This is a genomic window from Pelagimonas varians (genome assembly GCF_003208435.1).
Classification (GTDB): Bacteria; Pseudomonadota; Alphaproteobacteria; order Rhodobacterales; family Rhodobacteraceae; genus Pelagimonas; species Pelagimonas varians.
This window is the reverse complement of record NZ_QKMF01000005.1, coordinates 115,343-171,747: the sequence shown is the minus strand read 5'-3', so window position 1 is coordinate 171,747 and position 56,405 is coordinate 115,343. Positions and strand designations below refer to the sequence as shown.

The 56,405-nt window shown below is 54.5% G+C and carries 53 protein-coding genes and 1 tRNA gene (1 of these 54 cut by a window edge); 22 read left to right on the top strand and 32 right to left on the bottom strand.

Annotation, left to right across the window (positions count from 1 at the left end; translation table 11 throughout):
• Positions 1-301 carry the 5' portion of a nuclear transport factor 2 family protein gene (locus C8N36_RS08610; protein WP_097804300.1) on the bottom strand. Its footprint begins 167 nt before the window's first position, so the window shows 301 of its 468 coding nt (coding positions 1-301); it begins with the start codon at positions 299-301; its stop codon lies beyond the left edge, outside the window.
• A 59-nt stretch (positions 302-360) separates the two neighbouring features.
• On the bottom strand, positions 361-1,356 hold the full coding sequence (locus C8N36_RS08605; protein ID WP_097804299.1) for an alpha/beta fold hydrolase: 996 nt from the start codon (positions 1,354-1,356) through the stop codon (positions 361-363).
• 129 nt (positions 1,357-1,485) lie between these two features.
• Between C8N36_RS08605 and C8N36_RS08600 the strand changes: the two genes are divergently transcribed.
• Positions 1,486-2,400, top strand: a complete 915-nt coding sequence (locus C8N36_RS08600; RefSeq protein WP_097804298.1) for a LysR family transcriptional regulator — start codon at positions 1,486-1,488, stop codon at positions 2,398-2,400.
• A 310-nt stretch (positions 2,401-2,710) separates the two neighbouring features.
• Positions 2,711-3,613 carry a CPBP family intramembrane glutamic endopeptidase gene (locus C8N36_RS08595; protein WP_170125838.1) on the top strand — a complete coding sequence of 301 codons (903 nt, stop codon included), beginning with the start codon at positions 2,711-2,713 and terminating at the stop codon, positions 3,611-3,613.
• Positions 3,614-4,251: 638 nt separating this feature from the next.
• On the opposite strand, the gene C8N36_RS08590 is transcribed toward C8N36_RS08595, so the two are convergent.
• The 5 genes from C8N36_RS08590 to C8N36_RS08570 all read right to left on the bottom strand — a co-directional run bounded on the left by C8N36_RS08590 (position 4,252) and on the right by C8N36_RS08570 (position 8,258).
• A tRNA-Ser gene (locus C8N36_RS08590) sits at positions 4,252-4,341 on the bottom strand.
• A gap of 70 nt (positions 4,342-4,411) precedes the next feature.
• Complete coding sequence (locus tag C8N36_RS08585) at positions 4,412-6,061, bottom strand: KpsE/RkpR family capsule polysaccharide export protein (protein ID WP_097804296.1); 1,650 nt, start codon at positions 6,059-6,061, stop codon at positions 4,412-4,414.
• Complete coding sequence (locus tag C8N36_RS08580) at positions 6,039-6,698, bottom strand: ABC transporter ATP-binding protein (RefSeq protein ID WP_097804295.1); 660 nt, start codon at positions 6,696-6,698, stop codon at positions 6,039-6,041. Before C8N36_RS08580 ends, C8N36_RS08585 begins: the two co-directional genes overlap by 23 nt.
• 197 nt (positions 6,699-6,895) lie before the next feature.
• Positions 6,896-7,921, bottom strand: coding sequence for a permease (locus tag C8N36_RS08575; RefSeq protein ID WP_097804294.1), 1,026 nt, complete (start codon positions 7,919-7,921; stop codon positions 6,896-6,898).
• Positions 7,914-8,258, bottom strand: coding sequence for an ArsR/SmtB family transcription factor (locus C8N36_RS08570; protein ID WP_097804293.1), 345 nt, complete (start codon positions 8,256-8,258; stop codon positions 7,914-7,916). The genes C8N36_RS08575 and C8N36_RS08570 overlap by 8 nt, the downstream gene beginning before the upstream one ends.
• 104 nt (positions 8,259-8,362) lie before the next feature.
• Between C8N36_RS08570 and C8N36_RS08565 the strand changes: the two genes are divergently transcribed.
• On the top strand, positions 8,363-8,947 hold the full coding sequence (locus C8N36_RS08565; protein WP_097804292.1) for a uracil-DNA glycosylase family protein: 585 nt from the start codon (positions 8,363-8,365) through the stop codon (positions 8,945-8,947).
• Positions 8,940-9,728, top strand: a complete 789-nt coding sequence (locus C8N36_RS08560) for an SseB family protein (RefSeq protein ID WP_097804291.1) — start codon at positions 8,940-8,942, stop codon at positions 9,726-9,728. Before C8N36_RS08565 ends, C8N36_RS08560 begins: the two co-directional genes overlap by 8 nt.
• 3 nt (positions 9,729-9,731) lie before the next feature.
• On the opposite strand, the gene C8N36_RS08555 is transcribed toward C8N36_RS08560, so the two are convergent.
• From C8N36_RS08555 to C8N36_RS08530, 6 genes are all read right to left on the bottom strand, one after another.
• Entirely contained in the window at positions 9,732-10,736 is a 1,005-nt protein-coding gene (locus C8N36_RS08555; protein ID WP_097804290.1) for a P1 family peptidase, read from the bottom strand.
• A gap of 77 nt (positions 10,737-10,813) precedes the next feature.
• Positions 10,814-11,554, bottom strand: a complete 741-nt coding sequence (locus C8N36_RS08550; protein WP_097804289.1) for an SDR family oxidoreductase — start codon at positions 11,552-11,554, stop codon at positions 10,814-10,816.
• A gap of 9 nt (positions 11,555-11,563) precedes the next feature.
• Positions 11,564-13,006: an aldehyde dehydrogenase family protein gene (locus C8N36_RS08545; protein WP_097804288.1), complete on the bottom strand. Its 1,443-nt coding sequence runs from the start codon at positions 13,004-13,006 to the stop codon at positions 11,564-11,566.
• Positions 13,007-13,035: 29 nt separating this feature from the next.
• Entirely contained in the window at positions 13,036-14,640 is a 1,605-nt protein-coding gene (locus tag C8N36_RS08540; protein ID WP_097804287.1) for an ABC transporter ATP-binding protein, read from the bottom strand.
• Positions 14,637-15,452 (bottom strand): ABC transporter permease, encoded by an 816-nt coding sequence (locus tag C8N36_RS08535; protein WP_097804286.1) that lies wholly within the window; start codon positions 15,450-15,452, stop codon positions 14,637-14,639. Before C8N36_RS08535 ends, C8N36_RS08540 begins: the two co-directional genes overlap by 4 nt.
• Positions 15,449-16,393 (bottom strand): ABC transporter permease, encoded by a 945-nt coding sequence (locus C8N36_RS08530; RefSeq protein WP_097804285.1) that lies wholly within the window; start codon positions 16,391-16,393, stop codon positions 15,449-15,451. Before C8N36_RS08530 ends, C8N36_RS08535 begins: the two co-directional genes overlap by 4 nt.
• Positions 16,394-16,687: 294 nt before the next feature.
• On the opposite strand from C8N36_RS08530, the gene C8N36_RS08525 reads away from it, so the two are divergent.
• Positions 16,688-18,172 (top strand): inorganic phosphate transporter, encoded by a 1,485-nt coding sequence (locus C8N36_RS08525; protein WP_097804454.1) that lies wholly within the window; start codon positions 16,688-16,690, stop codon positions 18,170-18,172.
• Between the two features lie 141 nt (positions 18,173-18,313).
• Here C8N36_RS08525 and C8N36_RS08520 read toward each other — a convergent pair whose 3' ends face one another.
• The 5 genes from C8N36_RS08520 to hmgA form a co-directional block, all read right to left on the bottom strand.
• Complete coding sequence (locus C8N36_RS08520) at positions 18,314-18,508, bottom strand: DUF2783 domain-containing protein (protein ID WP_097804284.1); 195 nt, start codon at positions 18,506-18,508, stop codon at positions 18,314-18,316.
• A 3-nt stretch (positions 18,509-18,511) separates the two neighbouring features.
• Positions 18,512-20,134: an FAD-dependent oxidoreductase gene (locus C8N36_RS08515; protein WP_097804453.1), complete on the bottom strand. Its 1,623-nt coding sequence runs from the start codon at positions 20,132-20,134 to the stop codon at positions 18,512-18,514.
• 330 nt (positions 20,135-20,464) lie between these two features.
• Positions 20,465-21,415 (bottom strand): MBL fold metallo-hydrolase, encoded by a 951-nt coding sequence (locus C8N36_RS08510; protein ID WP_097804283.1) that lies wholly within the window; start codon positions 21,413-21,415, stop codon positions 20,465-20,467.
• Positions 21,416-21,490: 75 nt separating this feature from the next.
• Positions 21,491-22,750, bottom strand: coding sequence for a fumarylacetoacetase (gene fahA / locus C8N36_RS08505; RefSeq protein ID WP_097804282.1), 1,260 nt, complete (start codon positions 22,748-22,750; stop codon positions 21,491-21,493).
• Positions 22,751-22,835: 85 nt separating this feature from the next.
• Positions 22,836-24,194 carry a homogentisate 1,2-dioxygenase gene (hmgA, locus tag C8N36_RS08500; RefSeq protein ID WP_097804452.1) on the bottom strand — a complete coding sequence of 453 codons (1,359 nt, stop codon included), beginning with the start codon at positions 24,192-24,194 and terminating at the stop codon, positions 22,836-22,838.
• Positions 24,195-24,326: 132 nt separating this feature from the next.
• Here hmgA and C8N36_RS08495 point away from each other — a divergent pair, with 132 nt between their 5' ends.
• Both C8N36_RS08495 and maiA read left to right on the top strand, forming a co-directional pair.
• The gene (locus C8N36_RS08495; RefSeq protein WP_097804281.1) at positions 24,327-24,770 is read left to right on the top strand and encodes a MarR family winged helix-turn-helix transcriptional regulator; all 444 of its coding nucleotides are present in this window, start codon (positions 24,327-24,329) and stop codon (positions 24,768-24,770) included.
• Entirely contained in the window at positions 24,767-25,384 is a 618-nt protein-coding gene (gene maiA, locus C8N36_RS08490) for a maleylacetoacetate isomerase (protein WP_097804280.1), read from the top strand. Before C8N36_RS08495 ends, maiA begins: the two co-directional genes overlap by 4 nt.
• On the opposite strand, the gene C8N36_RS08485 is transcribed toward maiA, so the two are convergent.
• The 4 genes from C8N36_RS08485 to C8N36_RS08470 form a co-directional block, all read right to left on the bottom strand.
• The gene (locus tag C8N36_RS08485) at positions 25,381-26,253 is read right to left on the bottom strand and encodes a sulfotransferase domain-containing protein (protein ID WP_097804279.1); all 873 of its coding nucleotides are present in this window, start codon (positions 26,251-26,253) and stop codon (positions 25,381-25,383) included. The genes maiA and C8N36_RS08485 overlap by 4 nt on opposite strands.
• Positions 26,254-26,313: 60 nt before the next feature.
• Positions 26,314-26,787 carry a MarR family winged helix-turn-helix transcriptional regulator gene (locus C8N36_RS08480; protein ID WP_097804278.1) on the bottom strand — a complete coding sequence of 158 codons (474 nt, stop codon included), beginning with the start codon at positions 26,785-26,787 and terminating at the stop codon, positions 26,314-26,316.
• 133 nt (positions 26,788-26,920) lie between these two features.
• On the bottom strand, positions 26,921-27,946 hold the full coding sequence (gene tdh / locus C8N36_RS08475; protein WP_211318234.1) for an L-threonine 3-dehydrogenase: 1,026 nt from the start codon (positions 27,944-27,946) through the stop codon (positions 26,921-26,923).
• Position 27,947: 1 nt separating this feature from the next.
• Positions 27,948-29,162, bottom strand: coding sequence for a glycine C-acetyltransferase (locus C8N36_RS08470; protein ID WP_097804276.1), 1,215 nt, complete (start codon positions 29,160-29,162; stop codon positions 27,948-27,950).
• Positions 29,163-29,378: 216 nt separating this feature from the next.
• Between C8N36_RS08470 and C8N36_RS08465 the strand changes: the two genes are divergently transcribed.
• Positions 29,379-31,715, top strand: coding sequence for a Tex family protein (locus C8N36_RS08465; RefSeq protein WP_097804451.1), 2,337 nt, complete (start codon positions 29,379-29,381; stop codon positions 31,713-31,715).
• A 7-nt stretch (positions 31,716-31,722) separates the two neighbouring features.
• Here C8N36_RS08465 and C8N36_RS08460 read toward each other — a convergent pair whose 3' ends face one another.
• Together C8N36_RS08460 and C8N36_RS08455 are read right to left on the bottom strand one after the other, a co-directional pair.
• Positions 31,723-32,472, bottom strand: a complete 750-nt coding sequence (locus C8N36_RS08460; RefSeq protein ID WP_097804275.1) for an aspartate/glutamate racemase family protein — start codon at positions 32,470-32,472, stop codon at positions 31,723-31,725.
• Positions 32,473-32,484: 12 nt separating this feature from the next.
• Positions 32,485-33,144 carry a GntR family transcriptional regulator gene (locus C8N36_RS08455; protein WP_097804274.1) on the bottom strand — a complete coding sequence of 220 codons (660 nt, stop codon included), beginning with the start codon at positions 33,142-33,144 and terminating at the stop codon, positions 32,485-32,487.
• Between the two features lie 131 nt (positions 33,145-33,275).
• Here C8N36_RS08455 and C8N36_RS08450 point away from each other — a divergent pair, with 131 nt between their 5' ends.
• From C8N36_RS08450 to C8N36_RS08435, 3 genes are all read left to right on the top strand, one after another.
• Positions 33,276-34,973, top strand: a complete 1,698-nt coding sequence (locus C8N36_RS08450; RefSeq protein WP_211318232.1) for a thiamine pyrophosphate-binding protein — start codon at positions 33,276-33,278, stop codon at positions 34,971-34,973.
• Positions 34,974-35,393: 420 nt separating this feature from the next.
• Entirely contained in the window at positions 35,394-36,056 is a 663-nt protein-coding gene (locus tag C8N36_RS08440) for a sugar transferase (protein WP_245910767.1), read from the top strand.
• A 279-nt stretch (positions 36,057-36,335) separates the two neighbouring features.
• Positions 36,336-37,766, top strand: coding sequence for a polysaccharide biosynthesis/export family protein (locus tag C8N36_RS08435; RefSeq protein WP_245910766.1), 1,431 nt, complete (start codon positions 36,336-36,338; stop codon positions 37,764-37,766).
• A 3-nt stretch (positions 37,767-37,769) separates the two neighbouring features.
• Here the strand turns inward: C8N36_RS08435 and C8N36_RS08430 are convergent, their stop codons facing one another.
• Positions 37,770-38,525 carry a metallophosphoesterase family protein gene (locus C8N36_RS08430; RefSeq protein WP_097804271.1) on the bottom strand — a complete coding sequence of 252 codons (756 nt, stop codon included), beginning with the start codon at positions 38,523-38,525 and terminating at the stop codon, positions 37,770-37,772.
• Between the two features lie 98 nt (positions 38,526-38,623).
• Positions 38,624-39,223, bottom strand: coding sequence for a bifunctional nicotinamidase/pyrazinamidase (pncA, locus tag C8N36_RS08425; protein ID WP_097804448.1), 600 nt, complete (start codon positions 39,221-39,223; stop codon positions 38,624-38,626).
• Between the two features lie 107 nt (positions 39,224-39,330).
• Between pncA and C8N36_RS08420 the strand changes: the two genes are divergently transcribed.
• The 3 genes from C8N36_RS08420 to C8N36_RS08410 all read left to right on the top strand — a co-directional run bounded on the left by C8N36_RS08420 (position 39,331) and on the right by C8N36_RS08410 (position 42,557).
• Entirely contained in the window at positions 39,331-40,548 is a 1,218-nt protein-coding gene (locus tag C8N36_RS08420; RefSeq protein ID WP_097804270.1) for an Hsp70 family protein, read from the top strand.
• A 50-nt stretch (positions 40,549-40,598) separates the two neighbouring features.
• Positions 40,599-41,531, top strand: a complete 933-nt coding sequence (gene trhO / locus C8N36_RS08415) for an oxygen-dependent tRNA uridine(34) hydroxylase TrhO (RefSeq protein ID WP_097804269.1) — start codon at positions 40,599-40,601, stop codon at positions 41,529-41,531.
• 66 nt (positions 41,532-41,597) lie between these two features.
• On the top strand, positions 41,598-42,557 hold the full coding sequence (locus C8N36_RS08410; RefSeq protein WP_097804268.1) for an aldose epimerase family protein: 960 nt from the start codon (positions 41,598-41,600) through the stop codon (positions 42,555-42,557).
• On the opposite strand, the gene fliP is transcribed toward C8N36_RS08410, so the two are convergent.
• The 4 genes from fliP to fliF are packed head-to-tail and all read right to left on the bottom strand — an operon-like array spanning position 42,554 to position 45,850.
• A complete protein-coding gene (fliP, locus tag C8N36_RS08405; RefSeq protein WP_097804267.1) occupies positions 42,554-43,288 on the bottom strand; it encodes a flagellar type III secretion system pore protein FliP in 735 nt (244 codons plus the stop codon). The genes C8N36_RS08410 and fliP overlap by 4 nt on opposite strands.
• Positions 43,289-43,297: 9 nt before the next feature.
• Positions 43,298-43,579 (bottom strand): FliM/FliN family flagellar motor switch protein, encoded by a 282-nt coding sequence (locus C8N36_RS08400; RefSeq protein ID WP_097804266.1) that lies wholly within the window; start codon positions 43,577-43,579, stop codon positions 43,298-43,300.
• Positions 43,572-44,180 carry a FliH/SctL family protein gene (locus tag C8N36_RS08395; protein ID WP_097804265.1) on the bottom strand — a complete coding sequence of 203 codons (609 nt, stop codon included), beginning with the start codon at positions 44,178-44,180 and terminating at the stop codon, positions 43,572-43,574. The genes C8N36_RS08400 and C8N36_RS08395 overlap by 8 nt, the downstream gene beginning before the upstream one ends.
• The gene (fliF, locus tag C8N36_RS08390; protein ID WP_097804264.1) at positions 44,177-45,850 is read right to left on the bottom strand and encodes a flagellar basal-body MS-ring/collar protein FliF; all 1,674 of its coding nucleotides are present in this window, start codon (positions 45,848-45,850) and stop codon (positions 44,177-44,179) included. Before fliF ends, C8N36_RS08395 begins: the two co-directional genes overlap by 4 nt.
• A 65-nt stretch (positions 45,851-45,915) precedes the next feature.
• Here fliF and C8N36_RS08385 point away from each other — a divergent pair, with 65 nt between their 5' ends.
• From C8N36_RS08385 to C8N36_RS23970, 5 genes are all read left to right on the top strand, one after another.
• Positions 45,916-46,431 carry a flagellar basal body-associated FliL family protein gene (locus C8N36_RS08385; RefSeq protein WP_097804263.1) on the top strand — a complete coding sequence of 172 codons (516 nt, stop codon included), beginning with the start codon at positions 45,916-45,918 and terminating at the stop codon, positions 46,429-46,431.
• 14 nt (positions 46,432-46,445) lie between these two features.
• Complete coding sequence (locus C8N36_RS08380) at positions 46,446-46,817, top strand: hypothetical protein (RefSeq protein WP_097804262.1); 372 nt, start codon at positions 46,446-46,448, stop codon at positions 46,815-46,817.
• A 164-nt stretch (positions 46,818-46,981) separates the two neighbouring features.
• Entirely contained in the window at positions 46,982-47,473 is a 492-nt protein-coding gene (locus tag C8N36_RS08375; RefSeq protein ID WP_306456909.1) for a MotE family protein, read from the top strand.
• 137 nt (positions 47,474-47,610) lie between these two features.
• Positions 47,611-48,159 (top strand): L,D-transpeptidase, encoded by a 549-nt coding sequence (locus tag C8N36_RS08370; RefSeq protein ID WP_176527078.1) that lies wholly within the window; start codon positions 47,611-47,613, stop codon positions 48,157-48,159.
• A 212-nt stretch (positions 48,160-48,371) separates the two neighbouring features.
• Positions 48,372-48,569, top strand: coding sequence for a hypothetical protein (locus tag C8N36_RS23970; protein WP_141468017.1), 198 nt, complete (start codon positions 48,372-48,374; stop codon positions 48,567-48,569).
• On the opposite strand, the gene C8N36_RS08365 is transcribed toward C8N36_RS23970, so the two are convergent.
• Positions 48,566-49,231, bottom strand: coding sequence for an arylesterase (locus tag C8N36_RS08365; protein ID WP_097804260.1), 666 nt, complete (start codon positions 49,229-49,231; stop codon positions 48,566-48,568). The two genes, C8N36_RS23970 and C8N36_RS08365, sit on opposite strands and share 4 nt — an antisense overlap.
• Positions 49,232-49,250: 19 nt before the next feature.
• On the opposite strand from C8N36_RS08365, the gene C8N36_RS08360 reads away from it, so the two are divergent.
• The 3 genes from C8N36_RS08360 (at position 49,251) to C8N36_RS08350 (ending at position 53,441) form a co-directional block, all read left to right on the top strand.
• Positions 49,251-49,940 (top strand): ABC transporter ATP-binding protein, encoded by a 690-nt coding sequence (locus C8N36_RS08360; RefSeq protein WP_097804259.1) that lies wholly within the window; start codon positions 49,251-49,253, stop codon positions 49,938-49,940.
• Positions 49,937-52,453, top strand: coding sequence for an ABC transporter permease (locus C8N36_RS08355; protein ID WP_097804258.1), 2,517 nt, complete (start codon positions 49,937-49,939; stop codon positions 52,451-52,453). Before C8N36_RS08360 ends, C8N36_RS08355 begins: the two co-directional genes overlap by 4 nt.
• A 67-nt stretch (positions 52,454-52,520) precedes the next feature.
• Positions 52,521-53,441 carry an inositol monophosphatase family protein gene (locus C8N36_RS08350; RefSeq protein WP_097804257.1) on the top strand — a complete coding sequence of 307 codons (921 nt, stop codon included), beginning with the start codon at positions 52,521-52,523 and terminating at the stop codon, positions 53,439-53,441.
• Between the two features lie 44 nt (positions 53,442-53,485).
• On the opposite strand, the gene gcvP is transcribed toward C8N36_RS08350, so the two are convergent.
• Positions 53,486-56,326, bottom strand: a complete 2,841-nt coding sequence (gene gcvP / locus C8N36_RS08345; protein WP_097804256.1) for an aminomethyl-transferring glycine dehydrogenase — start codon at positions 56,324-56,326, stop codon at positions 53,486-53,488.
• Positions 56,327-56,405: the final 79 nt, after the last annotated feature.

Sequence of the window (56,405 nt, the reverse complement as noted above, 5' to 3'; positions counted from 1 at the left end):
CCCAAGATCCATCAAGACGCCTCCATTCATAGGCAAATCGAACGGCAATTCGGGTGTCTGTGAAGGCCCAAAGCTCCTTGATCAGCCGATATTCGCCCTCTTGTGCCCATTTTTCAGTTAGCAGTTTTTGGATTTCGGACTGGCCTTTGGGAAACGCCACGCGGTTTCGCCATGTGCTATCAATCGTGTAAGCCAGCGATACTTTTTCGGGGTCTCTGGAATTCCACGCGTCCTCTGCAAGACGCACTTTCTGGATTGCTGTTTGCTTTGAAAACGGGGGCAATGGTGGCCGTTTGGTCATGACATTCTCCGTGCGTTGAGCGGGGGTGGTGCAGGGCGATGTTCCTGCACCACGTTGGGTTAATTGGTCAGGTTTTTGGACAGGAAAGTCCGGATTGTTGCCGCAACCTCTGGGCCGTGGGATTCAAGGATGAAATGTCCTGCATCAATGAGATGCAGTTCCGCGTTTGGAAGGTCACGCAAATAGGGTGCCGCGCCTTCTGCGGGAAAAATGTAGTCGTTTTCGCCCCAAACGATCAGAGTCGGTGGCTGATGGGTCCGGAAGAACTCCTGAAAGTCAGGATACAGGTCCACATTGGTTCTGTAGTCATAGAACAGGTCCAGTTGAACGTCCTGATTGCCCGGCCGGTCTAGATACGCCTGATCCAGCATCCATGCGTCTGGGCTGACACGGGCAAGATGGGTTTCGGGCACACCGTGGGTGTATTGCCATTCAGTTGCGCCAACGTTCAAAAATTCCCGCAACGGTTCGCGGTTTTCCGCAATCGGGTCGTGCCAATAGGTGCGGAACGCATCCCAAAACTCAAGCAGGCCTTCTTCGTAGGCGTTGCCGTTTTGAACAATAAGCGCGTCGATGGCATCCGGTTCTTTTAGCGCCAGCCGGAACCCAACCGGTGCACCATAGTCCATTACATACAGGCTGTATGACGAGAGCCCCAAGACATCGGTGAAACCGTCCATCAGTTCCGCATAATTGGCAAAGCTATAGTCGAATTCGCTGGGGTCAGGCATCGAACTGCGCCCAAAGCCGGGATAGTCGGGGGCGATGATGTGGTAGGTGTCCGACAACTCTTGGATCAGACCACGGTATTGCTGAGACGATGTGGGGAAACCATGCAACAGCAACAAAGTTGGCGCGTCTGAACGACCTGCTTCGCGGTAGAAGATTTCCTGGCCGTCGACATTCACAGTATTGTAGCGAACCGCAACTTCGGCCAATGCCGAATGTTGGATGTTGTCGGTACCGGCCGCCAAAAGCGGGGCTGCAAAGGGTGCAGACAGGGCCAGAGAGATTAGGCCAGACCACAAGACTGGTTTGAGCGCGTTCATGTTCATATCAAAGTCCTTCGATTAAATGCCGCCGGGTTTCTTGGGTGTTTGCGGCCGATGGACAAGAGATAGCGCCCTTTTAAAACTGGAAGAATTAGTGTAATTGACAATTGATTATTGCAAAAAGTGGAATTAATGGACCGCCTACTCCAAATGGAAGTCTTTGCTGCCATCAACGATAGCGGCAGCTTTGTCCAAGCCGCCAATCGGCTACGAATGTCGCCGCCTGCCGTCACACGTGCTATGAATGCGCTCGAAGAGAGGTTGGGTGTTCAACTTTTGACGCGGTCAACACGGCAACTTGCGCTCACCGATGCCGGAGCACGGTTTTTGGATGCGTCCCGTCAACTGCTTTTTGATATCGACACTGCGGAAAAACAGGCCGTTGGCGAAACCGGCGTCGCCCAAGGCCATTTAACCGTTTCGGCGTCGATGACATTCAGTCAGATGATCGCGGCTCCGGTTGTTCGCGCCTTTCTGGCTTCGCACCCCAGAATATCGGTTTCATTGGTCGCCGTTGATCGGGTCACAAACCTGGTCGAAGAGGGCATTGATGTCGCGATTAGAATTGGTGATCTGCCGGATTCAAGCCTTATGGCAAAAAGGTTGGGCATGGTTCGCAGGCTGTTCGTTGCAAGCCCGGACTATCTGGATCGTCGCGGCATACCTTCCGAGCCTTCTGATTTGAAACTACATTCCATCATTGGCTTCACCGGCATTATGCCCAGCCATGACTGGCACTATAAGACCAAAGCAAAAAGAGGCCATGTTCACTTGCACCCTCGGCTAGACGTGAACGACGCCGCAACTGCGCTGGCTGCTGCATCCGCGGGAGAAGGAATAACCATGGCACTCTCGTACATGGTTGCTGATCAAATTCGCTCAGGCACACTGGTGCCCGTGCTCGAAGAGTACACACCGCACGCAGTTCCAATCCATCTTGTCTACGCTCAAAGCAAACTGGTTGCTCCAAAAGTACGGGCCTTTCTGGATTTCTCCGCCGATAGGCTACGCACGAAAATCGAGGGCACGGATATGGAAAGCCTTTAGGCGCTCACAAGTCCGGCTTTTTCTGGCAGCTATCGGTCATTCATGCCATCACAACGCTCATGGCAGCGCAATTCACCTTGCTGGGTGAATGTGAGGTAACGTATGCCCAGTGTCTCTTTGAGACCGTCGCTTGTGTTCGCTTGATCCATATTCTGAGCGTTCTTTTGCAAGGGATCGCAAACGCGAATGCACCTGCCTCACCAAAACCTGTATAACATCCCAACAGCACTAACCCTGCCAAATGATTTTAAGCGTTTTTTTCTGTCTGGCTCCTGCGCTTTGTTCGGGACAGCAAAAGGTAATATTGTTTATGACGCCGCCACTCGCAAAACCTGTCTCGCGCAGGCCGCTTTACACTTTTTTGGTCTTGGCAATCACCGTTGCGGCCATGGGTTACGCACTTGCCCTTCGCATGGGCGACGAAAATCGTGCCGTGGGGATATTGTTGGTACAATTTGCCCCGCTTCTAGCCGCGTTCATCACTAAGTTTTCTTTTCAGCGCAATTTGCGTGGTTTGGGCTGGGGCTGGGGGCGCAGCCGGTATCTGTTTGCGGCCTATGGGTTGGCCTTTGTGATACCGCTGCTGAGCTTTATCCTCATCTGGGTTTTTGGCTTTGGTGGATTCTATGACGGGGCGTTTGTCGCTCAGGCGCAAACCGACATTGCAGATATGTTTGGCCTCGAACTAAGCAGCCCTTGGGGTGTCATGATAGCGCTCTTGGTATTGGGCGGTACAATCGGGTTGCTCACAGCATTTGGCGGCATCGGCGAGGAAATAGGGTGGCGCGGTTTTCTTGTACCAGAGCTTTCCAAGCACTTGGATTTTACAAAAACCGCACTCGTGAGCGGTGTTATCTGGGCGGTTTATCATTGGCCATTGTTGATCTTTTTGCTTGCTCCGCGCCTTGGGGTATCACCGTTTCCGATGCTGATTATCAGCCTGGTCGCCGGTATCGGGCTTAGCACCGTTATGGCGTGGCTGCGCCTAAGGTCCGGCAGTGTTTGGACGGCAGTGATTTTTCACATGGCGCTCAATGCATATACCCAAGGTTTCTTCCAAAACATAACTTACGAAACATCTTGGCTCACCCATTACGTTTCTGGCGAACACGGGTTGATGTTGGCGTTGGTGAGCGCGGCATCTGGCTATTGGTTTTGGCGCAAACGCGCAGAAATCCCCATCGAATCCGGCCAAGCGCAAATGTCTGGATAAGAGGCACCGCAACACAGCGAATTCCCATAAATTGAGATGAATCCGTGCAGGGACTGAACTCGGTCAGCAGGCCTGGGCGGACAGCCGCAAGGTCTACGGATATCGCAAGTTGACGGATAAACTACGTAATGCTGGCGAGACCTGTTCTGACGGTCTTGCGGCATGCTTGGCCAAGGCAAAGGGTCTTGATCCACTCAGATCAGTGTTCCCAATTCGCCGGCGCGGCGGTCTCCAGAAAACACAACTTGGGCACCATCATGAACCTTCGTGGAAATTGCCCCCTTCTCATGCATGAGAAGGCAATGGACAATGCAATCGCACAGAGCTTTTGCTGCTATTGAAACGGGACTGCATCCAGCGGCGGGCCTACCTGACACGCAAGCACACGAACAACGCAGGCGTCTATAAGACTAGGGGCACCTCAGTTTGCAGATGTTGTGTTAAGAGTTTGAAGCGGACTAAGGCAAAATAATCCCAACACGCCTTCACATTTGGGCCATCCCTAAGCAAACACGTCAGGTCAATGATGATGGTTGCCTCTAAAAAGGAAGATGCCGAGAACCCGTCGCACACAAGCGCAACCAAGTCGGCGAGTGCAGCAGGAAACTACCCATTTAGTGAATAAGCTTAAAATGATATGGCGGAGAGGAAGGGATTCGAACCCTCGAGACGGTCTCCCGCCTACACACTTTCCAGGCGTGCGCCTTCGACCACTCGGCCACCTCTCCGCCGACCCGTCTAACGGAAAGCATAGGGGGGCTGCAAGTCGATTTCCTGCCCCCCACAATTTTTTTTCGGTTAACTTGAAACCTGCTCGCGCAAGATTGATGCTGTCAAAGAAATCATCAGATAGATGCCGCCAAAAATCAGAAACGCCAGAACAGTATTTTCAAACTTACGCGGATAGGATGGATCCTCCGAGGCCACAGGCTTAACCGAAGTTGTCAAATATCGCGCCTGACTAGATGCATCGCGGCGGGCTTGTTCCAAAGTCTGCAAGGCGGTTTGGAGCATGAGATCGCGCGTCGCCAAGTCGGCTTGGGCCAGTTTGATCTGTGCCGCCTTTTCAGCCAGAGAATTCTCACCCGTTGTCGCGGAAACCATACGTGAATTCAGCTGCACGAGCAAAGCTTCCAACCGGCCGATATCACCGCTCGCGCCATCTACTTTGGCCTTGTTTGGTCGCGGATTGTCCAACAGGGCAGCCAGTTGCAAACGCTTTTCCTGAATTTGTAACTCATAAGTGTTGATCTGCGCCCGCAGCGAGGCAATCTGGGCGTCGGGATCAACCGCATTGGTATCTTGCTGTAACCGCACCAGCTTTTCCAGCGCGGCTCGTCGCGAAACTTCGGCATCGAGCAAGCCTTGGTCGGCATCGCTAACAGCGTTGGACCGCTTGCGCAGGGACAGATTATCAACACGTTCTTCGGCATAGCCGATCAGCGCCTCGCTGAATTCAGTGGCAACCTGCGGATCTGCAGCCATAATCTCCATACGGATCACACCCTCTGTCGGGTCAAACCCGATTTCCACGTGCCGCTTGTACAGCTTGTACGCCTCTTCGTTCGAAGGGTTTTCGGTCAAGCGTTGAATGGGGTCGATGTCCTCAGCGGTGAAGTGTGACTTGAAGCCAACGTCTGAATCAAGCCGCAACATAGCGTCCTTTGACTGCAGATAACTTTGAACGGCAATGGCATCTTGAGCCGTGGCAAAAGGTGATCCCGCCAAGAAACCCGGTGTCGCGCCACCTCCATCATTCTTGAGAATCAAAAATTCAGATTTGGTCGAGAACATCGGTGTGGCGACCGCATAGAAATAATAACCAGCGAGCAATGTCGGAAGGAATACAAAGGCTGTCAAACGCGACAACAGCAGCAATTGCTTTTTCCGGCGCCGGCCAGCCAGTTCGCGTTGGATTTTCATGATCTCATTGGCCCGCCGTTCAGCCGGGTTGGCCAATTCTGTCGATGGCAATTGTTCCTTTTTCAACTCCATCGTTTGTGGCAATTGCACGCGGGCTTCAGGTTTGTCCGCGACTGTTTCAGTGCCTTCCGGCTTGACCAGTTCCAGCATGTTGGTGCGCTGGAAAGGATCAATACCTTTGACCCGAAGCAGGCGAACAGCATCAAAATCAGACGTCGGAGCCAGCCCGTGTTTTTGCGCAACCCGGCGCGCCATACGCAATTGGCGTCCGGTCAATCCTTCTTTTCGAATCGCGTCCATGTCCGTTTCGCCCGCAACCTGTGCAGCAGATGAAACCTGGCCTGCCATCGGAGGCTGTTGTGGTGCTGCGGGTTCTGATGGCTTTGGGTGCGTTTCGCTTGGGGATGCCGCAGAGGGACGCGCGGTGCGTGCCTCATTTACGAGCAAACCCGCGTCAGCCGTGGCTTCTTGCGCTTCGGACGAGCGCCGGATACGGAACTTTTTAGCCTTGGGTTTCATAGTCATAGAGCTGTTTCGCTTCTTCCAAGGTTTCAAACATATGCAATTTGCCATCCATCAACACGGCGGCTTTGCGTGCAAATTTTTCAAGTATTTTTGGCTGGTGCGACACGATGATGATCGTTGTCGTTCGCAGCCGTTCAGCCAGAATATCCCCGGCTTTTTTGTTGAAGGCTGCATCCGTCGAATTCGGCATACCTTCGTCAATTAGATAGATGTCGAAATCCAGCGCCAACATCAGCGAGAACGTAAACCGTGACCGCATGCCGGATGAATACGTACCGATCGGCTGATCAAAGTATTCCTCGAGACCACAAAGCCAGCGGCAAAAAGCTTCGACATAGTCAGGGTCCAGCCCGTACATTTTCGCAATGAAACGGGCATTTTCGCGTGCCGAAATCTTGGAAACAACGCCGCCCATAAACCCGAGCGGAAAGGAAACACGGCTGGTGCGGCGCACCTCTCCCTCATCGGGTTTTTCCAAACCGGCCATCAGCTTGATCAGGGTCGTTTTACCGGTGCCGTTGGGGGCCAAAATGCCAAGCGATTCACCAAGGTTCACGCGAAAAGACGCGCGATCAAGGATAACCTTGCGCTGCTTTCCTGTCCAAAAGGACTTGCTGACCATGTCAAACTCTAACATTGGGTTGCCCCGACTCTGCTCGTTTCGCCCCCTTTTTATCGGGGTTTCCTGATTTCTAGGTGCAGACTAGGGCCATATTATGGCTAGAATTGGAAACAAAAACAACGCAGACCCCAAAACGGGGCCTGCATGCGCAACAATTGACTGATTGCTCTTATGGAAATTCATCTGCCTCGGGCGGATTTTATGCATTTCCCTCAGGCAACTGCGCCCCAAGCCAAGCCAGCGATCACCGATCCGGTCAAGGCAAACCCAAGATAGGCTCCGAACACTTTGGGTTTGACCAAGGCCCAAACCGCAATCGCTGCCGGTATGCAGCTCACACCGCCCGCCAGCATAAAGCTCATCGCCGCCCCGTCCGCCATGCCCATGTCCAGAAGCTCCTTGACCAAAGGCACAGCCGCATAGCCATTCAAGTAGGCGGGCATGCCGACAAGCGCCCCAAGCAAAATTGGTTGAACACCCTCGCCGCCCAAGACCTGCGCCACCAAAGAGGCCGGGACATGGCGGATCATCACCGCTTCGATCACATAGGCCAGCGTCAGCCACTTGAGCAAAAAGACGGCGTTTTCCATCGCAGTTGTCCGAAAAACTTCAACTCGGGCGCTATCGGTCCAAAACTTCCACTCCGGCTTGGCCGAAAACGGCTTTTTGACACCGCAGCAGCCACCCACCTGTTGCTTTTCCCGCAAAGGGTCTGTGAAGACGGCCGTACGTTTAAGCGCCATCGTGCCCAATCCACCAAAAACACCGATGCTGACCGCAGCCACCACCTTGGCCGAAGCGAATTCAAACCCCAAACCGCCGGCCGTGATCGAATACATCGCAGGATCCATCAAGGGTGAAGCCAGCCAAAAGGCCATAACCGCACTTAACGGGGCCCCGACAGCCAAAAGTGCCGCAATAAAGGGAATGACTTCGCATGAACAAAACGGAGACAAGCCGCCCAGCAAGGCCGCAAACCCGATCATGCGCAATTCGCGGCCTTCAAAGGCCTTTGCCAACAGGTTCTCTGCACCGGTTGCCTTAAGATACCCAACCGCAAGAACGGCAAAAACAATGAAGGGCGCAGTGCCAAGCAAAGCATCGGCTGTGAACTGTACCGTTGGCCAAAACTGCGGCGTTTCGAACACCGCAACGGCCAATAGAATTAGCGCAGAGGCAAACCATGCCTTCGAGATTTTGGGCCACTGCGGCCCTTGTGATTGCGAAATATCAGCCATGCTGGTGATCCTTGTCCGGTGCATCACAATCCGCGCAGCATTGACGCAACAGGTATTCCGACAACGCTTGTACTTCGGCGTAATCTGCACCGGCACATATTGTGCTGCGGCCTTTTTTTTCCTGTTTTACCAATCCGGCGGCGGATAGAATTTTCAAATGATGGGTCAGTGTTGACCCGGTTATCCCTGTCCGTTCTCCCAACGCGCCTATCGGCAACCCTTCGGGTCCTGCGCGCACCATTGTGTGCAACACCAAAAGACGTTGTTCGGATCCAAGCGCCGCAAATTTCGATGCAGCGGTTTCTAGGGTGAGTGTCGGAGTGTCATTCATTTTCATATTTCTAGTATTTTCGAAATGAAAGATTCGCACAAGCTTTATTTCGAAATTTATCGAAATGAAGAAGGGATGCACCTTCGAACCAGACAGGCTACACCCAACAAATGGAAAAATTGCTCAGCGACATTCGTGCCTGCACGCTGTGTGCCGATCGGTTTTCTAAAACCGAAACCGGTCACGCGCCTCGACCGGTTTTGCAGATATCGCCAACGGCAAAGATCCTGATCGCCGGACAGGCTCCGGGGATGAAGGTACACCTTTCCGGGAAACCCTTTACCGATCCTTCCGGCGACCGGTTACGCGATTGGATGGGTGTCTCGGACGCCACCTTTTACGATGCCACCCAAATTGGCATTTTGCCGATGGGGTTTTGCTTTCCCGGCTATCGGAAAGGCGCTGATCTGCCGCCTCCGCCCCTGTGTGCGAAAACCTGGCGAGCGCAAGTTTTGAGCGCGATGCCAAATGTGCAACTGACGCTGCTCATCGGTGGCTACGCCCAAAAGTGGCATTTGCCCGATGCAGGTAGCGTAAATGACACGGTTGCACGGTGGCGCGACTTTCTGCCCGACATCCTGCCCTTGCCCCATCCGTCCTGGCGCAATACCGCTTGGCTGAAACGCAATCCATGGTTCGAAGCCCAGCTCCTGCCCGTTCTTCGCACCAAAATCCAAGAGGCCTTGAATGACTGAGACCCAAATCGACGCAGCTTTCGCAGCCATGGACGCGGCCCCCCAAGATGATGCTGCACGCCTCCGCTTTTACGACGCATTGGCCAGCACGGAACTCTATTTGATGCTAACCGAGGAGCCAACCGGCGAACAGATTTCTCCAGAGGTGTTTGAGCTGCAAGATGCGTCGTTTGTGTTGGCCTTTGACCGTGAAGACCGGATTTCGCAATTTGCCGGCCGTCCAGTACCTTATGCCGCCCTGCCCGGTCGTGCTTTGGCGCAAATGCTGACGGGTCAGAACATTGGCTTGGCGCTGAACCCAGAGGTTGCACCGTCAGAGTTTTTGATGCCGCCGGACGCCCTGACATGGCTATCAGGCACTTTGGATCACGGACCAGAGGAACGCGAGGCACGTCCCGAACGGCTCTCTGCACCGCGCGGCTTACCCGACAGCTTGATCACAGCGCTGGACGGAAAACTTGCCAGCGCCGCCGGTCTTGCCCGCGCCGCCTATCTGGCTGCGGTCACCTATGATGATGGCAGTCAGGGGCATCTGTTGGGTATCACCGGCGCAATCCCCGACGCCCAGCGCGCCCTTGCCGGTGCGGTGAACGAAGCCTTGGTGTTTTCAGGTCTCGAAGCAGGTGTTCTGGATGTGACCTTTGTTGAGGACACCGACATTCTGGCTGCTGAACTGGCGCGTGTGGCCCTGCGGTTTGACCTGCCGGAACCACCCGACCCCAAAGAAGTTGTGCATGTAACGCCGGGCTCTGATCCCGACAGCCCGCCGATCCTGAAGTAACAGCTATGTCAGTCCAAGGTCTTGTTTTAGCGTAGGCAGTGTATCCCCCGGCTCTGGCCGCGCTTCCCAAACAGCACGGGCAATGGCACGGGCAAGGCACAGGCTGGCCGCGTGTCCAATTCCGGCCAGCTGAATACCGGGATCTGTCAAGGCCACCGCACCGGTCGAAGATGCGAACACCAAATCGCCATCCATCGGGCTATGCGCAGGCAAAATCGCACGCGCCATACCGTCATGTGCAGCAACCGCCATGCGGTGGCATTGCGCTTTGTCCATTGCGGCATCCGTTGCAACGATGGCGATAGTCGTGTTTCCAAGGCTGGCCATTGCGGGCACCTTGCGGCTGGGCGGCAGCTCCATTCCAGGGTTGGTGTCCACCCCAAGCCCGCCAAATTCACCTTCGTACTCAAAAGGCGCGGCCCAAAAGTGTTGGCCCGACGGTGTGGTCACGCTTCCCATCGGATTGACCGCCACCAATGCGCCAACAGTGACTCCCCCCGGCAAAACCAGACTGGCCGATCCAAGCCCGCCTTTGTGCATCGCCGTCTGTGCACCTGAACCGGCCCCGACTGTGCCGATGTCAAAATCTGCCGTGGCATTGGCCAAGGCCTCCCGCCCAAGATCAGGAAACGGATTGGCCCCCCAATCTTTGTCGCCCCCGTTAAGCAAATCAAAAATGATCGCCGCCGGTACAATTGGAACGCGGGCCGAGAAAACTTCGAACCCCCGCCCCTGTTCATGCAAGGCGTCCATGACTCCTTGCGCCGCCGCCAACCCAAAGGCACTGCCACCTGACAAAACCAAGGCATCCACCCCCGGCGCGGATTTGTCAGGGGCCAGCAGATCCGTTTCCCGTGTGCCCGGTGCGCCGCCGTGCACGGCGACCGAGGTCGTAAAGGGTGCATCCGCAAGCAGCACCGTTGTACCGGTTTTGATGGCAGCGTTTTCGGCATTCCCAACCCGAAGGCCGGAAACATCCGTGATCAAATTGCGTGGACCCGGGATCATGCGTGTTTCCTGTTTTAAACTGTGACCAACATTTCAGATCTGGCGTGATCGATTTTTCTAGAAAAATCGCGCCTGCCTCATATGCAGCGGCCTCCGTCAACTTCCATACAGACGCCCGTCACCATGCTTGCTTCGTCCGAACACAGATACAACGCGGCATTGGCGAGGTCTTCGGGCGTGGAAAAGCGGCCCAGCGGAATGGTCGACAGGAATTTGGCGCGGGTTTCCGGGGTATCTTCGCCCATAAAGCTTTTGAGCAACGGCGTTTCACCGGCAACAGGATTCAGCGCATTGACGCGAATACCGTCGGGGGCCAATTCGACCGCCATGGTTCGGGTTGCTGTGATCATCCAACCCTTGGACGCATTATACCAATTCAAACGCGGGCGGGGCGACACACCTGCGGTCGAGGCCACGTTTAAAATCACCCCACCGCCTTGCGCCTTGAGCTGTGGAACCAAGGCCTGCGCGGTCAGGTACACGGATTTGCAATTCACCGCGAAAACCCGGTCAAAATCCTCGTCCGAGACCACCTCTAACGGGGTTGGCATATGAGTGATCCCAGCGTTGTTGATCATGATGTCAACGCCGCCCATTTTTGCATTCGCCAAGTCAACCATCGCCTGAACGCTATTGCGGTCCGATACATCGACATGGCAGGCGATCCCGCCGATTTCATCCGCCAAGGCGACCGCCCCCGCTTGGTTGATATCAGCAATTACAACCTGCGCGCCTTCTGCCAAAAAGCGGCGCGCGATGCCTGCGCCAAACCCTGACGCTGCGCCTGTCACAATCGCACGTTTGCCCTGCAATCTCATGTCAATCTCCTACCCGTGAAAGGCCGCAACGGTTTTCAGAGTTGAAAAGCCGAACAGCGCTTCAAATCCTTTTTCCCGCCCGTGGCCAGATTTTGCGACACCGCCAAAGGGCAATTCAACCCCGCCCCCTGCGCCGTAATTGTTGATGAAAACCTGCCCCGATTTCAAACGCTTTGCCAAACGCATCTGGCGTGCCCCGTTTGCCGTCCAAATGCTGGCAACCAATCCGAATTCGGTGCTATTGGCGATCGAAACCGCCTCATCCTCGGTTTCAAACGGAATGATAACTTGGACAGGGCCAAACACTTCTTGCTGCGCCAAAGGGTGGTCCGCTGCAACCGGGCCGAACAGGCAGGCAGGCACATAGTGGCCAGATGGAACGCCATCCGGCACCTCTGCCTTGGCCAAAACAGGCAAGTCCGCAGCTTGTTCCAAAAAGCCGGAAACCCGGTCTTTCTGGCGTGCACTGATCAATGGGCCGATATCGGGGTCACCGCCAGCAGGGCCGATCCGCTTGGAATTGTAGGCCGCCGCCATACGGGTTGCAACTTCATCGAACAGACTGTGATGCACCAAAATACGCGACGAGGCCGAGCAGGTTTGTCCGGCGTTTTGCAGCCCTGCATTCACGAGGAATGGCAATGCCGCGTCAATATCGGCGTCCTCAAATACGATTTGAGGGGATTTTCCGCCCAATTCCAACGTCACCGGAACCACATTGGCCCCTGCCGCGATCTGAACCGATGCGCCGGTCGCAACCGATCCGGTAAAGCTGAGGTGCTGAACATCGGGGTGCGCTGACAAAGCCGCTCCGGCCTCGGCCCCCAGTCCCGGAACAACATTCAATGCCCCATCCGGCAAGCCAGCCTCCTGTGCCAAATGCGCAAACATCAACGCGGTCAAACAGGCGTCTTCGGCTGGCTTCAAAACACAGGCATTGCCCATGGCCAAAGCCGCCCCAACCGATCGCCCGATGATTTGCATCGGGTAATTCCACGGCACAATGTGGCCCGTCACACCGTGCGGCTCGCGCAGGGTGTAGACCGTATAGCCTTCCAGATAGGGAATGGTTTGGCCGTGCACCTTGTCAGCCGCGCCGCCGTAGAACTCACAATAGCGGGCAAGGGCCACGGCATCTGCCCGCGCCTGCGTGACCGGCTTGCCGACATCCAGTGTCTCAAGCTCAGTCAGCAGGTCAACGTTTTGCAACACCAACTGGCCAAGCCTCGCCAAAATGCGCCCGCGCTCGGCCGCTGTCTTTTTTCCCCACTCCCCAGCCAAAGCCGCCTGTGCCGCAGCGACGGCTGCATCGACGTCTTGCGCGTTGCCACGGGCTATTTGCGCCAGATGCGATCCGTCTGACGGGTTGGTCAAATCCAAGGTCCGAGCGGGTGCGCGCCATTTGCCATCAATCAATAGGTGGCTAGGATCAAAAGGCAGGTCAGGCAGCATTGTATGTCCAGTATGTTGAAAGGGATCGTTCAGGCACCGTTCCCACCGATCCGCGGAAGTTTTGGTGCCGCGTCCATCAATGCACGGGTGTACGGGTGATTGGGGTGTTCAAATACTTCGGCGGTTTTGCCCTGCTCGACGATCGCGCCGTGTTGCATAACCAAAACCCGATCCGTGATAGACCGCACCACGCCAAGATCGTGGGAAATAAACAGATAAGCCAACCCATAGTGGCGGCTAAGATCTGCCATTAAATCCAGTATTTGGGCCCGCACCCGAACATCCAGCGCCGAAACTGCTTCGTCAAAAACAATCAACTTGGGCTTGATAATCAAGGCGCGGGCGATGGCCAATCGTTGACGCTGACCTCCTGAAAACGCGTGCGGGTATTTTGCCGCATCATCCGGTGACAGGCCAACTGCTGTTAACGCTTCGGCGATAGCGTCGCTACGAGCCGCGCCTTGGGGTGGGTCGGGCAACAGATGGAAGGGTTCGGTAATCAACCTTGCAACCGTGTGACGCGGATTAAAGCTGCCGTAGGGGTCTTGAAACACCACCTGAATCTGGCGCTGCACCATGGGGTTGGGCTGGCCACTACTATAGACTGGATCACCGTCCAGCGTGATCTGCCCTGCACTGACTGGATCAAGGCCCAGGATTGCGCGGGTCAGGGTGGATTTCCCACAGCCGCTTTCACCGACCAACCCGACACGTTCGCCGTGGTTGATGTCAAAGCGGACACCTTTTACAGCGCGAAAATACGGACGTTTGGCAAAGGGATGCCGGCGCGGCAGGGGGTAGTCTCGCGCCACGTCTTGTACCCGCAACAGCGGCGGCGCGCACTGTGCCTGCGGTAGATCCGCTTGATGTTGCGACGCTTCGAACAAAGCCTTGGTATAGGGGTGGGACATCTGCTCAAACAACTGCCGGGTTGGTGCCTGTTCGACAATCTCGCCATTTTTCATAACGGCAATGCGATCTGCCAAATCGGACACAACAGCCAGATCATGGGTGATCATCATCAATCCCATACCTTCCGTTCGGGTCAAATCACGCAGCAACTCCAAGATTTGCGCCTGAGTCGTCACATCCAAAGCCGTGGTCGGTTCGTCCGCAATCAGCAAACGTGGACGCAGTGCGATAGCCATAGCAATCACAACCCGTTGGCGCTGCCCGCCCGATAGCTCGTGGGGATACCGGCCAAGAGGAAAGCGATCCGCAGGCAGACCAACCCGTTCAAGCACAGTTCGGGCACGGATCTCGGCCTCTTTGCGGGTGGTCTTGGTATGGATCAAAATCGTTTCAGCCACCTGCGCACCAATTGTTTGCACCGGATTCAAAGCTGTCATCGGCTCTTGAAACACCATCCCGATTGCGCGACCACGAATATCGCACAATTGCCGCTCGGACAGGGTTCCCAAATCCTGACCGTCCAAAACCAGATGTCCGGACACTTCAACGCTTTGCGGCAAAAGCCCGATTGTCGCCAAGGCAGTCATCGATTTGCCAGATCCGGATTCACCTGTCAGCGCAACAATCTCGCCTTCCTCGATTTTCAGCGAAACATCCCGCAAAATCTGCGTACCCTTGATGGCTACCGAAAGATCGCGAATATCAAGCAAGGGACCGGTCATGCGCGCCGCCCCTTTAAGCGGGGATCAAGCGCATCGCGCAGCCCATCACCCAATAAATTCAGGCCCAAAACCATAAGCACAATCGCCATGCCTGGAATAATCGCAACATGCGGGGCCAGCGTCACCATAGTCTGGGCGTCCGCCAACATGCGCCCCCACGACGGGATCGGAGGCTGCGCACCCAAGCCCACGTAAGACAAGCCAGCCTCGGCCAATATCCCAAGTGAAAACTGAATGGTTCCCTGCACAATCAGCAGATTGGCGATATTGGGCAGGATGTGTTCTGTACTGATCCGCGCCGCCGACTTTCCCGCGGTTCGGGCTGCCAGAATGAATTCCCGCTGCCAGACGCTCAGTGCGGCCCCCCGCGACAGACGGGCAAAAACCGGAATGTTAAAGATGCCAATGGCGATTATCGCATTCACCGCACCCGCGCCAAACACCGCCGTGATCAAAATCGCAATGACAAGCGATGGAAAGGCAAAAATCAGATCATTCAGCCGCGAAATAAACTCATCCAGCAGCCCGCCCTGATTGGCCGCCGCCGCAAGGCCCAGCGGCACCCCGACGCCCATTCCAATCCCGACAGCTACCAGTGCCACCGCGATCGACGTTCGCGCCCCCACCATGATCATCGACAAGATATCGCGGCCAAAATGATCGGTGCCCAGCCAGTTATCCCAATTCGGAGCCTGCAAACGCCCCGAAATATTCAACGTCTCGGTGCTGGCGGGGGTCCATAGAAACGACAACAGCGCAGCCGCTACAAATAGCAACGACAGGAACATTCCGATGATCAGATTGCGGTTCATGCGCGCCGCCTCAACCTTGGGTCGGCAATGGCATAGGCCATATCGACGGCGAAATTCACAGTGATCACCGCAAAGACCAACAACATCACAACGGATTCAACGACAATCAGATCGCGCTGTGTGATACTTTGAAACACCAATCGCCCCAATCCGGGCAGGAAAAATACCTGTTCGATGATGATCGCGCCCGCCAACAGAAAGGAGAACTGCAAGCCGATGATCGTCAAAACAGGAATCAAGGCATTGCGCACACCGTGATGCCAAAGCGCTTGCCGCCGGCTAAGACCCTTGGCGCGGGCGGTGCGCATAAAGTCTTCGCCCATAATATCAATCAAAGACGACCGCATGACGCGGGTCAGGATCGCGGCTTGCGGCAGGGCCAATGCAATCGCAGGCAGCGTCAATGCTTTTAGCGCCTTCAGGGGGTCATCCCACCCCGGAAAACCGCCTGACGGGAACCAGCGCAGCTTGATCGCGAACAGTGCCACCAAAAGCATGGCAAACCAGAAGTTCGGGATGGCGACACCCAGTTGTGTCGCGGCCATGACGCCCACATCGCTGCCCTGCCCCCGCCGAGCCGCCGCAATCAAGCCAGCCGGAAACGCAATCAAAGTCGACAGCAGCAGCGCAAGCAGCGCCAAAGGCAGAGAAATCCATAGCCTGTCCGCAATCATCTCTGAAATAGGCGTGCGGTAGGTGTAAGACGTTCCAAAATCCCCTGACAGCATTCCGCCAACCCACGTCAAATATCTTTGAACCTTGGGTACATCGAGCCCAAGCTCGCTCCGCAAGGCCGCTACGGTATCAGGCTGTGCATTGATCCCGAGCATGTAGCTGGCTGGATCACCCGGCGCGACTTCGACCACCAAAAAGATCACCACTGATGCCACAGCAAGGCTGAGCACCAAAGCGATCAAACGGCGAAGTAAATAGGCCAACATAACGGCACGTTAGGGGCGCTACAGGTCGACTGTCCAGTGGCTCTTTGACCAGTTGGAAAAACAATTGCCCATCCGGCCGAAATTGATTCGACGTTTTTTGCCCCGCGAAAGGGTGGTCGTGATGATCAGCTCAACCATTGGAAGCCAAAGTGCCGCCAAAGCCGCCCCAAATGATGCAAAATAAGCGCACTGTCATTCAACGGTTTCCGGCAAAGCTCGACAGGGGTGTCCATGGTTGATTTGGCCACGCAGGGCGACTACCGAATGCAACAAATTTGTGACGGTGAGGGGACCATGACAAACAAAGACTTCGAACCACGCCATCTGGAAACGCTGGACCGCGATCTGGGTCGGTTTTCATCGCTGGAAAGTGCAACGACCTATGTTGGGCGACCCTTTGTGGGGTCCGGTATTGCCCTCGTCTTTATTGTGATGGCCGGCTTGGTGGCCATGCTGTTCTTTGGCAATTCCAACAACAGCATGATCGTTGTTATCGCGGCCGGACTGGGTGCCTATATGGCGCTGAACATCGGTGCAAATGACGTTGCCAACAATATGGGCCCCGCCGTGGGCGCAAACGCCCTGACATTGGGCGGTGCAATCGCAATCGCCGCGATCTTTGAAAGCGCCGGAGCGCTTTTGGCGGGCGGTGATGTTGTCAAAACGATTGCCAAAGGCATTATCGCACCAGACAGCATGCAAACTTCGGAAGTGTTCATTTGGGCTATGATGTCGGCGCTTTTGTCCTCTGCTTTGTGGGTGAACCTAGCCACTTGGGTCGGCGCGCCCGTGTCGACAACCCATTCGGTGGTCGGCGGCGTAATGGGCGCAGGTATTGCCGCAGCCGGTTTCGGAGCCGTGGCATGGGGCACAATGGGCACAATTGCAGCAAGCTGGGTCATTTCACCCGTTCTAGGTGGATTGGTGGCTGCCGGCTTTTTGTGGTTGATCAAATCGCGGATCGTTTACCAAGACGACAAAATCGAAGCTGCGCGTAAATGGGTTCCGGTTCTTGTTGGCATCATGGCGGGGGCGTTTGCCTCTTACCTTGCGCTCAAAGGGCTCAAGAAAATCATCAAGATCGACATCACAATGGCTCTTACCATCGGTCTCGCGATGGGTATCGCAGTCTGGCTGGTGATGATCCCTATCATTCGCCGCCAGTCCCAAGGATTGGAAAACCGCAACAAATCACTCAAGGTTTTGTTTGGCATCCCGCTGGTCGTATCCGCCGCTTTGCTGAGCTTTGCGCATGGGGCCAACGATGTCGCAAATGCCGTTGGACCGCTGGCCGCTATTGTTCAAGCCTCTGAATCCGGCAGCTTTACCCAAGCCATCTCTATCCCAATTTGGGTGATGATCATCGGGGCCTTCGGGATTTCCTTTGGCTTGTTCTTATTCGGGCCAAAACTGATCCGCATGGTGGGCAGCCAAATCACCAAACTGAACCCGATGCGTGCCTATTGTGTTGCCTTGTCTGCGGCGATCACTGTGATTGTTGCCAGCTGGCTTGGACTGCCTGTCAGCTCGACCCACATTGCTGTTGGCGGCGTCTTTGGTGTTGGCTTTTTCCGCGAATGGGATGCAGAGCGTCGCCTGCGCAAAGCCCGCCAATCGGTGCCTGACCGTGTGCAATTGACCCGAGAAGAGCGCCGTCGCCGCAAGTTGGTGCGCCGGTCCCACTTCATGACCATCATCGCAGCTTGGGTTATTACCGTACCTGCAGCTGCCGGTTTGTCTGCGGTGATCTTCCTAACGATCCAAGGCTTTGCTGGCTAAACACCGACTGCACAAAAATTTTCAACGCCGCCAAGGTTCACGCTTTGGCGGCGTTTTTGTGTTTTGGCAAATGCACTTTCACAACAGCTCTCCCGACCATTTTCGGCAAAGCAAGTCTGATTTGGGCGGACGGACCATAGATTAAGACTTCGCGGCCATTTCCATTGCCTCGTCCAGCACAGCACGATCCCCGATATGATTGGCCAAGATCAGCAAAAGGCGCGCATTCAGCGCGGCGCTTTCTTCATCAATAAGACCGTCATGCATATTGATCAGCTTGGCATAAAACCCGTCAGGGTCCGCAATATTAGGGGTTATTGTGACATTCTTGGTCATACCTTAGGCCTCCTTGCCGCATGCGGTCCGCAGCGCTGCGCGAACGGCTGTCTCATCAAATCTGTCCCATCGGGCCGCGACATGCTGATCGGGGCGGATCAGGTAAACAGCAGACGTGGCGTCACCCAAGTAGCGTTCTGCCAATGCTCCGGTTGGGTCGTCGGCGGACGACAGTTTAAGCTGCTTCGCACCAACGCCGTCTTCAATCAAACTGTCCAGCGCATCTGCATCGATCGTCAGAATTTGAAATCCGTTGCCCAGTTGAGACAACAGAAATCCGTCTACCAGCGGTGCATCGGGGCATGCGCTGCCGACCCGTGTCCGAGCCGGTCCACCCGTCAACATATCCGGCCCGTTCAAGGACAAACCATCATAGGTGCATGGCACCGACAGGCGCCCTGAATTGACCAATGGGCGCGCAAACGGGTAATCGCCGGCCAAAGACAAAACCGCATTGCGGAAAATGTGACTGGCTTTGGATTTTGGCGTGATGAAATCCGTTGCGCGGGTGGAATTGAGGATGTTTTCCTCCGCCCCGTACACCCTTTCTTCGGAGTAAGAGTCGAGCAGGCTATCGGGCGCATCACCCTTGATTACCAAGCCGAGTTTCCATCCCAGATTATCCACGTCCTGCATGCCCGAATTGGCTCCGCGCGCGCCGAATGGCGATACTTGATGGGCGGAATCCCCAGCAAACAAAACCCGGCCGTGGCGGAACTTGTCCATGCGTTTGCACTGGAAGGTATAGATCGAGGACCAGACCATTTCATAGTCCACATCCCCCAGCATCGCGTCCAAGCGACGGCGGATGTTTTCTTCTTTCATCTCTTCTTTGCGGTCCACATCCCAGCCGATCTGGAAATCGATCCGCCATGTGTTGTCAGGCTGCTTGTGCAGTAAGGTAGAGGCACCAGACCCATGTGACGGTTCAAACCAGAACCAGCGTTCGGTCGGGAAATCGGCCGTCATTTTGATGTCGGCAATCAAGAAACTGTCTTGGAAAACCCGACCTTGGAAATCGAGGCCCAACATCCCCCGCAGCGGGCTTGCCGCGCCGTCTGCACCAATCAGCCAATCAGCCTTAATCTTGTAGTCGCCATCGGGGGTCGAGATTGCCAGTTCAACATAATCGTCAAACTCGGTGATGTTATCGACGCGGTTTTTACCGCGCAGTTCAATCGGCGCACCTGCGGCCTGCGCCTCGCGGACGCGATCAACAATAAACTTTTCGAAATACGGTTGCTGAAGGTTGATAAAGGCCGGATATTTGTGACCCTCTTCGGGAAGCAAGTTGAATTCATACACCTGCCCCTCTTTGTGGAACACCTTTCCGACGTTCCAGACCACACCTTTTTCTAGCATCGGATCACCACAGCCATAGCGATCTGCAATTTCAAGGCTACGCTTGGCAAAACAAATGGCACGGCTGCCCATGCCGATGCCTTCGTGATCATCCAGCACAACGACCGGAATACCCTGCAGGCCCAGATCAAGCGCTGTGGCGATACCAATTGGCCCGCCGCCCATGATCACAACCGGATGGCGCACCGGGCTAGCGGCATCCTGATCGGCGCTTTTCTCATATGGATATAGCTTGAAGGCTAATGAATAGCGGTCCTCAAACATGGTGTCCTCCTCCATCATAATGCAACGCCAAAAGGCATCACCCGTTTTTTTGCCGCAATCACTGCACTCAGAGCGAAACATCCTGAGAGGATCAAAGCCAATGTACCAAGCGCGAGCGGCACATTGGCGACACGCCCAATCCAGTGTGTTCGTAGAATGCGTCCTGCTTGGATCATTGCGTGACTTTGATTGCTTAGTGAATTTTCAAATGGTCAACACAGTTTGAAAAACTGAATCAAGTAAACAACAGCGCAGATCGCGAACCCAAGCCACAGCAACAGAAATGCTGCGGCAAAGGTGTATTCACTGAGCAACCACCAATTCAAAACATCAGTCCTGCAAAGCGTCCCACATGTCTTTGTCGCGCTGTGCGGTCCAGACGCGGGGGGTGTCGATGCCGCGGGCTTCGTCATAGGCGCGGGCGACGTTGAAGGGCAGGCAATGCTCATAAATCGCGTAATCATTGAACTTGGGGTCGCATTCGGCGCGGCACGCATCCCATGCTTCTTTGAGAGATCCGCCGCGCGCCACAACCTTGGCCACAGGTTTGTAAGTTGAGCGCACAAAATCAGCGGTGGCGGCAATGGCCTTTTCCACCATTTCTTCGCCAACCAAAGCGTCACCGCGACCCGGCGCGATGCTCTTGGGTTCGAATTCAGCGATGTTCATCAGGGTGTCTTCCCAATCGCCGAAATGCCCGTCGCCGCAATAACAGGCCGAATGGTATTCGACGATATCGCCGGTGAACATGACTTCTTGATCAGGGACCCAAACAACGGCGTCTCCAGCGGTATGAGCACGGCCAAGATGCATGATGTCAACGCGGCGGTTGCCAAGGTAAACGGTCATGCTGTCGCTGAAAGTCGTGGTTGGCCACGTCAGACCGGGAATTTCTTCGTGCCCTTCAAACAAGCGCGGGAAGCGGTCAAATTCACTATCCCAGTCCTCTTGGCCACGTTCGGCTACCATCGACCGCGCAGTATCAGACATGATAATTTCTTTGGCACCATAGGCCGACGCGCCGAGCACGCGAACAGCGTGGTAATGTGTCAAAACCAGATGGCTGATCGGCTTGTCCGTAACTTCGCGCACACATTCCAGAACCTTACGCGCAAGTCGCGGCGTCGCTTGGGCTTCTATGATCATCACGCTGTCGTCACCGATGATCACGCCGGTGTTTGGATCACCTTCAGCGGTAAAGGCGTAGAGCCCCTCGCCGATTTGGGTGAAAGAGGTTTTCTTGGCTTCCATATCGCCTGCAGATGCAAATGCCTTGGCCATGGGATGTCCTTTTCTATGGGTCGCCAGAGGAGAGTGCGGGAGCCTCCGGCGGGAGTTTATTTGGCAAGATGAAGCTTAGGCGTGCGGTTTTTCGTTAGCGGGCAGGATTTTGCCCTCGCAATACCCAAAGCCGATCCGGAAACCGTCGCCTTGCGCAGCGCCTTTAAGGGTAAGCGTATCGCCGTCCTCAAGGAAGGTGCGCGTTTCGCCGGTATCCAGCGTCAGAGGCTCTTTCCCGCCCCAGCTGAGTTCCATCAGCGATCCCCGGTTCTCTTTGTTTGGACCAGAGATGGTGCCAGACCCCAGCAAATCGCCAGTGTTCATTGGGCAACCTGACGTCGTGTGATGGCATAGCTGCTGAGCGGCTGAATAGTACATCTCATTGTAGTTGGTGCGTGCAATGGTTGTTGCATCCTTGCCCTCAGGCGCAAGGGTCACTTCCAGCTCAATGTCATACAACATTGGACCCGGCTCTGTCAGGTAAGGCAGCAATTCACGCTCGCGCTCAGGGGTGGAGGTCCGAAAACCTTCCAGCGCGGCTTTAGTCACAATCCATGGAGAAAGTGTGGTTGCGGTGGCTTTGGCCTGGAACGGCCCAAGAGGCTGGTATTCCCAACCTTGGATGTCGCGCGCGGACCAGTCGTTCAGCAACACGTAGCCGAAAATCATGTCATCCGCTTGTTGCACATTGACCATCCCTTCGGAGCAGGTGCCGACAATGGCCCCCATCTCAAGCTCAAGATCAAGACGCGCACAGGGCGCAAAGCGAGGAAGTTCGTCGTTGGGCCCCTTTAGCTGACCCCATGGGCGGCGGACATCGGTGCCGGACACAACAACAGACGACGCGCGGCCATTATAGCCCGTTGGGATCGACAACCAGTTTGGCGGCAGGGCGTTATCGGCACCGCGAAGGATCGTTCCGATATTCATCGCGTGATGCTTGCCCGCATAGAAATCGGTGTATTCACTAACGGCAAATGGCATGACCAGCTGCGTGCCAATTTGGGGAACCAAAAACGGCACAAGCTCAGGGGCGTCGCCGTTTTCTTCGGACAAAAGTGCCGTCAAAGCCGTGCGAAACGCCGCCCAGACATCCGGCCCCATGGCCATAAAGTCGGTCCAGTCGCCAAAGAAGAATACTTCGTCTTCCTCAGCGGCCGGCATTAAAATTCCGGCCTCTTCCAAGGCCGTGACGTCCAGAATCATATCACCGATTGCAACTCCGCAATGGGTTTCATCCTCTTCGGTTTTAAACGCACCATACGGCAGGTTGTTCAGAGGGAAATCGGTGTCGGGCGTGTTGGCGCTTTCGACCCAGGACTTTAGAAGAGGCATGGTGGACCTTTCGAATAACAGGGAACGGCCGGGGTCCTTTTCATTGACAGGATCCCGGTGCATCGGGGGGCACCCCCCGTTTTATTTACTTCTTACCCGGCGTGCCGTCGAATTTCTTTTCGATGGTGGACCAACAATCAATGTACTCGTCTTGCAGCGGGGCTTCGGTCGCCGCGAATGCGGTCAAATGCTGCGGAAAGCGGGTTTCAAACATAAAGGACATTGTATTGTCCAGTTTTTCTGGCCCCAGCTCGGAATAGGATGCCTTGTCAAAAGCATCGCGGTCAGGCCCGTGTGGCAGCATCATGTTGTGCAGTGACACGCCACCGGGAATAAACCCTTGCGGTTTTGCGTCATACTGGCCGTAGATATTACCCATGAGTTCGGACATGATGTTCTTGTGATACCAAGGCGGGCGGAACGTGTCTTCCATCACCATCCAGCGTTCGCGGAACAAAACGAAGTCAATGTTCGCTGTACCTTCGACGCCAGATGGGGCAGTCAAAACGGTGAAAATCGAAGGATCGGGGTGGTCAAACAGGATCGATCCAACGGGGCAGTAGGTTTTGAGATCATATTTCACCGGACAGTAGTTGCCATGCCATGCAACAACATCCAACGGCGATTGATCAATCTTGCAACTGTGGAATTGCCCTGCCCATTTGATGGTCATGGTAGAGGGCACTTCGCGGTCTTCATAGGCTGCGACCGGCGTTTTGAAATCGCGGCGGTTGGCCATGCAGTTTGCACCAATCGGCCCACGGCCGGGTAGGTCGAACTTTTGACCGTAGTTTTCGCACACGAAGCCGCGGCACGGACCTTCGAGAACCTCAACCCGATAAACCAATCCACGTGGAAGAATTGCGATTTCTTGCGGCTCGATGTCGATCACACCCAGTTCGGTGCAAAACCGCAGTTTGCCTTCTTGTGGCACGACCAACAGTTCGGAATCGGCTGAAAAGAAATAGCTGTCCACCATGGATTCATTGACCAGATAGATATGCGTGGCCATGCCGACCTGAGTGTTCACATCACCGGCAGAGGTCATGGTGCGCATGCCCGTCAGCCATGTCAGGCCCTCGCCATGTGGGACAGGATCCCAGCGGTATTGACCCAGTGAAATCACATCCGGATCAACGCAGGGTGCGGATTTCCAATAGGGTAGATCGATTTTGCTATAGCGTGAACTGTGCTTGACCGATGGGCGAATGCGGTAGCACCATGTGCGTTCATTTTGATGGCTTGGCGCTGTGAAGGCGGTGCCTGTCAACTGCTCTCCGTACAGGCCATAATTGCAACGCTGCGGCGAATTCATTCCCTGTGGCAGCGCGCCGGGCAGCGCTTCGGTTTCAAAGTCATTGCCGAAACCGGGCATGTAGCCTGCGGTTGTGCCAACCGTATCCTTGGCGCGGATCATGCTTGCGGGCAGTTCATGGTGGGTCATTGAAAATCCTCCTTCGCGCATTTCGCTTGGCCACATATTTCGTTGCGAATGCAACGATGTCAACAAATTTGTTGCAAATGAAACGACTCTTGGCGCAAACTTAGGAAAATGCTCGTGTTTGAAGGCTGCTCTATGTCCGACTCCCTCCCTGATTTCGATCTAGACCGCTATTTGCCCTATCGGTTTGCAGTTATCGCGACCCGACTCAGCAACGAGCTTTCAACCCAGTATCGTGAAAAATACGGAATCTCGATTGCGGAATGGCGGGTGCTGGTCAATCTGGCTTATTCGGACAGCACGTCGGTTCGCGATATCGAAAAACGCGTCAGCATGGAAAAATCCAAGGTCAGCCGCGCGGTGAGCCGCCTTCAGGAATCCGGATATCTGACCAAGGAAATCGACAGCAATGATCGACGGCTGTTGCAGTTGGAATTGACCCCCAAAGGCGCGAAACTGGTTGGCGATCTTGTACCGCTGGCTCAGGCTTATCAGCGCCAACTTGAAGCGCAACTGATGGATAAGGTGCCGGGCTTACAGACCGCATTGGACGAACTAATGAAAGACGCAGATCTATGATCACCCTATTCGATTACTGGCGGTCTTCGGCCAGCTACCGGGTGCGCATTGCACTTGGGCTAACGGGTGAAGCTTGGAAAAGCCAAGTGGTGGATTTGCTTGAGGCCCAGCACAAATCGCAGCCGCATTTGGCCCGCAATCCGCAAGGGTTGGTTCCTGCGCTTGAAATTGACGGGCTGATGTTGACGCAATCGGTTGCAATCATCGAATATCTTGATGAAACACGCGCGTTGGGGTTGCTGCCTGCCGATCCGGTTTCACGCGCCCGCATCAGAGCCATTTCCCATGCGATCGCCATGGAGATCCATCCGGTCTGCAATCTAGGTGTCGCCAAGTTTGCCAGCGCCCAATCGGAGGGCACCATCACCATGCAAAGCTGGATGCAGCACTTTATCACACCGGGGTTGGCTGCCGTTGAACAGATGGTCGGTGAAGGTGACTATTGCTTTGACGAACAGGTTTCCTTAGCGGACATCTGCCTGATGCCACAGATCTACAACGCGCAACGCTGGGATGTGGATCTGGGCCCGATGCCAAAACTGCGCCGCATTTCGGCGGCCTTGGCACAGATTCCGGCGTTTGCCGCCGCGCATCCCGACCAGACTCCGCATTAGGCAGCAGCACTGCCCCATTCCAGCCAACGCCGCTCTGATGGCGAAAGCAGTTTTGAAACCTCGGCGTCGTAGGCCGCCAAATCATCCTTTGTCAGCTTGCCTTCCCATTTGTTGCTGGTCCCACTATCGAAAAAATGCGCGTCATTTTTCCAAAAGCCTTGTCCAGCTGACGGGGTAAACCTGTCGGCGTTCGCGCGCATGTTTTCGAACTGCGCCGCCTTGATCAACTGGGCCATCATGTCGGAAGAATGAGACAACCCCGTATGATCGGAAATTTGGCCGAACGTTTTTGGCAGATCGCGCGACATATCTTTGTAGTGCAACCGTAGACAGTTTTCATACCTGTCGCGCGCCAAGGCACTTTTGTAATGGTCGACAATGGAGGACAGGCAGACGTGATCCTCTTGCGCTGTCAGGAACTTATGGAAAGCCTCTTGCACTGAGCCGGTTTTGTCAGGCCCACCGATTTCAGCTTTGATGTTGGCGTTGTGGGCTTGAAACGAGAAATGAACATCAATCGGGTGCCGATAGACGGTGATATACCGCACCCCCTTCCAAAATGGCAGGCAATCGAGAGGCGAATGGCTTTTGAAATGCCTGCGGGTGGTTTGCGCCTCAATCCGCTGCAAAACCTGTTCGATTGGCCGGAATGTCATATCGATCCACGGTGATTTCATCGAAACATCTGCGTTCACATTCGGATCACCTGCGATCAACAAAGCAAGAATACTTTGCGTCCATGTGGTCCCCGATTTTGGCGGTGTGGAGACGATAACATCACCACTGCGCGCAACCACTGACGCCCACCGCGACGAATCTGCAATAAAATCCACATAGCGGCGTTCAGGCGGCTCAGGTGGGGGTAGCATGGCGCATTCCTTGTGCTCAAAAGCCCCACTATGACCAGAACCAGCCCTCAAAGATACAAGCTACGGGGCCGTTTGATCCTCGCCCCCCTGCTCGGGTGCATCAAGCGCCTTGAGCAGTTCGCGCATACCAGTCTGCAATGCGACACGCGCGTCGCCATCCATCGCCGCCAGAATTTCGTGCGCGCGGGCATCAACCTGAGGCTTGATTTCTTCAAACAGGCTCCGGCCTTTGTCGGTACATTTGTACAGCTTCAAACGCCGGTCATTTGCCGCTACTTCGCGGGTAATCAGCCCCTTGTCTGCCAGCCGTTTGGACGCACGGGACAGCTGCACCTTGTCCAAGGTTGTGCGCTGGGCCAGCTCATTCGATGCAATTTCTTCGGCTTGTGACAACAAAAACAAAAGACGCCATTCTTCGCGGCTCAGCCCATAGGACTTGCCGTAGACATCCATCAAATTCCGCGAAAACCGCTCTGCAGCAACAGCAAACCGGTACGGAAAGAATGCTTCGAGCTGGCTAAGCGTTTGTGACATTCAGGGGTCCACAATTTGGTTTCACTTGCAACAATCTATTTACGTTAAATACAAAAACCTCCTGACGGTCAATCGCTACGGGCTTTTGGGCAATGCCTCCTCTTGGAAACATGCCCTCTTTGCATTGCAGCTTTTACCCCCAATCCATCACAACCTTTCCAGCTTCGCCCGAAACCATCGCGGCGAATCCCGCCTCATAGTCATCAATCGAAATGCGGTGTGTGATCAGGTCAGTCAGATCCAAGCCCGATTGCACCAGAGCAATCATTTTGTACCAGGTTTCATACATTTCACGGCCATAAATACCTTTGACCGTGAGCATCTTGAAAATGATCTCGTTCCAATCGACCGCAAATTCTGTGGGTGCGATGCCCAACAAGGCGATCTTGCCGCCATTGTTCATCCGGTTGATCATTTGGCGCATCGCAGGCGCTGCCCCCGACATTTCCAACCCGACGTCGAAACCTTCGGTCATGCCGATTTGCGGCATCAGGTCGAGCAGTTTTGTTTGGCTGACATCCACCACATGCTGCACCCCCAAACGGCGTGCCAGATCAAGGCGGTAGGGCGCAATATCCGTGATCACCACTTTGCGTGCGCCCGCCTTTTGCGCCACCAGGGCACCCATGATCCCTATTGGCCCCGCTCCGGTGACCAACACGTCCTCGCCGACCAAATCAAAAGACAAAGCTGTATGTACAGCATTCCCAAACGGGTCAAAAATTGCGGCAATTTCATCGGGAATATCGTCGGGGATCGGCACCACGTTGCTTTCTGGAATACACAGGTATTCGGCAAATGATCCGGATCGGTGAACCCCGACACCCAAGGTATTGCGGCACAACTGCCCACGCCCTGCCCGACAATTGCGGCAGGTTCCGCAGACAATGTGGCCTTCGCCAGACACCCTCTGGCCGATCTTGTATTTCGACGCAGCCGCGCCGCAATCTACGATCTCGCCACAAAACTCATGCCCGACAACCATGGGCACCGGAACGGTTTTGGCTGACCACTCATCCCATTTCCAGATGTGAACATCCGTTCCGCAAATAGCCGACTTTCTGACCTTGATCAGCACCTCGTCCGGTGCGGGCTCGGGCACAGGCACACGTTCCATCCAAAGACCGGGCTCCGCCTTGGCCTTCACCAGTGCTTTCATTTCATTGCTCATTGGACGCCCCCCCGATAATGTTCATGTCTCGGCCAACATCGATGAAGGCGTCGATAGCGTGATCCAGCTCTGCGCGGCTGAGTGCGGCGGACATTTGGGTCCGAATGCGGTCTTGCCCCTTGGGCACAACCGGAAAACTGAAAGGGGCGACATACACACCCTTGGCGTCCAAGCGCTTCGCCATCTCTTGTGCCAATTTCGGATCGCGCAGCATCACCGGAATGATCGGATGTTCACCGGGCAACAAGTCAAATCCCGCACCCGACATGCGCGCCCGAAAATGGGCTGCATGCTGCATCACTTGATCCCGCCGTTCGGTTGACGCCTCAAGCATATCGAGCACTTTGATAGAGGTTTGCGCAATCACCGGTGCCAATGTGTTGGAAAACAGATAGGGGCGGGATCGCTGCCGCAGCCAGTCAACAACTTCGCGTTTGGCGCAGGTATACCCACCCGAAGCACCGCCCAGCGCTTTGCCCAGTGTTCCGGTGATAACATCGACCCGCCCCATTACATTGCAATGCTCGATACTGCCGCGCCCTGTTGCCCCGACAAATCCCACTGCGTGGCTATCATCGACCATGACCATCGCGCCGTATTTGTCAGCCAGATCACAAATCTGCCCCAGCTTGGCGATAAAACCATCCATCGAAAACACCCCATCCGTGGCAATCATCTTAAACCGCGCGCCTGCGGCCGTTGCCGCCCGCAACTGCGCTTCGAGATCATCCATATCGGAATTGGCGTAGCGGAAACGCTTTGCCTTGCACAAACGCACACCGTCGATGATCGAAGCATGATTCAGCGCGTCGGAAATGATTGCATCATCGGGGCCAAGCAGGGTTTCAAACAGACCGGTATTCGCGTCAAAACAGCTGGAATAAAGGATCGTGTCCTCAAACCCCAAGAAACGGGCAAGGCGCGCCTCTAACTCTTTATGTTCTTCTTGGGTGCCGCAGATGAATCGAACCGACGACATTCCATAGCCATAGCGGCTCAGCGCATCGCGCCCGGCCTCAATCAGATCAGGATGATCAGACAATCCCAGATAGTTGTTGGCACATAGGTTAATCACCTCGCGGCCCGTATCCAGCGCGACAGTGCCGCCCTGTTTGCTGGTGATCACACGTTCCGTTTTGTAAAGACCTGTTTGCATCAGCATCTCAATCTCACGGGTCATATGGTCAATGAAGTCAGCGGTCATCGTCGTCTCTCCGTGATTGTTGATATGGCGTGCTGGGCGTGTGGCATCAGCTTTGCCGCCCTATACGATTGCCTATTGATTAGGCAGGTTGGGGCCTGTGCAGCGCAAGCCCCTTTCTGATGAATCTTTGTGATCTTCGCAATCAGCGCTTTCCCCCTTGGAGCCGCGCCAAGCAACGGCTATCACTCTCTTCCGACCCAAGTTCAGGAGTGTGTTTTGGATCAGACCGCAACCCGTATCGCCCGCACCATCGCCACCGAAATCGGGGCTGCTGCCAATCAGGTCAATGCCGCTGTAGAGCTGTTGGACGGCGGGGCGACTGTGCCGTTTGTCGCCCGCTACCGCAAAGAAGCGACCGGCGGGCTGGATGATACACAATTGCGAAACCTGTCCGACCGGCTGACGTATTTACGCGACCTGGAAGCGCGGAGGGCCACGATCCTGAAATCCATCAAGGAACAGGACAAGCTAACCGATACTCTGGCCCGCGCCATTGCTGCGGCAGACACCAAATCCGGCCTCGAAGACATCTATCTGCCCTACAAAACAAAGCGCCGGACAAAGGCGATGATTGCCCGCGAAAACGGATTGGAGCCGCTACTGGACGGTATTCTCAACGATCGCCAAGCGGATCCGGAAGTGCTGGCAAAGGGCTATCTGTCTGACGCCGTTGCGGATGTGAAATCTGCCTTGAACGGTGCGCGCGATATCTTGGGTGAGCGGTTGACAGAAAACGCCGATCTGCTGGGACGCTTGCGCGAGTTTATGAAGCAAGAGGCGATCATGTCGTCCCGCGTCAGCGAAGGCAAAGAACAAGCAGGGGCCAAGTTCAGCGATTATTTCGACCACTCCGAAAAATGGAGCAGCATTGCGCCACACCGCGCCTTGGCGATTTTGCGCGCCTCGAAAGAGGAAATCGTGACCATCGATATCGCACCGGACAAAGAAACCGGTGTGCCGCGGGCCGAAGCGATCATTGGTGCGGCCATCGGTATTCGCGGCGACGGCCCCGGCGATGCGTGGTTGCGCAAAATGGCATCTTGGACCTGGCGGATCAAGCTTAGCTTGTCGATGTATATGGATCTGCTGACAGACCTGCGCCAACGTGCCCATGAAGAAGCCATTCTGGTGTTCGCCCGCAACCTAAAAGATTTGCTGTTGGCCGCACCTGCTGGCCCCCGCGCCACGCTTGGGCTTGATCCCGGCATCCGAACGGGCGTCAAAGTTGCGGTGGTGGACGCAACTGGCAAAGTTCTGGACACCGCGACCATCTACCCCTTTCAGCCGAAAATGGATGTACGCGGCTCCGAAGCCAAAATCATTGAATTGATCACCCGCCATAACATCGACCTTGTGGCCATCGGCAACGGCACCGCCAGCCGCGAAACCGAACGCCTTGTTGCCGATACGCTGAAACTGCTGCCGCAAGGTGTCAAAGCCCCGACCAAGGTTATTGTCTCCGAAGCCGGCGCGTCGGTCTATTCCGCCTCTGAGCTGGCGGCGCGGGAATTTCCTGATCTGGACGTATCCTTGCGCGGGGCGGTTTCGATTGCCCGCCGGTTGCAAGATCCACTGGCTGAACTGGTCAAGATCGAACCGCAGTCCATCGGCGTTGGCCAATATCAGCATGACGTCGATCAGCGCCGATTGGCCAAAACCCTTGAGGCCGTGGTCGAAGACGCGGTGAATGCTGTTGGTGTTGATCTCAATATGGCCTCTGCGCCATTGCTTGCGCATGTTGCCGGACTGGGCCCCAGCCTTGCGCAATCCATTGTGGATCACCGCGATGGCAACGGCGCATTCCTATCGCGCAAAGCTTTGCTGAAAGTTGCCGGACTGGGCCCCAAAGCCTTTGAACAATGCGCTGGATTTTTGCGCATTCGCGACGGAAAAGAACCGCTGGATGCATCCTCGGTTCACCCCGAAGCCTATGACGTTGCGCGCAAAATCGTACAGGCTTGTGGTCGTGATTTGCGGGCCATTGCTGGCGATGACATGGCACTGGGCAGCCTTCGGGCAGAGCAATTTGTAAGTGATCGCTTTGGCCTTCCAACCGTGCGCGACATTTTTGAGGAATTGGAAAAGCCCGGCCGCGATCCGCGCCCCAGCTTCAAAACCGCCAGCTTTGCGGATGGCATCGAAGACATCAAAGATTTGCGCCCGGGCATGTCCCTAGAGGGTACAGTCACCAACGTTGCGGCCTTCGGGGCCTTTGTTGACGTTGGCGTCCACCAAGACGGTTTGGTCCATGTCAGCCAATTGGCGGACCGTTTTGTCAAAGACCCACATGAAGTTGTCAAAGCCGGTGACGTGGTCAAAGTGCGCGTGACCGAAGTTGACGTTCCGCGCAAACGGATCGGCCTGTCGATGCGCAAAGACGGCGGTGCAGCCCAAAGCGACCGGTCCGAGCGCCCTGCCCGCAGCCCAAAGCCACAAAACAACGGGCCCAAGGGCGGGCAATCCTATCGTAGCGGCCCCAAGGGCGGCAATTCAGGCGGAACGGGTGCCTTTGGGGCCGCGCTACAAAATGCGATGAAAAAGAAGGGGGGCTAACCCCCTTTCAACCGCGGCGTGGGTCAGCCAAATTCAGTGCAAAGGCGTCTGGTTCCAAAGATTGGTGGAACCAGCGGGCCAGCGTATAGACCGAATAGACCGGCAATCCGGTGATTTTGCGAATATCCGCAGCATAGGGCGTCATATTGGTGCATTCCAAAACGATTGCGCCGATGTCTCTATGCTCTGCCATCAATCGATTTGCTGCATCCACCATGTCTTGGCGACAGCGTTCAAAGTCGATCTCCAGGTGGTCACCCAAAATTCGGGTGGTGAATTCACCGCCCGCTGCGGTTCCAACAATGGGAACCTGCGCCGGATCGCCAACCCCTGCCGCCAACAGATGGGCCGGGGTCAATGTCGCTTCGGAAATTGTCAGAACGCCAACCCGTTTGGTGGAAGGCAGTAGGGCCTGAACCATCGGAATTTGCATCAACGAAGATGTGGCAACCGGTACGCCAACCTCTTGCGCCAACCGATCTTGGATCAAGGCTAAAAATCCGCAGTTGGTGGTCAGCCCGTCACAGCCGGAGGCAACCAGATCCTTACCCGCCGAGATGAAGTCATCGACCAAGTCCATTGGGTTTTGCCGCACAACTTTGTCCGGACTTGCCCCGCGCACCACCCGATATTGAACAGGAAATGGAAAGGTGCCCGCATTGCCCAGATCACCCAATATCCGTGGAAACCGCGTCTCCAGCATCAATATGCCGAGCGTCGCCCCGTAAACTGTTTTTCCGCCATATTGAAACGACATTCGCCCGCCTTTTTAACTGGGAACATAGAGTTGCGAATAGGCCTGCCGCACAGTCTGCGTCGCCTCTTCGTTGCTGGTGCGCACATGATCGGCCAACCGCTGGGTGACCAAATCCGCATTCCGGTCCATCAAAGCTTCTAGAATTCCGGAATGCGCGGTGTGTGTCAGGTCCAGCTTGTTGCGGATCGCGATCAGGCGCACATAGCGGATTTGCACATAGATATTTTGCAGCGCCCGAACCAGCTCCGGGTTGTGTGCCAGCCCAACCACGCGCATGTGAAACCCTTCGTCCATTTCCGCCAGCCTGTGGGGCGGCGTTCCCGGAACGTATTCGTTTTGGCTGCTTTTCAAGTAGTCGCGGAGCTCACGTAATTCGTCGTCGCTTGCCCGCGCTACGGCCAGTCTACCGGCATGCGTTTCGATGGCTTCGCGCAGCTCATAAAGATGTAAGATCTTTTCGGGGCTTAGCGAACGACAAAAGAAGCCTTTGCCGTCTTGCGCGTATAGAAGCCCTTCGGCCACCAATCTGTTGAGCGCTTCACGCAGCGGCGTCCGGCTTGCGCCAAGCGCCTTGGACAGGGCGCTTTCGTTGATTCGCTCTTCTGGTTTGAATTCAAAATTGGCGGCCATTTCGCGGACCTGCCCATAAATGCTGTCGACGCTATTGGCCATTTGCGGCCCCTTCAGTTGCTTGGCCTAGACATAGGGCATCTTGGCGGGCCAGCGCAAATGGTTTGTAGACATTTGCGCATCACATGCTGTATACAGCTTGGAACACACCACTCACTTCAATGAGACAGCCAATGACCGAAGCAAGCAATTCAATGACTGGCGCACAGGCTATGGTCCGCAGCCTTGAAGCGCACGGGGTGACCCATATTTTCGGCCTTTGTGGGGACACCACACTGCCGTTCTATGATGCAATGCGAAATCTGGATCATGGCATCACACATGTTTTGGTGCGCGATGAACGCCATGCCGCATATATGGCCGATGGGTATGCCCGTGTGACGGGCCGGGTTGGAGTCTGCGAAGGCCCGTCTGGTGGTGGGGCAACCTACATTCTACCCGGCCTGATCGAAGCCAACGAAAGCTCTTATGCCGTACTGGCCATCACCACCGATATTTCGGTCGGATCCTACGGAAAGTTTCCTCTGACCGAGGTCGACCAAGACGCCTTGATGAAACCACTGACCAAATTCAATACCGTCATCAAACGCGCCGATCAAATTCCACGCATGGTGCGGCAGGCATTTCGGGCCATGACAACCGGCCGAAGCGGTGCCGCCCATTTGGGCCTGCCCTATGACATCCTATATGATCCGGTTCCTAGCGACGACGTCTGGGGTGATCCACAACACGCGACATTTCCGGCATATCGGTCAGGGCCCGACGGGCAATCGGTTCAAGATGCCGCCGCCGCATTGCTATCCGCACGCCAACCTTTGGTGATATGCGGTGGTGGTATCGTCATCTCAGGTGCGATGGACGAGCTAGACCATCTGGCAACACGCCTCGACCTTGCCGTTGCAACCTCGATTTCAGGCAAAGGCTCTTTGGCGGACACCCATCCGCAATCTTTGGGCGTCGTCGGGTCTAACGGCGGCACAGACGAGACATGGGAAATGATGGAGGCCGCCGACCTCGTTGTCTTTATGGGGTGCCGCGCGGGATCAACCACGACGTCCCGCTGGGAAGCCCCGAGTGCCAACACCCGTATTATACATTTCGACAGCGACCCAATGACAATCGGTGCCAATTATCAGACCGAAGTTGGCGTTGTTGGAGACCTGAAACTTGTGTTGACCGCGCTGAACCGCGCGCTGGACGCGATCCCGGACCTTCCCACTTTCGGGGCGGCCAAACATATCGCCGACATCAAGGCGCGGAAATTTGCGCGCTTCGCCAAACTTGCGGCGGACGAACAGGTGCCTTTGCGGCCCGAACGGATCATCGATACACTGAACAGACTGATGCCGGACACAGCCACCGTCGTTTCGGACCCCGGCACAAGCTGCCCTTATTATAACGCGTACTCTCAACAAAAGTTTCCCGGCCGGCATTACATTACCAATCGGGCGCATGGCGCTTTGGGCTATGCGTTGCCCGCCGCACTCGGCGCATGGTTCGGGCAACCTGATCGAAAAGTTGTGGCGATGATGGGCGACGGGTCCTTTGGGTTTTCCTGCGGCGAACTGGAAACCATCCGTCGCGTTGGCGCTCCGATCACCTATTTGGTTTTTTCCAATGCATCGTTTGGATGGATCAAAGCCAGCCAACATGCGGATTGCGACAAGAGGTATTACAACGTCGATTTCGAACGTACGGATCATGCCATGATTGCACGCGGTTTTGGCATTCGATCATGGCGGATCGAAACCGCTCAAGATCTGGAGATCGCCCTAGCAGAGGCAATTGCGGCACAAGAACCGACCTTGTTGGATATCGTTTGCCAGCCGCTAGAGAAATCTGCCGCACCGGTACGCCGTTGGATGGGGTGAATCGGATCGCAACGACCCCGCCTGAGGCTGCACCTAAAGTGCAGACACACTTTTAAAGTGCATTTCCCACCTCGTACTGCTTCATTTTCAGGCATTCCCCAAAAGAATCAAACGATATAGTTAACGATCGAAAGTTGCCTGTCATGTCGATGTCACACTTCGCAGAGGGGGCCGAAAGAAAAATTTTTATTACTATTTTTAACAACTTGCCGCAAAAACCCTTCCGAACATTCGTCCACCTCCACTCAACTGGACCGATAAATCGTCGGCCAAGCTGCTCAAAAACGCGGCAGCCGTCGCAAAAGGTTAACGTATTCTTAATTGACTTAAAGACACCCATCCAGCTATTCCAAAGAATAGTCGTCTGGGTGTTTTTCCCAGAAAATCAATTGAATTTAAATTAAATCAGAGGGTGCAAAGGTGTTTGATTCCACAATGCTAAACAGCGCGTCCGGTACCACTGGACACGTGTCCCACACCGAACTTTCTTTGGGCAGCACGTTCTTCCGTGTATTCAAACGCAGCTTCGATATCATGGTTAGCATTGCGCTGCTTCCAGGCCTGTTGGGTGCCATTTTGGTGCTTTTGGTGCTCAATCCATTTCTCAATCAAGGCTCTATTTTCTTTGTTCAAAAACGGATGGGCAGGGGCTGCAAAAGCTTTCAAGCCATCAAATTCCGGTCGATGCGCAAAGTTACCAAAATTACCCGCTCAGCTGATGATCCGCTCGAGTTGGACCGCATCACGCCACTTGGGCATTTTCTGCGTAAAAGTCGGCTGGATGAATTACCGCAAATTTTGAACGTTCTGATGGGCGATATGAGCTTGATCGGTCCACGCCCTGACTTCATTGATCACGCGGAAGAGTATCTGCAGACAATCCCTGGATACCGCGAGCGCCATATGGTGCGGCCGGGTATCAGTGGCTTGGCGCAGACTGAACTGGGTTATATTGAAGGTACAACCGCAACACGGCGCAAAGTTCAGGCGGACCTGTACTACATCACGCATCGCGGATTTGGCCTTGAAATGTGGATTTTTTGGCGGACACTTTCGGTCGTTGCACGCCGAGCCGGAGCTTAATACTGCGCAGCCGGAAACCGGCATTTGCGACGCCGTCAAAAGAATACAAAATGACCCTAGCTGCAGATTGCATAGCAGCTAGGGTCATTTTCATCCTTCGAACATGCCCACTAAATGTTGCACATATGTATCAAAATCGGCCAAAGACACGCAGCGAAATTACTACATGTCGTGTCGCATCGTTCAGTTCTTTAAAGAATGTGGACATTAAACGCAGCGGCTTTAATCTCCTTGTGCATACAACTTCATTTACCAACCCAATCCCCGGGGGACTACAAATTGGCTGATCCACGAACAAAAGCCCACAGATTTGGTCTTCTTATCGGTAGCTTTGGAACAAGCCTCCGACCTTTGCGAACAATGGCATTTATTTCTGTTCTCGCATCGGCAGGCTGCGGTGTTCTCTACCAAAGTCCAGAAGTGAAAGAGCGGGAAGACGGTTCGCCCGTCACGGTTGTCCCGCTGACATCGGCCGAAGTCTCTAGGGCCAACTCATCGCCCTACACCCCGCGCGCTTTGCCGGCTGTGTTTTATGCGGCGGCTGGTGCCGGTAGCAGTCAACCGGGCCTTGGAGCTTTGCCAGCAGAACCGTATTTGCCATCTACAACACCAAAACAACAAACATTTCGCCCCCTTCCAGATACATTGCCTGAACCCTATAAAATTGGTGTCGGCGACGTCTTACTTCTGGCAACAAAAAGCAGTGGGTCCACAGTCGAACAGCTTTCGGGTTTGCTTGCGGCTCAAAACCAACGTCAAGGGTACACCGTGCGCGACGATGGCTCGATCGCTATTCCAGAAGTCGGGCCGGTGCAGCTTAGCGGACTGACTGTACAAGAAGCCGAGGACAGACTGTTTCAGGTTCTCGTCCAGAACCAGATCGATCCGTCATTTAGCCTGGAAATGGCTGAATTTCATTCTAAAAAGGTCGCTGTAGGCGGGGCTGTAAAAAGCGCTACCCTTGTCCCTATCACCCTAAATAAACTCACGCTATCTGCTGCCCTGACCAGCGCGGGCGGGGTTTCGGTTAGAGATAAAGAATTTGCTGTTGTTCGTGTTTATCGGGACGGGAACCTCTATGAAATGCCCGTGAGCATGTATCTTGACCGCCAAGACCTGCAAGACAAAGTGTTGCTCAACGGCGATGCCGTATTTGTAGATACCAGCTACGATCTTGACCGAGCGGTAGAGTTTTACAAATCGAAAATTGATATTATTTCGTTGCGAACCGATGCGCGCGAGTCAACTTTGACAGCTCTCGAAACCGAGGTTGCATTGCAGCGAAATTCTCTGGAAGAACGTCGGGATCTTTTTGAGCTCCGCACGAAATTGGGTGCCGAAAAGCATGACTATGTCTATTTGACCGGTGAAGTCGAAAACCAGGCACGTTTTCAATTGCCGTATCAACAACATGCTACCTTGGCGGACGTTCTCTATTCTGAAGGCGGGTTCGACACGACAACAGGTGATCCCAGCCAGATTTATGTCCTAAGATCAGATGATCAAAGCGACAACCTTGCGGCAATAACTGCCTACCATCTAGACGCGCGCAATCCCGCAAATATGATTATTGCGACAAAGCTGGAGATGCGTCCGAATGATGTAGTCTTCATCGAAGAGCAACAGATTACAAAGTGGAGCCGTGCATTGCAGCAATTGTTCCCGTCACTCTTGCGTACAGCGGAAACTTCCGTTCTCGGCGCGCTATAGCGTTCAACCGACTATTAAGCTGACCCTGCTGCGCTCAACCAAGGCGGCGGTCAGCTTACCGGTTGCATAGGCACCCGTGTCAACAGAGATACGGCCGTCTTTTGTTTGAGCCACATCTACAATGGTATGGCCGTGCACAACCCATTCTCCGTCCGTGCGCGGCACTTTGAAAAAGTCCGGGTGCCCCCACAAAAGTGTAGAACGATCTTGACCGGCAATCGGCATCGATGGATCGGCCCCCGCGTGCACAACCGACACATTTCCGGTTCTCCAATGCGACGGTAAATTACGCACCCAGTTTTCCAATTCCGGCCCCAGAGCCTCACGGAAGCGATCACGCAATGCAATCCATTCCATCTCGGTCGCTGAACTGCCTGGCAGTCCGGCGACCTGAAAGCTAGCCAATGTTTGCAGCCCACCATAACGCAACCACCGCGCACCGTGGCTGACAGGTTCATCCAAAAACTTGAGCATCATGTGTTCGTGATTGCCCATCAAGCACACCATCAAGTCGCCCGCATTGTTTTGCATTTCGAACAAACGGTGCAGCACTTGTGCACTTTGCTCACCGCGATCAACGAAATCGCCAACGCAAACCAAACGTGCCTCAGGATGAGCCAAATTGGCCAGTTTTTGAATCAATCGTTCTAATAATAAGTCGCTGCCGTGGATATCCCCAATTGCGTAAAAGGGAACATCCGGCGCAAGGGCACCGATGAATCCAGACGGCTTGGGTTGGCGTTTTTTAAAAAATTTCATGTCTACTATTTAGGGCGCAGCCAAGCGCACGCCAAGGTGAAAGTAAGTCACAATCGCTCAAGTCCGAATTCACCGGCCAGCGTCGGCAAGGACGAACCCTACCCATCAACAAGAGCGATTCCAGCCGCGAGCATGCCGCTTCTGGCTGCCGACAAAGATCCATCCATATCAATCGCGCGGCACAAATCTTCGCGAACGCTGACCTTAAACCCGAGCTTCGCCGCGTCGACAGCCGAGAAGTTCACGCAAAAGTCCGTTGCGAGACCAACCATCACCAGTTCGTCAATACCCCTGCTGCGCAAATACCCCTCGAGGCCGGTTGGTGTTACATGGTCATTTTCAAAAAACGCCGAGTAGCTGTCGACACCAGATCTGAATCCCTTGCGGATAATCAGTTCCGCTTTGTTGACGTCCAAATCGGGGTGAAAGGCCGCACCGTTAGAGCCTTGCACACAATGATCGGGCCACAATACCTGCGGACCATAAGGCATATCGATCACCTCAAACGGTGCATTACCCGCATGCGACGACGCAAACGAACTGTGCCCTACTGGATGCCAATCCTGTGTCAGAATAACAGCATCTGCGTGTTCCATTAAACTGTTGACCCGGTCAATGATCGCATCACCATCCGCCACAGCCAGAGCACCACCGGGACAAAAGTCATTTTGAATATCAATTACGATCAATGCCTGCATGGCAAAACCTCCAACTGTCATTTCGTCCTACCCTAGAGGGCACGAAAAGGAATTGCCATGCGACCCGCGCTTGGGTATTGCCCCTAACTTTCAGATCGGGGATCGACATGGCCAAACTGGGATTGGATTTTGGAACCTCAAACACCGCAGCCGGTGTGATGGCGGCGGGCCGCCCTTTTGCGATCCCGCTGGAACCCGAGGCAGAAACATTGCCGACCGCTGTTTTTATTGACTATTCCGACCGGCGCTATGTCTATGGAAGCGCCGCAGCCCAAGCCATGATGAATGGTGTCGAAGGGCGGTTTTTGCGCGCCCTCAAAAGCATCCTTGGCACACCACTGGCCCGCGAATCCCGCAGCTTTTTGAATGAACGTCTGACGCTGATTGAAATCATCGCCCGGTTTCTAACTGAAATTCGAACCCGTTCAGAGAAATTCACAGGGATGACATTTAACACAGCGATGTCTGGCCGCCCCGTTCATTTCCATTCGGCATCAGCCGAACGCGATGCGCAAGCTGAACAAGATCTGCGCGACGCCTATTTGTTGGCCGGCTTCAAAGACGTCGAATTTCTGCCAGAGCCCGAAGCAGCCGCGCTTGCGGTTGCAGGCAACGGCCGAATGCTGATCGTCGATATTGGCGGCGGCACCTCGGATTTCACTTTGTGTGATCGTAAAAACGGTCAAACACAGGTTTTGGCCAGCCGCGGCCTGCGGATAGGTGGAACAGATTTTGACCGGGTCTTGAACCTGAACCACGCCATGCCTTTGCTAGGATATGGGGCCCATATCGGCGCAGAGTTCGGCAACGCCACCCACGCGGCACCGCGCGCTATGTTCCACGATCTGGCCAGTTGGGAAAAAATCGCATTTGTATATGATCCCGCCTTGCTTCGAGAAGTCCGCCGCTGGGAACGTTTAGCCACAGAACCCGTGCTCTTTGAACGCTTGGGCGAAGTTTTGGAGGCCCATTTGGGCCATGACATTGCCTACGCGGTTGAAGCCGGAAAAATCGCTGCCAATGGCACCGGTTCCGGGCATATCGGGCTGGATGTTGTCGAACGTGGCCTTGGCGCGGAATTACGGCACGATGTTATGCAGGCTGCACTGGCCGGCTTCGCGGGCGAGATCGGTCAATGCGCACTGGATACTTTGACTGATGCCGACTGCAGCCCAGACAGTGTTGACATGGTGGTTTTCGTCGGCGGCTCTAGCCTGATGGGAGTTATCCGCGAAACGCTGTCTGCGTGCCTGCCAAACGCACGGCAAGAAGATGCCGAAGTCTTTGCCGCAGTTGTGCACGGATTGGCCATTGCTGCCGAATAACTGGCGATTGGCCCCTTGCCCGCGCCAAAACAACTGCGTATCGATCTTGCATGTTTACTGTCTGCGCCCTCTACCACTTCACCCGATTTGAAGATCCCGCAGCGCTCCGCGCGCCTTTGCTTGACCTATGTAGGGACAAGCTGATCACCGGAACCTTGTTATTGGCTGGCGAAGGGATAAACGGCACAGTCGCCGGCCCCAAAGCGGGGATCGACTCTTTGATCGGTCATATTCGCAGCTTGCCCGGATGTGAAACACTGGAGTGGAAACTATCCAGCGCAGAGGAACGCCCTTTTGCCCGAATGAAAGTGCGTTTAAAGCGTGAAATCGTGACAATGGGTCAGCCAGATGTCGACCCGAACGCCAGCGTTGGTCACTATGTGGATCCGAGCGATTGGAACGAATTGATCCGTAGCCCAGACGTTGCTGTGATCGACACCCGCAATGATTACGAAGTCTCGATCGGGACATTCGAGGGGGCCGAAGACCCGCAAACCGCAACGTTCCGCGATTTCCCGGCCTGGTGGGAAGACAACAAGGACCGCTTTCACAACAAACGTATTGCTATGTTCTGCACCGGCGGAATCCGATGCGAAAAGTCAACCAATTGGCTTTTGCAACAAGGGGTTGAAGACGTTTACCACCTGAAAGGCGGAATCTTGAAATACCTCGAAGAGGTTCCGCAAAATGACAGCGCGTGGCAGGGGGATTGTTTTGTCTTTGATGGCCGCGTTTCGGTCGGGCATGGCTTAACCGAAGGCCCACATCAGATGTGTCATGCTTGCCGTCGCCCGATCTTGCCCGAAGATCAAAAACGTTCGGAATACGAACATGGCGTTTCATGCCACCTATGTGTGAACGAGACGTCGGATGCCGACAAAGGGCGATTCCGCGAACGTCAAAAGCAAATTGCACTGGCCTCTGCCAGAGGTAAACGGCATTTGCATTCGGATGTGACGAACGACACAGATTCCTCAAGTTAGTTAGCGGTAACGCTATTCGGCTCTCATCCAGTGTGATACCTAAGGCGAACCATTGACGAGGGCGGAATGACAGAAGAAATCCGATCAGCCATTTTGAAGGACGGTGACACGTCTATCACCGTTCTATCCATGGGCTGCGCGATCCAAGAATGGATTGTAGGCGGAAAATCGGTTGTTTTGGGCTACAAGGATCCCGAAAGCTACCGCACCAATCCCTATGTACTAGGCTGTGTCGTCGGCCGCATCGCCAATCGAACGGCAGGTGCCGGGTTTGAGCTGGATGGCCAACAATGGGATTTGCCAGCCAATGACGGGATCAATCATCTTCATGGCGGTCCCGGCGGACTAGGCTGGAGCAACTGGGACCTGAACCAAGAAAGCGACACTTGCGTCACTCTTCGTTTTCGGTCTGAACATTTGGCCCAAGGCTATCCCGGCACTGTCGATTTTGAGGTGCGGTTGACCTTAAACGGTCCTGCGCTGACATGGGAAATGACAGCAACACCAGATCGTCCGACACCCGTGAATTTGGCACAGCACGTTTACTTCAACCTGAATGGTAGTGAAAATGTCCTGTCTCATTGCGTCCAGTTGAACGCCTCAGCAATAACACCAACTGATGACATGCTCATCCCAACGGGGGACATCTTGGAGGTGTGTGAAACACGATATGATTTCCGCACCCCGGTGCGGATTTCGCAAAATGATCCAGACAACCAAGGATATGATGTAAATTTCGTCTTAGATCAAGCCGAACAGATCAAGGCACGGGTTCGATCTGACACAGGAATGCAGCTTCAGCTTTGGACCGATCGCCCCGGGCTACAGTTCTATACCGCCAAACATCTAAAACCTTTTGCCGAAATCAACTCATGCGCTGAGCACGAACCCAGTTTTGGATTCTGCCTTGAAGCGCAAGATTTTCCAAATGCCATAAACGAGCCAACGTTTGGTTCAATCGTTTGTACGCCTCAAACCCCCTATCAACAGCGAACGACAATCGAAATTTCGGATAACTCTGGCTAAAAATAGCCCCGAACCAAACTTCCCGCAATAAGCGCCCACCCATCAGCAATGACAAAAAAAGCCAATTTAAAAGGCAGAGACACGATTGCCGGCGGCACCATCATCATACCCATCGACATCAAAACGGCAGCAACAACGAGGTCGATAATGAGGAATGGTAAGAAGATCAGAAAACCTACCTGAAATGCCCTGGCAACTTCAGATAACATAAAACTTGGGATAAGGATGGACAGCGGCGCTTCAGGTGCCAACGATGTCTGGGCGGCGTCAGGCCGTAAATCCGCCATCGCACGATAGGTTTCGGGGTCCGCACGCCCCGCCATAAAGACGCGGAATGGTTTAATTATTTCAATCGCCGCGACATCCATTTCAACTTGTTCGTCCAACAGTGGCTGCACCCCAGTTTCCCAAGCCTCATTGAAAACCGGTTCCATCACGAAATAAGTAAGGAATAAAGCAAGGCTCACGATCAACATGTTAGGTGGCGATTGCTGCAAACCGACGGCTTGGCGCAAGATTGCCAGAACGGTAACCATAAACGGAAAGCAGGTAATCATGATCGCAATGCCGGGCGCGATGCTTAGCAAGGTGATCATTATGATCATTTGAATACTGGTAGCGGAAACTGAGCCGCCCTGCCCGAAGTCAAGTTCCAAGGATTGGGCGGTTGCCTCTTGCCCCGACGCAAATAAGACGACACCCATTAGCGCAATTGAAAAAATCACCCGCATAATTGTTCCCTAAGACGGGTTATTGAGGTCTGAAACCTCGGTCAACCGCACAGATAATTGACCTTGCCCATCCGCCTCAGACACTTCGAGCACACCAATCCCAATTAGCTTCTCGCCAACATAAAGCTCAACGGGGTCGTCTAGCTGTTTGTCCAAGCTTAAGACGGATCCTGCTGCCAGTTGTAATAAATCTCGGACCAGCGGGCGGGCTTTGCCGACCGAAACTGTGATTTCTATGGGAACGGACGTAAACGCCATAGCCCCTTCACTACGCGATGCTGCGTTATCCATTGGCCAATTTCCTTCGGTTGTCGTGGGCGAAACCGTCGATTGCATCGGATACCGAAGCTATCAAGTCGCCCAAATCGATTTGTTTTTCAATTTCGCCAAGTCGAATATCAGCCTGCTCGTCAGCCAATGTATCGTCTTGCACCAATTGAAGTGGAAAACTGAAATCGCCTTCCAGCAATGGCGCAATAGCTTCGGCATTCGCCGGTGACACCGCAACGATCACTTCCAGTGTACCAATCTCATGGGCCATACTTTGCAGTTGCTCAACAATATGGTGGCCAATCGTAGCGCGGGCCATTTCAGGTAACAAAGCCGCTACCATCTCATCCAAAAGCGGTGTCATCGCATTCATGACCTGACTGTACGCTTCATGATAGGTAAACGACAAATCCTGCAAGTGTTGGCCAAACGCGCTAGAAATCCTGCTTTTGTCGTCCGATTGCGCTTTGATTGCGTCATCCCAACCTGCTCGATACCCGTTTTCAAAAGCCTCCAGCTTTTGCCCCTCAAGTTCATTTTCGTCTAGAGCGGGTGCCGCGATGTCAGGTATCCGTGGAGCGATTTCCGCAAAATCTTCTAACAACTGATGCAATGCTGTCATCTGACTTCCTCCTTGTCTTCTTCAAGCCAGTTCCGCAAAATCTCTACCGTTTCAGTTTTTCGTTCCTCGATCAGATTGCGCAAACGATCTACGGGATCTTCGCTCGAACTCGGCGAATCCATATCGAAGTCAACCATGCCCATACCGCCAAAATCAGGCCCGTCCGACACCATCGGCAGATCTTCGAAACCTCCGATTGGCTCAATTTCACCTTCTAAAGCTGGTGAGGAATTGTCCACTGGGGCCGGAAGAGCGCCAGCTGCGCTTGCATTTTGGCCTCCCGACGATGCCAATACCGGGCGAACGACGAACAACCCGAGGATCAACGCAACGACAGCCAAAACACCCATTTGGACCACACGCATAATGTCAATGTTTCCGGCAAATATAGCCGGTTCGAGAGGGCCGGTTCCCAATCCTTCTGGTCTCTCAAAAGCCAAGGATCGGATTGTAATCTGATCGCCGCGTGCTTCTTCAAACCCCACAGCGGATGAAACAAGGTCATTCAAGGCCTCAAGCTCGACATCTGGCAAAGGAACAAAAATTTGGCTTCCATCATCGGCATTCTCATATGTACCGTTAACCAAAACCGCGACGGTCAAGCGGCGAATAGCACCCGGAACACGCGTAATTTCCCGCGTTGTTTCAGAAATTTCATAGTTAACCCGCTCGCGTGTCTCAGCTTTGGTTGACGAAGACGCATCCGAGCCCCCGCCGTCACCGTCCGGAAGATTAGACGCCACTGTTACGTCACCTCCTCCACTGCTATCGGCCTTGTCGCTTCTTTCTTCTGTGTCGGTAGACACAATAACCCGGCCTTCGGGATCGAAGCTACGCTCTCGGATCAACTCACTCTCAGTGACGGTATCAACGCTAACCTCGACAACCGAATTTCCAACGCCGACCCTTGCTTCCATCAAACGCTGGACGCGATCACGAAGCTGAATTGCTTTATCATCCGCTGTAGGCCCAGAAGCGCCATCAGCTTCCGATCCAATCAAACCGCCTTTTCCATCGATGACGGCGACATTTTCTGGAACCAAGCTTGGGACCGCTGACGAAACCAGGAATTTCAATGCGCGCGCCTGTTGAGCTGAAATGGCAGCTCCGGTCGGAGTGACTGAAATGGATGCAGAAGATTTTACGTCCCGTTGAAAAGGATTTGCGCTGCTGTTTGCAATGTGAACGCGCGCCGTTGCGATTGCGGGATTCGAGACAATGGTACGGGCTAACTCACCCTCTTTGGCGCGCCAATAAGCTGCGTCAAACATTTGCGACGTAGTTCCAAAGCCTGACAACCCATCAAGAAGTTCATATCCTTGACCACCGTTGGCGGGCAATCCCTCGCTTGCCAATGTTAGCCTCAAAGCGTCTCGTTCCGAATCGGGTACAAAAATCGCACCGCCGCGGACATCGAATTGAACACCGCGTGCTTCCAATGACTTCACCACATCACCTGCAGCACCATTTTCTAGGCCTGCGTACAAGAGAGACATGTTGGGAGCTGAAGCAAGCCTAGTTAAACCCAAAACTGCTAAAACCATCGCCAAAGTGGCCCCTACAACCACCGCTCTTTGACGACCGCCTAACGCTCCCCAGACTGAAATTAATTGCTGCAAGATCGACCTCCACTCCAAACTTTCTGTTCGGGTGCCTTCACATTCGCTCATTCAACTTAACAATCAGTTAGCCCATTTCTGGCAAAACGGTTTCAACGCCACAAAAGAGGTTTAAAATGTCTGACATTACCGCTGACAACGAAGGCATCGAGGACAAGAAACCGTCCAAACTCCCTATGATCATAGGGTTAGTGCTTGCTTTAGCTGGCGGTGGGGGTGGTTTTTTCGCGGTACAATCAGGCTTGCTGGGAAACTTAGGAATGGATGCTTCCCATGATTCGGCCTCTGACGAAACGACCAAGGATGAAGGTATCGAAACAATGCCTTTACCGGACGTCGCCTTTATTGAAGTTCCACCCTTGGTAATTTCTTTGGGGCCGAAAGCACAAGCCAATCACCTACGGTTTCGAGCGAGTCTTGAGGTTCCGAAAAAATATACAACAGAGGTCGAGAGTATACTGCCAAGAGTGCAGGATGTTTTGAATAGCTATTTGCGCGCGCTTGAAGCCCGCGATCTCGAGGCGGCAGGCGCTCTTATTAAGTTGCGGGGCCAAATGTTACGCAGGGTACGATTGGTCGCGGGTGAGGGCCGTGTGCGCGATCTATTGGTACTGGAATTCGTACTAAACTAGAAAAGGGGACGGGAATGGAAATGATTGCAGATATATTACTGGTAGCAGGTGCAATGGGAGCAGGGTTTTATTGCTTTATTCTTGCTCGTCGATTAACCAAATTTACAGATTTGGAAAATGGTGTAGGCGGGGCTGTCGCTGTCTTGTCAGCCCAAGTAGACGATCTGGGAAAAACGCTAAATCAAGCTCAAAAAAGTGCAGGAGATTCCTCAAAATCTTTGAGCGAGCTTACAGAGCGGGCAGAAGATGTAGCCAGACGATTGGAACTCTTGGTCGCCTCGATGCATGATCTACCGCAAACCGGGGGAAGCGTAATTCAAACTCAAACACCGCCCCCGGTGCAGGAAAATGCCGATCCGGTTTTCGTCCGCCACCCCCGAAACTGAGGTAAAGAATGTCTCAACCGATCCCACCAAAACAAATCAAGCCTAAGAAGCGGTCCAAACGCAAAGCACGCGGAACCCTTTCTGCCATTGGCGCGTTGCTCTTAGCCTCCGCAGCCCTAAGAATAGGAATTGGAGCAAATGAAGCTTTAGCGCGCGAAGGCGCTATGATAGACACGCAAGCTGGCCCCTTGTCCGAAGCTATAGAACCCGCAGAACGCAACGAACCAAAGCCCCTTGGGCTAAAAGATGACGAAATTATGCCACTTCTAAAGGCAATGAACGACCGCGAAGCGTTGATCAGCAAGCGAGAAAAGAGCATGGCGATCAGAATGCAGGCACTTTCCGTGGCGGAACAAGAGATCGATCGAAAAATGATCGCATTGCAAGCAGCCGAAGATCAGTTGCGTGCAACTATGTCACTTGCTCAAACAGCGGCCGAGGATGACATCACCAATCTAACCGATGTCTATGCCAATATGAAACCCAAACAAGCGGCCGCACTATTCGAAGAGATGGATCCAGAGTTTTCTGCTGGATTCTTGGCTCGCATGCGACCAGACACCGCCGCTTCTATTCTGGCTGGGCTCAGTCCATCTGTCGCCTACACAATCAGTGTTGTTCTGGCTGGGCGAAACGCTGAAGTACCAAAACAGTAATCGGTTTTCATCAACAAATACCGACTTTTATAGCTCTGACACGCCTTCGTGATAGATGTAGTTTTGTTCGTGGGATTGATTTTCACGTTCGTTTGCGCGAAAAACGTTGAGCAAGTAGTCTTAGGAATAGTGCCGCCATGATCTCTCGTCGAACTTTTGTCGCTGCTGCTGCAGCAACCGTAGCAATGCCTGCATATGCCTTCGAAGTTGATCCAGTATTTCGCCCCCAGAAGGTTGGAATCAAAAAAGATCTTGCGCCTGGTCAGATCCTTATCTTGCCGCGCGCCCATTTTTTGTACTTCGTAACCGCTCCCGGTCAGGCCATGCGTTATGGCGTCGGAGTCGGCAAAGCCGGTCTGGAATTTTCCGGAACTGCTAAAATCGGCGCTAAGAAAGAATGGCCGACTTGGCGACCAACCAATGAAATGATCGAACGTGATCCGCAACTGTACGGAAAGTTCAAGGGCACTGATTATGTGCAACCCGGTGGGCCCGGAAACCCACTAGGTGCCCGCGCCTTGTATCTCTTTGAGAACGGGCGAGACACTTTTTTCCGAATTCACGGGACAACTGCCCCGCAGTCAATTGGACGTTCTGTTTCAAGCGGGTGTATCCGTATGCTGAACGAGCACGTGGAAGATTTGTACAATCGCGTACCTATCGGAACCACAGTGACCGTTCTCTAACGTCACTTTCACCTGCACGAGTTGTAAGCTGGGCCGCTAGACGACCCAGCTTTTTCTTTGGGTCCTTCCCAGTATGTTTTTTGGGGTCCCGCCAATTTTAAGAACCCTGCAATTCCCCGCCAAACCACTGCCGCATTCTTGCCTCATTTGCCCCTCTTTAATCTTTTTGAAAGGTCTGTGGCGCTATCGTCGCCTCAGGATGGAGGCGAAGCATGGCAATCGTGGCAATTCTAATTGGCAGCACACTGGGCTTAGTGACCGGTCTAATCGGCTTTTTATTTCTAGGAATATCCCTGACAAATGCGGTCGGGCTGTATTTACTTAGTGGTGTTGGCATTGGAATGTTAACTACAGGATACAATGTTGCATTGTGTGTGCTTTCATCTCGAAACCAAGCAACTGCCGCTTAGTCCAGTCGATACAGCAGCTCTTCGACTTTCGGTCCAACCGTTTCTACGATCTTCACGACACCTTCAGGATTCGGATGAATGCCGTCGTCTTGCATAAAGGCGGATAGCTCAGCCAACGATTGCCCCTGTCTATCCAAACCTTTGAAAAAGCTATCCAAGAATACAGTGCCATAGGTTTGGGCTAGCTCTGGATAGAGGCCATCAAAAGCTTGCTTGTAATCCGCGCCAAAATTCCCGGGGGCCTCCATTCCGATTAACAGAACTTCAAGGTTTTGCGCTTGCGCAACTTTCAATATACCTTCGATGTTTGACCGCGCCTCTTGCGGCGCGATCCCGCGTAAAACATCATTCCCGCCAAGCGTAACAATCATCGCATCAATATCCGGGGTTAGCGACCATTCGACCCTTGCAAAGCCACCTGCTGTGGTATCGCCCGACACCCCTCCATTGACCACGCGCACATCATGCCCGTGATCGGCAAGCCAATTGCGCAATTGTGGAACAAAACCGTCCTGTTCCAGTAACCCGTACCCTTGGGTTAAACTGTCGCCCAAGGCTAAAATGCTAACTTCGGCCGCACTCACCGGCACCGCGGTGACGAAAACTCCGACGATTGCCGCCTTGCAGCCTGAGCCGCGCGCCCCATATTTAAAAAAACCCATTATTCTCGGACCTTTCTTTATGCCTGATCCTGTTCTCTCCCTTCAAGATGTCACTTTAAGCCTGCGAGGCAATGCCGGAGATGTAGAAATTCTACATGGAATCTCTTTGAACGTCGCAAAAGGTGAAAGCTTGGGGCTGATCGGACCATCCGGATCCGGGAAATCTTCGCTCCTGATGATTATGGGCGGGCTAGAGCGCGCCACACGTGGCACTGTCTCTGCCCTTGGGCAAGATTTGACCTCGATGAACGAAGACGGGTTAGCCCGTTTTCGCCGCGACCACATGGGCGTCGTGTTCCAATCCTTCCACTTGATCCCAACAATGACAGCCCTCGAAAATGTCGCGACCCCATTGGAACTGGCAGGGCATCCAGATGCATTTGCACGGGCCGCCCAAGAATTGGAGGCTGTTGGTCTTGCCCATCGCGCCGATCATTACCCGGCGCAGATGTCGGGCGGCGAACAACAGCGGGTTGCTTTGGCCCGAGCGCTTGCGCCTAGGCCTGATATCTTGCTCGCCGATGAACCGACCGGAAATCTGGATGGCGTAAACGGTCAGGCGATTATGGACCTGATATTCGGCCTGTCCGAAAAGCACGATGCCACTTTGGTTTTGGTCACACACGCACCCGAATTGGCAGCGCGCTGTGACAGCATCATTCGCCTCAACGACGGCCTGGTGGACACCAACCAACAGGCCGCAGAATGAGCTTGCGCATATCGGCCCGCTTTGCCCGCCGCGAACTACGCGGCGGATTGCATGGCTTTCGCATTTTTCTGGCTTGCCTTGCTTTGGGTGTCGCGGCGATTGCCGGTGTCGGATCAGTTCGTGCTGCAATCGAAAAGGGCTTGATCGAACAAGGTGCCGTTTTGCTCGGAGGCGATGCACAGGTCGAATTCACGTACCGTTTTGCAACGGATGAAGAGCGCGATTGGCTTGACGATGTGTCCGCGACCCTGTCCGAGGTCACTGATTTTCGATCTATGGTCGTGATTGATCGCGCCGGGGATACCGAACGTGGCCTGACCCAGGTGAAATCAGTAGATGACGCCTATCCGCTATTGGGCGAGGTGGTGCTTGACCCACCGATGCCCATTTCTGCAGCGCTTGAGGGGCGAGGGGCAGTTATGGCGCCGGCTTTGGCAGACCGTTTGGGCCTTGTGGTGGGGGATAATTTTCGCCTTGGAACGCAGGGTTTTACACTCAGCGCGATTTTGATGCGCGAACCGGATGATGCAGGTGACGGTTTTGGATTAGGACCACGGACAATTGTGCGCACTGCCGCACTTGAAGGATCCGGTTTACTTGCGCCGGGATCGTTGTTCGATACCGAATATCGCATGACCCTGCCGTCAGGGGCCGATCTGGACACCCTATCGCAAGAGGCAAAAGACCAATTTGAAAGCACCGGCTTGAAATGGCGGGATTCGCGCAATGGTGCCCCGCGAATTGCCCGATTTGTTGAACAGTTGGGAAGCTTTCTGGTTCTGATTGGACTTTCCGGTTTGGCAGTCGGCGGGGTCGGCGTGTCTGCAGCCGTGCGCGCATATCTGGCGAAAAAGACATCAGTTATCGCAACATTGCGCACCCTTGGTGCCACCAGAGCAATCATATTCCAAACCTATTTCCTGCAAATTGGCGCTCTCAGTTTATTGGGCATTGTGATCGGGTTGGCATTGGGCGGCGTGGTTCCCATCGTATTCGGTCCGTTGATTGGCGCGGCACTGCCGATTCCCGCCGTGTTCACGTTGCATCCCGGTCCACTGGCCGAGGCGGCCTTGTATGGTATTTTGACTGCACTCGTGTTCACTCTGTGGCCCCTAGCCCGCGCCGAAGAAGTCCGCGCTGCGACCTTGATGCGAGATGCCCTTGAAGGGGCCCAGCGCTTGCCCGCCGGAAGGTATCTCGCTGCGACACTGGCTTTGCTGGCTGTGTTGGTCGGCACCGCAATGGTGTTTTCGGGCAGCGCAATGTTAACGTTATGGACTGCGGGCGGCATTCTAGCCGCTTTGGTGGTTTTGACACTTGCGGCAGGGTTGATCCGCGCCTTGGCACGGCGCTTTACACGTGCAGTCCGTGGCCGCCCAATCTGGCGATGGGCCCTTTCTGCAGTTGGCGGGCCGGGCGAAAGCGCGGGCGCTGTTGTGGTGTCCTTGGGCTTGGGCCTTTCAGTCCTTGCTGCAGTTGGCCAAATCGATGGAAACCTACGCAGCGCAATCTCACGTGACTTGCCTGATATTGCGCCCTCATATTTCTTTGTCGATATCCAACGGGATCAAATGCCCGGATATCTGGACCGTTTGGAAAACGACTCCGCCGTCAGCCGCGTCGACAGCGCCCCAATGCTGCGCGGCATTGTATCCAAAATCAACGGAGAAAATGCAGCCGACGTTGCCGGGGATCACTGGGTTGTGCGCGGCGATCGCGGAATCACCTATGCCGCCACCCCTGACAGCAGAACCACCGTAATCGCAGGCGAATGGTGGCCCGAAGACTACACCGGCCCACCGCAAATCAGCTTTGCGGCAGAAGAGGCAGAAGAATTGGGCCTTTCACTGGGTGACACCCTGACGCTCAATATCCTGGGACGCGATATCACCGCGACCATCACCAGCTTTCGCGAGGTAAATTTCTCCAATGCTGGAATAGGCTTTGTCATGACGCTGAATCCGTCAGCTCTTCAGGGTGCGCCGCACAGCTTTATCTCGACCGTCTACGCAGAAGAAGCCGCCGAAGCGCAAATTTTGCGCGACCTCGCTGACAGCTTTCCCAATATCACCGCAATCCGGGTGCGCGATGCCATAGATCGCGTGTCTGAAATGCTGGCTGGTATTTCAGACGCTGTGCGTTGGGGGGCTGGTGCCAGCCTGCTAACCGGCTTTCTTGTTCTTATCGGAGCTGCGGCCGCTGGCGAAAATGCCCGCACGTATGAAGCCGCCGTTTTGAAAACGCTCGGGGCATCACGCAGGCAAATTTTGAGCAGCTTTGCCCTGCGCTCTGCCTTACTTGGCGCAAGCGCCGGTCTGATTTCTTTGGGCGCAGGCATCGCGGGCGGATGGGCTGTTATGCATTTTGTGATGGAGACTGATTTCGTGATTGTTTGGGGCTCTGCCATAGGGGTCATTGTTGGTGGAATCCTCGCAACACTGCTGGCTGGACTGGCTTTTGCGTGGCGTCCTTTGGCCCGCCGTCCCGCATCCGTGCTTCGTGCGCGCGAATAGTCACCTTGAAATGCCACGCCGAGGCTGGCAATCACGACCGCAACTGCAGCAATTACCGGACGGACCCATGAACGATTCCCTGCCGATGCCCATTACCGCCCCGCTGACCAATGCCCAGCGCACCCAACTTTTGAATTTGGTGCGCCGCGCCGCCAAGGCCGAGATCATGCCGCGTTTTCGCCAACTCGGAGCGCATCAAATCAATCAAAAAACAGGTCCCCAAGATCTGGTGACTGATGCGGATAAAGCTGCCGAAGCGATGATCACCCGTGGTATCTTGGGCATGTTCCCGCACGCTTTGGTTGTTGGAGAGGAGCACGCATCCGACAATCCCGAGATCATCGACAAGATCGCAGATGCCGAGCTTTGTTTTACCATCGATCCAGTGGATGGAACCTGGAATTACGCCCATGGGCTGACCTGCTTTGGGGTCTATGTCGCGATCTTGCAATTTGGTCGTCCGGTATTTGGACTGATGTACGATCCGGTGATGAACGATGTTATCATCGCGGACCAAGACAGCCCTGCGTTGCTGATCCAGCCGCGCGGCGTAAAGCGCAAACTGAAAACATCGACAGGCGGACCGGTTGAGACTCTGGAAGGATATATTCCACTGGCTCTGATCCCGAAAGACAAACAAGGCGAGATGGCCGCGACCTATCCAAAGTTTCAACGCATCAATTCGCTGCGTTGCGCGCTACATGAATTCCGGATGCTGACCCAAGGGCACGTAAATTTCATTTTGTCGGGTAAACTGACGCCATGGGATCAACCCGCCGGAGTGGTCGCCGCCCGCAGCGCTGGCGCGCATATCGCAATGTTGGATGGGTCAGAGTATCGCGGCGACACCCGCGATGGTTATTTGCTGTCCGCATGCAACGAAGAAACGTGGAAACGGGTCCGGGACGTGTTCGATTTCTTGATCGATACACCCGAAGCTGCCGCGGATGCGCCTGAACCAGAAGACACTGCCGATACCGACAGCTGAAACAAAAAAACCGCCGCCCCGATTATGAGGGCGGCGGTTTTTCTTTAAGCGGTGTCGTCCATATCTGACATCGGCGGGCATGTACAAATCAGGTTGCGATCCCCGAAAGCATTGTCCACCCGATTGACCGGCGGCCAGTATTTATCAACGCGAAATGCGCCGGGCGGGAAACACCCTTGTTCACGGCTATAGGGGCGGTCCCAATCACGCACCAAGTCTTCCATTGTGTGGGGGGCAAATTTCAACGGATTTGCGTCCGCCGCGATGACCCCGTCCTCGATGTCTTGGATTTCTGCACGGATTGCCAACATCGCATCACAAAAACGATCCAGCTCGGCTTTGGTTTCCGATTCCGTCGGCTCAACCATCAGCGTTCCAGCCACCGGCCAGCTCATGGTTGGTGCGTGAAAACCGCAGTCGATAAGACGTTTGGCAATATCTTCGACCGTTACCCCAGCGCTTTCAGCAAAGGGACGGACATCCAAAATGCACTCATGTGCCACACGGCCCTTGGTGCCGCGATACAGCACGTCATATGCCCCTTCGAGCCGTTTGGCGATGTAGTTGGCGTTCAAGATCGCAACGCGTGTTGCTTGGGTCAAACCTTCGCCGCCCATCATCAGCACATAGGCCCATGAAATCGGCAACAGCGAAGGAGACCCGAACGGAGCCGCGCTAACGGCCCCTGCCCCGGCTTGGGGATCGCTTGGCAGATGCGGCACCAGATGCGATTTCACACCGATTGGTCCCATACCGGGTCCACCGCCACCATGTGGAATGCAAAATGTCTTATGCAGATTGAGGTGACTTACGTCACCTCCCAAATCGCCGGGGCGCGACAGCCCCACCATCGCATTCATGTTCGCACCGTCGATATATACCTGTCCCCCATGGTCATGGGTGATATCGCAAACCTCGGTCACGGTCTCTTCGAATACACCATGTGTCGACGGATAGGTGATCATACAGGCCGCAAGGTTGTCTGAATGCTTTTCAGCCTTGGCACGGAAATCGGCAACGTCAATCGACCCGTTCTCGTCGCAAGCCACCGCGACCACCTTCCAGCCCACCATATGGGCGGAAGCAGGGTTTGTGCCGTGGGCATTTGTCGGGATGAGACAAACATCCCGATGACCCTGGCCGCGGGCATCTTGCCAATCCCGAATGGTCAGCAGTCCGGCATATTCGCCCTGTGCACCCGAATTCGGCTGCATTGAAAAGTCATCATAACCGGTGATTTGACATAGTTTTTTACTCAGATCGCCAATCAGCTCGGCATATCCCAGTGCTTGGTCTTTGGGCACATAGGGATGAATCATCGAAAACTCGCGCCAGCTCACCGGCATCATTTCGGCGGCAGAATTCAGTTTCATTGTGCAAGACCCCAATGGGATCATCGCGCGGTCCAATGCCAAATCACGGTCTGCCAACCGGCGCATATAGCGCATCATTTCGGTTTCAGCCCGGTTCATGTGGAACACTTCGTGTTGCAAATACTCTGACGTCCGGATCAACCCCTCGGGCAGCATGTAGTCAGCTGTGAAATCATTGTCCTTGCGAACCAACCCAAAGGCCCGCCAAACGGCTTCAATCGTCTCAGGAGTTGTGCGTTCGTCCAGCGTGATACCAACCTTGGACTTTCCGACACGGCGCAGGTTTACACCTTCGCGCACCGCGGCTTGCAAAACGCCTCGCTGCAAAAGACCGACATCCACGGTGATCGTATCAAAAAACGCCTTTGGCTCGACAACAAATCCTGCATCCTCAAGCCCCTTTGCCATCCGCACAGTTTTGCGGTGAATCCGCTGCGCAATTGCCCGCAGGCCCTTTGGCCCATGAAAGACGGCATAAAAGCCAGCCATAACAGCCAGCAAAGCCTGCGCGGTACACACGTTCGATGTCGCCTTTTCGCGGCGAATATGCTGCTCACGGGTTTGTAGCGACAAACGATAGGCGCGGTTGCCATGGCTATCGATCGAGACACCGACAATCCGCCCCGGCATTGCGCGTTTAAACGCGTCCCGACAGGCCATGTAAGCCGCATGCGGGCCGCCATATCCGACCGGCACACCAAAGCGTTGGGTTGACCCGACCGCAATATCCGCACCCATAGCGCCGGGCTCTTTTAACAAGCACAATGCAAGCGGATCAGCTGCTACAATTCCGACGGCCTTATTCGCATGCAACGCCTCTATTTCATCGGTGAAATCGCGCAAATGGCCGTGGGTGCCGGGGTATTGAAAGATCGCGGCAAAAACCTTGTCGGCCTGCAAATCATCCGGCGATCCAACTATCACTTCAATCCCCAGCGGCTCGGCACGGGTTTTGATGACCGAAATGTTCTGCGGATGGCAATTTTCGTCAACAAAGAACGCCTTCGCCTTGGTCTTTGCAACCCGCTGGGCAGTGGTCATGGCTTCGGCGCAGGCCGTTGCCTCGTCCAGCAAGGACGCATTCGCAACCTCAAGCCCGGTCAAATCACAAACCATCGTTTGATAGTTCAAAAGCGCCTCAAGCCGACCTTGCGAAATTTCGGGCTGATAGGGCGTATAAGCCGTATACCATGCCGGGTTTTCCAAAATATTGCGTTGGATCGCAGGCGGCGTGACCGTCCCATGATACCCTTGTCCGATCAAAGACGTCAGCACTTTATTCTTGGATGCCGTGACTCGCATCCGGTTGAGCAACTCGCTCTCAGACAGGGGACGCCCAAAATCCAGCGGTTCGGCCTGACGAATATTCACAGGCACGGTCTGGTCCATCAGGTCTTCCAGACTTGCAACCCCAAGCTCGTCAAACATCGCCTCCATCTCGGCAGGAGACGGTCCAATATGGCGCCGGTTGGCAAAGTCATATGGCAAATAATCAATCGGATCGTAGGTCATATCTATCTCCTCCAGCCAGCATAAAGCCCCTGGTTTCTCTTGTCCGAAAATATCCCGGGGGGAACGCCTCTTGGCGTTG

What these genes read in the sequence shown, in the direction of transcription:
- C8N36_RS08605 (WP_097804299.1), bottom strand. Translation starts at nt 1,356, where the DNA reads ATGAACATGAACGCGCTCAAACCAGTCTTGTGGTCTGGCCTAATCTCT.
- C8N36_RS08565 (WP_097804292.1), top strand. Translation starts at nt 8,363, where the DNA reads ATGGAAAAATTGCTCAGCGACATTCGTGCCTGCACGCTGTGTGCCGAT.
- C8N36_RS08540 (WP_097804287.1), bottom strand. Translation starts at nt 14,640, where the DNA reads ATGACCGGTCCCTTGCTTGATATTCGCGATCTTTCGGTAGCCATCAAG.
- maiA (WP_097804280.1), top strand. Translation starts at nt 24,767, where the DNA reads ATGATCACCCTATTCGATTACTGGCGGTCTTCGGCCAGCTACCGGGTG.
- C8N36_RS08365 (WP_097804260.1), bottom strand. Translation starts at nt 49,231, where the DNA reads ATGGGTTTTTTTAAATATGGGGCGCGCGGCTCAGGCTGCAAGGCGGCA.
- C8N36_RS08570 (WP_097804293.1), bottom strand. Translation starts at nt 8,258, where the DNA reads ATGAAAATGAATGACACTCCGACACTCACCCTAGAAACCGCTGCATCG.
- C8N36_RS08495 (WP_097804281.1), top strand. Translation starts at nt 24,327, where the DNA reads ATGTCCGACTCCCTCCCTGATTTCGATCTAGACCGCTATTTGCCCTAT.
- fliF (WP_097804264.1), bottom strand. Translation starts at nt 45,850, where the DNA reads ATGAGCGAATGTGAAGGCACCCGAACAGAAAGTTTGGAGTGGAGGTCG.
- C8N36_RS08410 (WP_097804268.1), top strand. Translation starts at nt 41,598, where the DNA reads ATGACAGAAGAAATCCGATCAGCCATTTTGAAGGACGGTGACACGTCT.
- C8N36_RS08520 (WP_097804284.1), bottom strand. Translation starts at nt 18,508, where the DNA reads ATGACCAAGAATGTCACAATAACCCCTAATATTGCGGACCCTGACGGG.
- gcvP (WP_097804256.1), bottom strand. Translation starts at nt 56,326, where the DNA reads ATGACCTACGATCCGATTGATTATTTGCCATATGACTTTGCCAACCGG.
- C8N36_RS08530 (WP_097804285.1), bottom strand. Translation starts at nt 16,393, where the DNA reads ATGTTGGCCTATTTACTTCGCCGTTTGATCGCTTTGGTGCTCAGCCTT.
- C8N36_RS08420 (WP_097804270.1), top strand. Translation starts at nt 39,331, where the DNA reads ATGGCCAAACTGGGATTGGATTTTGGAACCTCAAACACCGCAGCCGGT.
- hmgA (WP_097804452.1), bottom strand. Translation starts at nt 24,194, where the DNA reads ATGACCCACCATGAACTGCCCGCAAGCATGATCCGCGCCAAGGATACG.
- C8N36_RS08350 (WP_097804257.1), top strand. Translation starts at nt 52,521, where the DNA reads ATGAACGATTCCCTGCCGATGCCCATTACCGCCCCGCTGACCAATGCC.
- C8N36_RS08525 (WP_097804454.1), top strand. Translation starts at nt 16,688, where the DNA reads ATGACAAACAAAGACTTCGAACCACGCCATCTGGAAACGCTGGACCGC.
- C8N36_RS08470 (WP_097804276.1), bottom strand. Translation starts at nt 29,162, where the DNA reads ATGACCGCTGACTTCATTGACCATATGACCCGTGAGATTGAGATGCTG.
- C8N36_RS08575 (WP_097804294.1), bottom strand. Translation starts at nt 7,921, where the DNA reads ATGGCTGATATTTCGCAATCACAAGGGCCGCAGTGGCCCAAAATCTCG.
- C8N36_RS08595 (WP_170125838.1), top strand. Translation starts at nt 2,711, where the DNA reads ATGACGCCGCCACTCGCAAAACCTGTCTCGCGCAGGCCGCTTTACACT.
- C8N36_RS08355 (WP_097804258.1), top strand. Translation starts at nt 49,937, where the DNA reads ATGAGCTTGCGCATATCGGCCCGCTTTGCCCGCCGCGAACTACGCGGC.
- C8N36_RS08550 (WP_097804289.1), bottom strand. Translation starts at nt 11,554, where the DNA reads ATGAGATTGCAGGGCAAACGTGCGATTGTGACAGGCGCAGCGTCAGGG.
- C8N36_RS08450 (WP_211318232.1), top strand. Translation starts at nt 33,276, where the DNA reads ATGACCGAAGCAAGCAATTCAATGACTGGCGCACAGGCTATGGTCCGC.
- tdh (WP_211318234.1), bottom strand. Translation starts at nt 27,946, where the DNA reads ATGAAAGCACTGGTGAAGGCCAAGGCGGAGCCCGGTCTTTGGATGGAA.
- C8N36_RS08360 (WP_097804259.1), top strand. Translation starts at nt 49,251, where the DNA reads ATGCCTGATCCTGTTCTCTCCCTTCAAGATGTCACTTTAAGCCTGCGA.
- fliP (WP_097804267.1), bottom strand. Translation starts at nt 43,288, where the DNA reads ATGCGGGTGATTTTTTCAATTGCGCTAATGGGTGTCGTCTTATTTGCG.
- C8N36_RS08380 (WP_097804262.1), top strand. Translation starts at nt 46,446, where the DNA reads ATGGAAATGATTGCAGATATATTACTGGTAGCAGGTGCAATGGGAGCA.
- pncA (WP_097804448.1), bottom strand. Translation starts at nt 39,223, where the DNA reads ATGCAGGCATTGATCGTAATTGATATTCAAAATGACTTTTGTCCCGGT.
- C8N36_RS08600 (WP_097804298.1), top strand. Translation starts at nt 1,486, where the DNA reads ATGGACCGCCTACTCCAAATGGAAGTCTTTGCTGCCATCAACGATAGC.
- C8N36_RS08430 (WP_097804271.1), bottom strand. Translation starts at nt 38,525, where the DNA reads ATGAAATTTTTTAAAAAACGCCAACCCAAGCCGTCTGGATTCATCGGT.
- C8N36_RS08510 (WP_097804283.1), bottom strand. Translation starts at nt 21,415, where the DNA reads ATGGCCAAGGCATTTGCATCTGCAGGCGATATGGAAGCCAAGAAAACC.
- C8N36_RS08400 (WP_097804266.1), bottom strand. Translation starts at nt 43,579, where the DNA reads ATGGATAACGCAGCATCGCGTAGTGAAGGGGCTATGGCGTTTACGTCC.
- C8N36_RS08370 (WP_176527078.1), top strand. Translation starts at nt 47,611, where the DNA reads ATGATCTCTCGTCGAACTTTTGTCGCTGCTGCTGCAGCAACCGTAGCA.
- C8N36_RS08485 (WP_097804279.1), bottom strand. Translation starts at nt 26,253, where the DNA reads ATGCTACCCCCACCTGAGCCGCCTGAACGCCGCTATGTGGATTTTATT.
- trhO (WP_097804269.1), top strand. Translation starts at nt 40,599, where the DNA reads ATGTTTACTGTCTGCGCCCTCTACCACTTCACCCGATTTGAAGATCCC.
- C8N36_RS08585 (WP_097804296.1), bottom strand. Translation starts at nt 6,061, where the DNA reads ATGACTATGAAACCCAAGGCTAAAAAGTTCCGTATCCGGCGCTCGTCC.
- C8N36_RS08545 (WP_097804288.1), bottom strand. Translation starts at nt 13,006, where the DNA reads ATGCTGCCTGACCTGCCTTTTGATCCTAGCCACCTATTGATTGATGGC.
- C8N36_RS08455 (WP_097804274.1), bottom strand. Translation starts at nt 33,144, where the DNA reads ATGGCCAATAGCGTCGACAGCATTTATGGGCAGGTCCGCGAAATGGCC.
- C8N36_RS23970 (WP_141468017.1), top strand. Translation starts at nt 48,372, where the DNA reads ATGGCAATCGTGGCAATTCTAATTGGCAGCACACTGGGCTTAGTGACC.
- C8N36_RS08375 (WP_306456909.1), top strand. Translation starts at nt 46,982, where the DNA reads ATGATAGACACGCAAGCTGGCCCCTTGTCCGAAGCTATAGAACCCGCA.
- C8N36_RS08480 (WP_097804278.1), bottom strand. Translation starts at nt 26,787, where the DNA reads ATGTCACAAACGCTTAGCCAGCTCGAAGCATTCTTTCCGTACCGGTTT.
- C8N36_RS08515 (WP_097804453.1), bottom strand. Translation starts at nt 20,134, where the DNA reads ATGTTTGAGGACCGCTATTCATTAGCCTTCAAGCTATATCCATATGAG.
- C8N36_RS08460 (WP_097804275.1), bottom strand. Translation starts at nt 32,472, where the DNA reads ATGTCGTTTCAATATGGCGGAAAAACAGTTTACGGGGCGACGCTCGGC.
- C8N36_RS08395 (WP_097804265.1), bottom strand. Translation starts at nt 44,180, where the DNA reads ATGACAGCATTGCATCAGTTGTTAGAAGATTTTGCGGAAATCGCTCCA.
- fahA (WP_097804282.1), bottom strand. Translation starts at nt 22,750, where the DNA reads ATGCCTCTTCTAAAGTCCTGGGTCGAAAGCGCCAACACGCCCGACACC.
- C8N36_RS08580 (WP_097804295.1), bottom strand. Translation starts at nt 6,698, where the DNA reads ATGTTAGAGTTTGACATGGTCAGCAAGTCCTTTTGGACAGGAAAGCAG.
- C8N36_RS08535 (WP_097804286.1), bottom strand. Translation starts at nt 15,452, where the DNA reads ATGAACCGCAATCTGATCATCGGAATGTTCCTGTCGTTGCTATTTGTA.
- C8N36_RS08560 (WP_097804291.1), top strand. Translation starts at nt 8,940, where the DNA reads ATGACTGAGACCCAAATCGACGCAGCTTTCGCAGCCATGGACGCGGCC.
- C8N36_RS08385 (WP_097804263.1), top strand. Translation starts at nt 45,916, where the DNA reads ATGTCTGACATTACCGCTGACAACGAAGGCATCGAGGACAAGAAACCG.
- C8N36_RS08555 (WP_097804290.1), bottom strand. Translation starts at nt 10,736, where the DNA reads ATGATCCCGGGTCCACGCAATTTGATCACGGATGTTTCCGGCCTTCGG.